This window comes from Candidatus Accumulibacter sp. ACC012 (genome assembly GCF_907163155.1).
Taxonomy (GTDB): domain Bacteria; phylum Pseudomonadota; class Gammaproteobacteria; order Burkholderiales; family Rhodocyclaceae; genus Accumulibacter; species Accumulibacter delftensis.
Map to the genome: position 1 here is coordinate 573,122 of NZ_CAJQUC010000003.1, position 56,599 is coordinate 629,720.

54 protein-coding genes and 1 pseudogene (2 of these 55 cut by a window edge) are annotated in these 56,599 nt (G+C 62.6%); 40 read left to right on the forward strand and 15 right to left on the reverse strand.

Annotation, left to right across the window (positions count from 1 at the left end; translation table 11 throughout):
* The 4 genes from QZ648_RS05865 to QZ648_RS05880 form a co-directional block, all read right to left on the reverse strand.
* On the reverse strand, positions 1-590 hold the 5' portion of the coding sequence (locus tag QZ648_RS05865; RefSeq protein WP_291996391.1) for a hypothetical protein. 268 nt of this gene lie to the left of the window's left edge; the window shows 590 of its 858 coding nt (coding positions 1-590); it begins with the start codon at positions 588-590; the stop codon falls past the left edge of the window.
* A 41-nt stretch (positions 591-631) separates the two neighbouring features.
* Positions 632-1,084 (reverse strand): thermonuclease family protein, encoded by a 453-nt coding sequence (locus tag QZ648_RS05870; RefSeq protein ID WP_291996392.1) that lies wholly within the window; start codon positions 1,082-1,084, stop codon positions 632-634.
* Positions 1,085-1,144: 60 nt separating this feature from the next.
* Positions 1,145-1,432 (reverse strand): hypothetical protein, encoded by a 288-nt coding sequence (locus QZ648_RS05875; protein WP_291996393.1) that lies wholly within the window; start codon positions 1,430-1,432, stop codon positions 1,145-1,147.
* A gap of 103 nt (positions 1,433-1,535) precedes the next feature.
* Positions 1,536-1,937, reverse strand: a complete 402-nt coding sequence (locus tag QZ648_RS05880; RefSeq protein ID WP_291996394.1) for a hypothetical protein — start codon at positions 1,935-1,937, stop codon at positions 1,536-1,538.
* A 996-nt stretch (positions 1,938-2,933) separates the two neighbouring features.
* On the opposite strand from QZ648_RS05880, the gene QZ648_RS05885 reads away from it, so the two are divergent.
* From QZ648_RS05885 to QZ648_RS05940, 12 genes are all read left to right on the forward strand, one after another.
* Positions 2,934-3,707, forward strand: a complete 774-nt coding sequence (locus QZ648_RS05885; RefSeq protein ID WP_291996395.1) for an Rpn family recombination-promoting nuclease/putative transposase — start codon at positions 2,934-2,936, stop codon at positions 3,705-3,707.
* Positions 3,708-3,885: 178 nt separating this feature from the next.
* Positions 3,886-4,485: a DUF3467 domain-containing protein gene (locus QZ648_RS05890; protein ID WP_291996396.1), complete on the forward strand. Its 600-nt coding sequence runs from the start codon at positions 3,886-3,888 to the stop codon at positions 4,483-4,485.
* A gap of 527 nt (positions 4,486-5,012) precedes the next feature.
* Positions 5,013-6,485 carry an HlyD family efflux transporter periplasmic adaptor subunit gene (locus QZ648_RS05895; protein WP_291996397.1) on the forward strand — a complete coding sequence of 491 codons (1,473 nt, stop codon included), beginning with the start codon at positions 5,013-5,015 and terminating at the stop codon, positions 6,483-6,485.
* Between the two features lie 13 nt (positions 6,486-6,498).
* The gene (locus QZ648_RS05900) at positions 6,499-8,646 is read left to right on the forward strand and encodes a PqqD family peptide modification chaperone (protein WP_291996398.1); all 2,148 of its coding nucleotides are present in this window, start codon (positions 6,499-6,501) and stop codon (positions 8,644-8,646) included.
* The gene (locus QZ648_RS05905; RefSeq protein WP_291996399.1) at positions 8,639-10,654 is read left to right on the forward strand and encodes a preprotein translocase subunit SecA; all 2,016 of its coding nucleotides are present in this window, start codon (positions 8,639-8,641) and stop codon (positions 10,652-10,654) included. The genes QZ648_RS05900 and QZ648_RS05905 overlap by 8 nt, the downstream gene beginning before the upstream one ends.
* A gap of 25 nt (positions 10,655-10,679) precedes the next feature.
* Positions 10,680-11,597, forward strand: coding sequence for an efflux RND transporter periplasmic adaptor subunit (locus QZ648_RS05910; RefSeq protein ID WP_291996400.1), 918 nt, complete (start codon positions 10,680-10,682; stop codon positions 11,595-11,597).
* Between the two features lie 484 nt (positions 11,598-12,081).
* Positions 12,082-13,050, forward strand: a complete 969-nt coding sequence (locus tag QZ648_RS05915) for a 2-dehydro-3-deoxygalactonokinase (RefSeq protein ID WP_169067707.1) — start codon at positions 12,082-12,084, stop codon at positions 13,048-13,050.
* A gap of 33 nt (positions 13,051-13,083) precedes the next feature.
* Positions 13,084-13,731: a 2-dehydro-3-deoxy-6-phosphogalactonate aldolase gene (locus QZ648_RS05920; RefSeq protein WP_169067706.1), complete on the forward strand. Its 648-nt coding sequence runs from the start codon at positions 13,084-13,086 to the stop codon at positions 13,729-13,731.
* A gap of 94 nt (positions 13,732-13,825) precedes the next feature.
* Positions 13,826-14,074, forward strand: coding sequence for a hypothetical protein (locus tag QZ648_RS05925; RefSeq protein ID WP_291996401.1), 249 nt, complete (start codon positions 13,826-13,828; stop codon positions 14,072-14,074).
* Between the two features lie 100 nt (positions 14,075-14,174).
* A complete protein-coding gene (locus tag QZ648_RS05930; RefSeq protein WP_169067704.1) occupies positions 14,175-14,732 on the forward strand; it encodes a DUF4124 domain-containing protein in 558 nt (185 codons plus the stop codon).
* 212 nt (positions 14,733-14,944) lie between these two features.
* Entirely contained in the window at positions 14,945-15,859 is a 915-nt protein-coding gene (locus QZ648_RS05935; RefSeq protein ID WP_291996402.1) for a hypothetical protein, read from the forward strand.
* On the forward strand, positions 15,834-16,004 hold the full coding sequence (locus tag QZ648_RS05940; protein ID WP_291996403.1) for a hypothetical protein: 171 nt from the start codon (positions 15,834-15,836) through the stop codon (positions 16,002-16,004). The genes QZ648_RS05935 and QZ648_RS05940 overlap by 26 nt, the downstream gene beginning before the upstream one ends.
* Positions 16,005-16,056: 52 nt before the next feature.
* Here the strand turns inward: QZ648_RS05940 and QZ648_RS05945 are convergent, their stop codons facing one another.
* Genes QZ648_RS05945 through QZ648_RS05955 form a run of 3 tightly spaced genes read right to left on the reverse strand, consistent with a single transcriptional unit; the run spans position 16,057 to position 17,720 of the window.
* A complete protein-coding gene (locus QZ648_RS05945; RefSeq protein ID WP_291996404.1) occupies positions 16,057-16,551 on the reverse strand; it encodes a copper chaperone PCu(A)C in 495 nt (164 codons plus the stop codon).
* 49 nt (positions 16,552-16,600) lie between these two features.
* Positions 16,601-17,239, reverse strand: a complete 639-nt coding sequence (locus tag QZ648_RS05950) for an SCO family protein (protein WP_169067702.1) — start codon at positions 17,237-17,239, stop codon at positions 16,601-16,603.
* 13 nt (positions 17,240-17,252) lie between these two features.
* Positions 17,253-17,720: a hypothetical protein gene (locus tag QZ648_RS05955; RefSeq protein WP_291996405.1), complete on the reverse strand. Its 468-nt coding sequence runs from the start codon at positions 17,718-17,720 to the stop codon at positions 17,253-17,255.
* A 293-nt stretch (positions 17,721-18,013) separates the two neighbouring features.
* Between QZ648_RS05955 and nosZ the strand changes: the two genes are divergently transcribed.
* The 15 genes from nosZ to QZ648_RS06030 all read left to right on the forward strand — a co-directional run bounded on the left by nosZ (position 18,014) and on the right by QZ648_RS06030 (position 32,087).
* Positions 18,014-20,299 (forward strand): Sec-dependent nitrous-oxide reductase, encoded by a 2,286-nt coding sequence (gene nosZ / locus QZ648_RS05960; protein ID WP_291996406.1) that lies wholly within the window; start codon positions 18,014-18,016, stop codon positions 20,297-20,299.
* A 77-nt stretch (positions 20,300-20,376) separates the two neighbouring features.
* Positions 20,377-20,697, forward strand: a complete 321-nt coding sequence (locus QZ648_RS05965; RefSeq protein WP_366144061.1) for a cytochrome c — start codon at positions 20,377-20,379, stop codon at positions 20,695-20,697.
* A gap of 162 nt (positions 20,698-20,859) precedes the next feature.
* On the forward strand, positions 20,860-21,591 hold the full coding sequence (locus QZ648_RS05970; protein WP_169067700.1) for a c-type cytochrome: 732 nt from the start codon (positions 20,860-20,862) through the stop codon (positions 21,589-21,591).
* 190 nt (positions 21,592-21,781) lie between these two features.
* Complete coding sequence (locus QZ648_RS05975) at positions 21,782-22,771, forward strand: hypothetical protein (RefSeq protein WP_169067699.1); 990 nt, start codon at positions 21,782-21,784, stop codon at positions 22,769-22,771.
* Between the two features lie 3 nt (positions 22,772-22,774).
* Positions 22,775-24,199, forward strand: coding sequence for a nitrous oxide reductase family maturation protein NosD (gene nosD, locus QZ648_RS05980; protein ID WP_291996407.1), 1,425 nt, complete (start codon positions 22,775-22,777; stop codon positions 24,197-24,199).
* Positions 24,196-25,104 (forward strand): 4Fe-4S dicluster domain-containing protein, encoded by a 909-nt coding sequence (locus tag QZ648_RS05985; protein WP_291996408.1) that lies wholly within the window; start codon positions 24,196-24,198, stop codon positions 25,102-25,104. Before nosD ends, QZ648_RS05985 begins: the two co-directional genes overlap by 4 nt.
* A complete protein-coding gene (locus QZ648_RS05990) occupies positions 25,101-26,063 on the forward strand; it encodes a NapH/MauN family ferredoxin-type protein (RefSeq protein WP_291996409.1) in 963 nt (320 codons plus the stop codon). The genes QZ648_RS05985 and QZ648_RS05990 overlap by 4 nt, the downstream gene beginning before the upstream one ends.
* Before the next feature lie 9 nt (positions 26,064-26,072).
* Entirely contained in the window at positions 26,073-26,945 is an 873-nt protein-coding gene (locus QZ648_RS05995; protein WP_291996410.1) for an ABC transporter ATP-binding protein, read from the forward strand.
* Between the two features lie 13 nt (positions 26,946-26,958).
* On the forward strand, positions 26,959-27,432 hold the full coding sequence (locus tag QZ648_RS06000) for a nitrous oxide reductase accessory protein NosL (RefSeq protein ID WP_248595523.1): 474 nt from the start codon (positions 26,959-26,961) through the stop codon (positions 27,430-27,432).
* Between the two features lie 10 nt (positions 27,433-27,442).
* Complete coding sequence (locus tag QZ648_RS06005; RefSeq protein WP_169067695.1) at positions 27,443-28,270, forward strand: ABC transporter permease subunit; 828 nt, start codon at positions 27,443-27,445, stop codon at positions 28,268-28,270.
* Positions 28,271-28,283: 13 nt separating this feature from the next.
* A complete protein-coding gene (locus QZ648_RS06010; protein WP_291996411.1) occupies positions 28,284-28,784 on the forward strand; it encodes a TlpA disulfide reductase family protein in 501 nt (166 codons plus the stop codon).
* Positions 28,785-28,969: 185 nt separating this feature from the next.
* Positions 28,970-30,133: a cytochrome D1 domain-containing protein gene (locus tag QZ648_RS06015; RefSeq protein ID WP_291996553.1), complete on the forward strand. Its 1,164-nt coding sequence runs from the start codon at positions 28,970-28,972 to the stop codon at positions 30,131-30,133.
* 7 nt (positions 30,134-30,140) lie between these two features.
* Positions 30,141-31,121 (forward strand): AsnC family transcriptional regulator, encoded by a 981-nt coding sequence (locus QZ648_RS06020; RefSeq protein ID WP_291996412.1) that lies wholly within the window; start codon positions 30,141-30,143, stop codon positions 31,119-31,121.
* Positions 31,114-31,593, forward strand: coding sequence for an AsnC family transcriptional regulator (locus tag QZ648_RS06025; protein ID WP_169067191.1), 480 nt, complete (start codon positions 31,114-31,116; stop codon positions 31,591-31,593). The genes QZ648_RS06020 and QZ648_RS06025 overlap by 8 nt, the downstream gene beginning before the upstream one ends.
* A complete protein-coding gene (locus QZ648_RS06030) occupies positions 31,590-32,087 on the forward strand; it encodes an AsnC family transcriptional regulator (RefSeq protein ID WP_291996413.1) in 498 nt (165 codons plus the stop codon). Before QZ648_RS06025 ends, QZ648_RS06030 begins: the two co-directional genes overlap by 4 nt.
* Before the next feature lie 35 nt (positions 32,088-32,122).
* Here QZ648_RS06030 and QZ648_RS06035 read toward each other — a convergent pair whose 3' ends face one another.
* Positions 32,123-34,459 (reverse strand): AsmA family protein, encoded by a 2,337-nt coding sequence (locus QZ648_RS06035; RefSeq protein WP_291996414.1) that lies wholly within the window; start codon positions 34,457-34,459, stop codon positions 32,123-32,125.
* A gap of 15 nt (positions 34,460-34,474) precedes the next feature.
* Positions 34,475-35,308, reverse strand: a complete 834-nt coding sequence (fabI, locus tag QZ648_RS06040) for an enoyl-ACP reductase FabI (protein WP_169067194.1) — start codon at positions 35,306-35,308, stop codon at positions 34,475-34,477.
* Between the two features lie 1,523 nt (positions 35,309-36,831).
* On the opposite strand from fabI, the gene QZ648_RS06045 reads away from it, so the two are divergent.
* The gene (locus QZ648_RS06045) at positions 36,832-37,632 is read left to right on the forward strand and encodes an SDR family oxidoreductase (RefSeq protein WP_291996415.1); all 801 of its coding nucleotides are present in this window, start codon (positions 36,832-36,834) and stop codon (positions 37,630-37,632) included.
* 892 nt (positions 37,633-38,524) lie between these two features.
* Positions 38,525-38,920: a hypothetical protein gene (locus QZ648_RS06050; protein WP_291996416.1), complete on the forward strand. Its 396-nt coding sequence runs from the start codon at positions 38,525-38,527 to the stop codon at positions 38,918-38,920.
* Positions 38,921-39,116: 196 nt separating this feature from the next.
* Here QZ648_RS06050 and QZ648_RS24825 read toward each other — a convergent pair whose 3' ends face one another.
* The gene (locus QZ648_RS24825) at positions 39,117-39,269 is read right to left on the reverse strand and encodes an MbcA/ParS/Xre antitoxin family protein (protein ID WP_366144063.1); all 153 of its coding nucleotides are present in this window, start codon (positions 39,267-39,269) and stop codon (positions 39,117-39,119) included.
* On the reverse strand, positions 39,266-39,469 hold the full coding sequence (locus QZ648_RS24830; RefSeq protein WP_366144064.1) for an antitoxin Xre-like helix-turn-helix domain-containing protein: 204 nt from the start codon (positions 39,467-39,469) through the stop codon (positions 39,266-39,268). The genes QZ648_RS24825 and QZ648_RS24830 overlap by 4 nt, the downstream gene beginning before the upstream one ends.
* Positions 39,470-39,547: 78 nt before the next feature.
* Here QZ648_RS24830 and QZ648_RS06060 point away from each other — a divergent pair.
* Both QZ648_RS06060 and trxC read left to right on the forward strand, forming a co-directional pair.
* Positions 39,548-39,754 (forward strand): annotated as a pseudogene (locus QZ648_RS06060) (helix-turn-helix domain-containing protein); the annotation flags it as partial.
* A gap of 81 nt (positions 39,755-39,835) precedes the next feature.
* A complete protein-coding gene (gene trxC, locus QZ648_RS06065; protein ID WP_169067198.1) occupies positions 39,836-40,270 on the forward strand; it encodes a thioredoxin TrxC in 435 nt (144 codons plus the stop codon).
* A 164-nt stretch (positions 40,271-40,434) separates the two neighbouring features.
* On the opposite strand, the gene QZ648_RS06070 is transcribed toward trxC, so the two are convergent.
* The 3 genes from QZ648_RS06070 to QZ648_RS06080 all read right to left on the reverse strand — a co-directional run bounded on the left by QZ648_RS06070 (position 40,435) and on the right by QZ648_RS06080 (position 48,059).
* The gene (locus QZ648_RS06070; protein WP_291996417.1) at positions 40,435-43,743 is read right to left on the reverse strand and encodes an EAL domain-containing protein; all 3,309 of its coding nucleotides are present in this window, start codon (positions 43,741-43,743) and stop codon (positions 40,435-40,437) included.
* Positions 43,744-43,763: 20 nt separating this feature from the next.
* On the reverse strand, positions 43,764-44,195 hold the full coding sequence (locus QZ648_RS06075) for a response regulator (protein WP_169067200.1): 432 nt from the start codon (positions 44,193-44,195) through the stop codon (positions 43,764-43,766).
* A gap of 285 nt (positions 44,196-44,480) precedes the next feature.
* On the reverse strand, positions 44,481-48,059 hold the full coding sequence (locus QZ648_RS06080) for a PAS domain S-box protein (protein WP_291996418.1): 3,579 nt from the start codon (positions 48,057-48,059) through the stop codon (positions 44,481-44,483).
* A 534-nt stretch (positions 48,060-48,593) separates the two neighbouring features.
* Here QZ648_RS06080 and QZ648_RS06085 point away from each other — a divergent pair.
* The 9 genes from QZ648_RS06085 to QZ648_RS06125 all read left to right on the forward strand — a co-directional run bounded on the left by QZ648_RS06085 (position 48,594) and on the right by QZ648_RS06125 (position 56,518).
* Positions 48,594-49,385 (forward strand): ABC transporter substrate-binding protein, encoded by a 792-nt coding sequence (locus QZ648_RS06085; RefSeq protein ID WP_291996419.1) that lies wholly within the window; start codon positions 48,594-48,596, stop codon positions 49,383-49,385.
* A 94-nt stretch (positions 49,386-49,479) separates the two neighbouring features.
* Positions 49,480-50,172: an ABC transporter permease gene (locus QZ648_RS06090; RefSeq protein WP_169067203.1), complete on the forward strand. Its 693-nt coding sequence runs from the start codon at positions 49,480-49,482 to the stop codon at positions 50,170-50,172.
* A gap of 133 nt (positions 50,173-50,305) precedes the next feature.
* Positions 50,306-51,040, forward strand: coding sequence for an ABC transporter permease (locus QZ648_RS06095; protein WP_291996420.1), 735 nt, complete (start codon positions 50,306-50,308; stop codon positions 51,038-51,040).
* 14 nt (positions 51,041-51,054) lie between these two features.
* On the forward strand, positions 51,055-51,837 hold the full coding sequence (locus QZ648_RS06100; RefSeq protein WP_169067205.1) for an ATP-binding cassette domain-containing protein: 783 nt from the start codon (positions 51,055-51,057) through the stop codon (positions 51,835-51,837).
* A gap of 274 nt (positions 51,838-52,111) precedes the next feature.
* Complete coding sequence (locus tag QZ648_RS06105) at positions 52,112-52,678, forward strand: hypothetical protein (RefSeq protein ID WP_169067206.1); 567 nt, start codon at positions 52,112-52,114, stop codon at positions 52,676-52,678.
* Positions 52,679-52,697: 19 nt separating this feature from the next.
* Entirely contained in the window at positions 52,698-54,458 is a 1,761-nt protein-coding gene (locus tag QZ648_RS06110) for a DUF389 domain-containing protein (protein WP_291996421.1), read from the forward strand.
* A gap of 301 nt (positions 54,459-54,759) precedes the next feature.
* Entirely contained in the window at positions 54,760-55,206 is a 447-nt protein-coding gene (gene msrB, locus QZ648_RS06115) for a peptide-methionine (R)-S-oxide reductase MsrB (protein ID WP_169067208.1), read from the forward strand.
* The gene (msrA, locus tag QZ648_RS06120; protein WP_291996422.1) at positions 55,206-55,706 is read left to right on the forward strand and encodes a peptide-methionine (S)-S-oxide reductase MsrA; all 501 of its coding nucleotides are present in this window, start codon (positions 55,206-55,208) and stop codon (positions 55,704-55,706) included. The genes msrB and msrA overlap by 1 nt, the downstream gene beginning before the upstream one ends.
* 356 nt (positions 55,707-56,062) lie before the next feature.
* On the forward strand, positions 56,063-56,518 hold the full coding sequence (locus tag QZ648_RS06125; protein WP_169067209.1) for an SH3 domain-containing protein: 456 nt from the start codon (positions 56,063-56,065) through the stop codon (positions 56,516-56,518).
* A gap of 74 nt (positions 56,519-56,592) precedes the next feature.
* Here the strand turns inward: QZ648_RS06125 and QZ648_RS06130 are convergent, their stop codons facing one another.
* On the reverse strand, positions 56,593-56,599 hold the 3' end of the coding sequence (locus QZ648_RS06130; RefSeq protein ID WP_291996423.1) for a LysR family transcriptional regulator ArgP. The gene runs 908 nt beyond the window's last position; the window shows 7 of its 915 coding nt (coding positions 909-915); its start codon lies off the right edge, out of view — the gene reads right to left on this strand; its stop codon occupies positions 56,593-56,595.

The window sequence follows — 56,599 nt, forward strand, 5'->3', positions numbered from 1 at the left end:
AGTAGCCACTCACGTGTCCGGGTTTCCGGTAGCCCGATCGTCTCGCGCTTGCAGTTGTGGAAGATGTGCGCCGCCTCGTGCACAACGAAGTCTTCGAAGCGACCGGCCGCGTCGAAAGAGGCTGCCGACAGATAGCAGCTTGTCTCCTCGCTCAGGCCCAGCAGGCCGGGAGCGCTCTCGGCAAGCAGGTCCGCGCCCAGTCCCGCCAGATAGAGGTTCGCCAGATTCCAGGCGGTAGCCAGACATTGTGTGTTTTGCAGCAGCGCCTCGATGGTGGCCGGGGTGAGAAGAATGACCGAGCGTTCGAGCAGACCGAGGACCAACGCCTGCTCGCAAGCCGGGAACAGGCCACGCACCATCGGTGCCACTTTTCCGCGCGTGAAGGCGACGTCGTCGATGTTGGCGACTGTTTCGGGGAATGCGACGTGCAGGGTTCGGCTGTGGACCGCGGAGATCAGCGCCGAGCGCAGCGCGGCGTCTCCGCAGTGGCTGCGGGCGAGGAAGTTGCTGCCCGGCCAGGCCCGAAAGTGGGCGTCGTGCTCGCCGCTGCGACGGTAGCGTTCGGTCGCCTGTTCAGGGGTTTCGGGCATCGGTCTTCGTCCTGTGGGAGGCTTGTTGTCTTCGCAAATCACTATTCCAGTACAGACATCGGCCGGGCAGCAACTTCCTCGCCCGCATCCTCGGCCGACTGATCCATCGCGTATTTCTCGTACCACCAGGCGAGCCCCATCGTGATCTGCGCAAGGCCTGCGTCCAGCGTTTTTGGACAGGTAGGGCAGTCGGAAGGTGCGACCATCACCTTGCCCACGATACGGCGGTACCGGTCGCGCTTGTTCCACTGGACGTTGACCTCTTTGCCGAACACGAGCGCCGACATGCTTTGCTTGGACCGCTGCCCGTATGGCTGGGCCTTTTCTGGGGCATCCACCCCCCCGACCCTGATCTTGTGCTGCTGATGGTCAGCGTCGAGAACAGTGACGGTATCGCCGTCGGCCACGCCCACTACCGTGCCAACCAGGGTTTCCGCGCGGGCAGCGATGCTTGCCAGCAGCAGAAACGCGAATGTCAGATGTCCAGCCTGCATTGTTCTTTCTTTTCCTTCCTTGCCGTCATCTCTTCGAGAACCGGGTCATTGAGATTCCATTCATGAAGCCACCCGCACTGCGAGACACTTTTCCCTCGGCCCGCCCACCGGCCCGAATAAAAAAAGCCAACACTCAGTGCTCAAGCGCCAGGTCCACCAGTGCGCGCTTTTCGTTCTCCGTGGGTTTCCATTTGTACTCACATAGACCATCGCACAACGAACACGTTGGCCTGCATACTCAGGCATGGCTTCATTGAAGTTTCGATCGAAGAGGCGATCGAAGCGACGCAGGGGCACGCGGATGATGCGATCACCGCCAACAAACATGACCCGAACGCCGATGCTCATACCGAACTCCCCCTCACCCTTGAGCGCTCAACGTTGCCGCCACGTGCCCAAAGGGAAGTGACCGGTGGACCACTAACCGCTGTTGGGACGAAAAGTCCCCTCGTCACCGCTGCCCCCGTTCAATTGCCTTACGGATCTCCGCGATCGGATAGCCGACGATCACCCGCCGACTGCCAGTAGCGTCAAGATATATGAACGCGCTATCTTCGATCTGGTAGTTCATGTTCCATTCGATCATGAACCGTTCCGTCGTCTCGATGATTCGATTGGGCAAGGGATCGCCATCCTCAGCAAGCTTAAGTGCCAAACCATCCTCCGGCTCGAGCAGCCATGCGTCGCCGCTTTGAGTCGAGAAGAAGACCAGCGAACCCAGGGTTACTGCACGAGCATCGCGCTGCAAGGCGAGGCGCTGGATATACGAAACCTCACCGGTGACGCTGGCCTCCTGTGCAGACAGGTAGCGCGCTTTTCTCTGGATGGGCCACTTGCGTGCTTTTTTGCTCATGCGCTTTTACCCTCGTGCCGCCCGGGCTTGTTGTCTACGCAGACCGTCTTGTGCCACCAGTCAGCCAGTTGTCCCCGGCGCTCCCGATGGGCGAAAATCTGAGAGGTGCTGCCGCTGCGAGACTTGTCCACTTCAGTTAGTACCCCCGCCCCAGCAAAATTTCGCGACAAGCGTCACGTGAATATTGACGGTCATTTCTTCGTTTGTCATCAAGCCAGGTTCGGGCGTCCGCGCCGGGTTGCTGACCACCGCTTCGAGAGGTCGGCAACACGGGCCATCGCCGAGCAACGCCGTGTGCGCTCAGCGATGGCAAGGCCATTGTCGACCGTGCCCCAGCGGATCACCGCTCGCGTCACCGTGTGATTTGCCCGAGGACGCACTCGCTTCTTCCCGAGGTTTGGTCCGGCGATCAATCAAGCTGGCCGTGCCGTAGAGCGACGTGTCGATACCAGCATCCACGGCGGCCCGTTCACGCCGCCGATTCAGCCCGCGGCATTTTCCGGTCCACGACGACAGCCGTCCCCTGGTACGTGACGCGCGACACTCGCCATTGTGATCCGGCCTGGTCATAGTGGGCGTTGCTCTTGCGAAGCCCGACAATGACATTGGCCCCCATGGCAAGCCCCTGGCGCGCCAGGTCCAACTCCAGCGGAACATGGCGATGATGACCAGCAGCAGCGCCAATAGCGGCAAAGTGCTGAAGATGGCGCTTGGTGGTGTTGCAGCAGCGATAGTCATGGCGGCCTCCAATTCGTTAGCCAACAAACCTTGGCTTTTCGGATATCGGAAGGGGGGCGAGCTGAGGGCGCTCAAGTTGCCTCAGCGAGGGCGACATCTTACCAGTGCGCAGGCCTTATCAATGGCAAGACCTGCCACCAGAAAGTAGGCCGCACGATCGACCTCGCGCTGGCCGATGCACGCAAGCAGGCAAGGTCGCTCAGGGCAGAAATAGCTCTCGGTGCCAACCTTCGCGGGCAGGCCAAGGCGCAGACGGAAGTGCTGACTTTCGCCGAGTTCTTCGCGGCGTGCTATTTGCTGCTGACATTCCAGAGCCGCGTCGACCGCTACATGGCGCTGCGCATGATGGTCTATGTCGGGCTGCTCTATCAGGACCTGATCAAGCGTGGCGAGGTGCTGGCCGACGGCCGCCTGCCGCCCGTCCTGCCGATCGTCCTCTACAACGGCAGCCAGCGCTGGACGGCGTCAAGCGACGTCTTTGACTTGATCCCGCCGGTGCCGCGGCTGGTCGAGCAGTTCAAGCCCCGGCTGAAGTACCTGCTGATCGACGAGAACGCCTACACCGACGGCGAACTGGCCTCGCTCAACAACCTGGTGGCGGCCGTCTTTCGCATCGAACACCCGGCGTCGCTGGCCGCCATCGGCGTCTTGCTCGGTCTCCTCGACGAGTGGCTGGTAGACCGGCCCGACCTGCGTCGGAGGTTTGCCCTCTGGATCCGGGCGACGTTGATGCGCAAGGCCGAATATCGTATCGTGTTGCCTCGGATGGACGATCTACAGGAGCTGAATGTCATGTTGGCCGAACGACTCGAAGAATGGGCGCACGCCTACAAGGCTGAAGGAAAAGCCGAAGGAAAAGCCGAGGGTGAAGCGCTGGCCTTGCAGAAGCTGCTGCAGAAGCGTTTTGGTACCGTCCCGTCGCCTGTTCTGGCGATGATCTCTACGGCTTCCCTTGAGCAGGTCGACCTTTGGCTTGATCAAGTACTTGACGCGGCCAGCCTCGAGGAGATTTTCGGAGCAGGCAAATCCTGAAACGGCGCCAAGCAAGGCGTATGCGTTATCAGCGCTTGATTCCATTCGCCCGCTAATGTGAACTCGCGTACGTGACTTTCACATTAGCGCTCATGACTTGTCGAGATACCCCAGGTCATGAAGGTCGTGACCGTTTCCCCTCTTCCCCAACCCTTCTCCCGCGAGGGGAGAAGCAACCGTGTTTGACGCCAAGCGTTTTCTGGTTGCCAAGGGGGTGTTGTTTTTAACCATAGCATTCATGATCGTAAGCAATTTACGAATAATTCTGCCAATCGAAGCAGTAGTTCACAGATTAACCTGGCAGCGTCGCTACAATCTTCGCGGTCGCTGTAAATCCTTGCGCGCGACCATGGCCCGCTCGCCGCCGGGGCGCTTCCGGCGACGAATCCGCACTTTACGGCCAAGTTTGATGAAGAATTCCTGGGAGAACCGAGAGATGGCACAAGAAAAACCTGAAACCCCTGCAGCACCGGTCAAGGCTCCGGCAGGAGCGGTCGAGACGCGAGCTGCGACGTCTGGGGAGCAGCAGATCCGGATGAATACGGCGTCGGTGAAGAGCAGCTACTGCAATATGGTCAACGTGACCACGACGCGCGAGGAAGTGGTGATGAACTTCGGGGTCAACGAGAGCTGGGACCGGGGCGTTTCCGAGTACGACGTCAGGCTGGAGCATCGCATTGTGATGAGTCCCTTCGCCGCCAAGCGCCTGGCGCTGATGCTTGGCAAGCTGGTCAGCGAATACGAGGGTCGCTACGGCGAGTTGAACCAGGGGAACTAGGAAGCCCGTATGATGGCCGGGGCGCCTGCTGCCAGCATCCGTTCGCTGCGGGGATAGCTGCTGCCGGCAGCAGGCCTTGCTTCCCTCTTTCCATTGTTGCGCCGGTTTGGAGGCCACTACTTGCCTTCCAGTTTCCATTCTTCCAGCGGGCCGCAGACAGGCGCAGGCCTAGGCCTGTCTCCCGGGCTTGGCGATCATGCCAGGCGAGCGCACGACGATGCGCTGTGGGGAGCTTTTGCGGCAGCGCAGACGTCGGCCGAATTCTGTACTAGTTGGCTGTCGCTGCAATGCCTGCAGGTCGCCGACGTGCGTGCGGCCCTGCTGCTGCTCGAGCAGGGCAGCGGTACTTTCGTTCCGGCCGCCGTCTGGCCGTCCGAACAGACCGACGTCACCTATCCTCGCGCCGGCCGCTCAGCAGTGCCTGAGCGAGCGGCGCGGGCTTCTCCTGCCGGGCCAGGGAGGTGCTGTGGTGGTCGTCGCCTATCCCGTGGAACGTGAAGGACAGGTGCACGGGGCGGTCGTGCTCGATGTCGCCGAACGCTCGGACGGTGGCCTTGCAACTGGTGCTTCGGCAACTGCACTGGGGAATCGGCTGGATCGAAACGCTCTTCCTGCGCCGCCAGAATGGTGACGACGCGCAGGCCTTGCAGCGTGCGCGCGTGGCTCTCGACGTTCTCGGCGTGGCCGCCGAGCAGGCCCGCCTCAATCCCATGGCGATGGCGGTGGTCAATGATCTTGCCAGCCGCTTCGACTGCGACCGGGTTTCGCTCGGCGTCGACCGGGGAGGGCGGGCGCGTTTGCTGGCCATGTCACACTCGGCCTTCTTCGAAAAGAAGAGCCAGTTCGTCACCGCTCTCGAAAACGCCATGGACGAAGCCCTCGATCAGCGGCGCAGCGTGCTCTTTCCGGCCGGCGCGGAAAGCCACGGCGGCATCGCCATTGCTCACCGCGATTTTGCTGCCACGCGAGCCGTGTGTTCGGTGGTGCTCGGCAGCCGCGGCATCGGCGTTGGCGTACTGACTTTCGAGCGTAATCAGGGGACGCCTTTCAGCGCCGAGGAAACGAGGCTTTTCGAAGCGGTCAGCGCTTTGCTCGGGCCCTTGCTGGAGAGCCGGGTCGATCAGCATCGCTGGTTTGCCGGTCGCCTGGTCGACAAGCTGCGCGGCTGGTGGCTGCATCTCAAGGATCATCGCCGCCCCGGTTTTCGTGTCGCGCTGGCCGCAGCACTGCTCCTCCTGCTGGGTGTTTTCCTGCTCGACGGCGACTATCGAGTCAGCGCCAAGGCGGTTGTCGAGGGGGAGGTGCAGCGCGCGGCGGTGGCCCCCTTCGATGGCTTCCTGCGCGAGGCACCGGTGCGCGCCGGCTTCGTCGTCAAGGAGGGACAGCTGCTGGCGACGCTCGACGATCGCGACCTGCGCGTCGAGCGCCAGCGCTGGCTCTCCGAGCGCGAGCAGCATCAGGGGCGCTACCGCGAAGCGCTGGCCAAGCACGAGAGAGCCACGGCCAATGTCTCGCTGGCGCAAATGCAGGAAGCCAACTCGCAACTGGCGCTGGTCGACGAGAAACTGGCGCGCGCCAACATCGTCGCCCCTTTCGACGGTATCGTCGTGTCGGGCGATCTCAGCCAGTTGCTCGGTTCGCCCGTCGAACAGGGCAAGCTGCTTTTCGAGCTGGCGCCGCTCGATGCCTACCGGGTGATCCTGAAAGTCGAGGACCGCGATATTCGCGATGTGCGCGTCGGCCAGTCGGGCAAGCTGGTGCTCACCGGCTTGACCGGCGAAGCCCTGGCTTTCGAGGTGCGCAACATCTCGATGGCCGAGGCTGAAGAGGGCAAGAACACTTTCCGCGTCGAAGCGCAGCTCGATCGTAGCGACCTCAAGCTGCGCCCGGGCATGGAAGGGGTCGGCAAGATCAGCGTCGGCGAGCAGAGCTATGCCTGGATCTGGACGCATCGACTGAGCGACTGGTTGCGCATGCAGGCCTGGATCTGGTTGCCCTAGGCGGCTGACAGCGATGGCCGCCCCGTTTCTCAGTGCCTCCTGGTATCGCGTCGCCGGCCTGCGCCCCGAGCTGCGCGCCCATGCGCGCATCCATCGCCAGCGCTTTCGCGGTCAGCCGTGGTACGTGCTGCACGATAGCGCCTCCGGCAAGCTGCATCGTTTCAGCCCGGCGGCCTACCGCGTGATCCAGCTGATGGACGGGCAGCGCACGATCGACGAGATGTGGACCGAGGTGGCCGCAGAAGCCGGCGAAGAGGCGCCGACGCAGGACGAAGTGATCCGCCTGCTGGCGCAACTGCACGCCGGTGACCTGCTGCAGGCCGACCTGCCTCCGGATGTCGATGAGCTGGCCGAGCGCGGCAGCAAGCAGAAGCGTCAGAAGCTGCTGCAAAGTTTCATCAACCCGATGTCGATCCGCATTCCGCTGTGGGATCCCGACGTTTTCCTGGACCGCAGCTGGCCGCTGATGCGGCCGCTGTTCGCTCCGCTCGGGCTTTTGCTGTGGTTGCTGGCGGTGCTGCCGGCGATGGTTCTTGCCGGCGTGAACTGGCATGAGCTGACCGCCAACCTCAGTGATCAGGTGCTCTCGGCGCATAACCTCATCCTGCTCTGGCTGGTGTACCCGCTGATCAAGGCGCTGCACGAGCTGGGTCACGCTTACGCCGTCAAGTCGGGCGACGGCGAGGTGCACGAGATGGGCATCATGCTGCTCGTCCTGGCGCCGATTCCCTACGTCGACGCGACCGCCTCCGGTGCTTTTCGCAACAAATGGCGGCGGGCGCTGGTCGGCGCCGCCGGGATGCTGGTCGAACTGTTCCTGGCGGCGATCGCCATGGCGGTGTGGGTGATGGTCGAGCCCGGCCTGGTGCGCTCGATCGCCTTCAACGTGCTCTTCGTCGCCGGTGCGTCGACCCTGCTCTTCAACGGCAACCCCTTGTTGCGTTACGACGGCTATTACGTTCTCGCCGATCTGATCGAAATCGCCAATCTCGGCAACCGCTCGAATCAATACTGGCAATGGCTCGCCAAGCGCTACCTCTTTGGCATCACGAGCGTCGAGCGACCACCGGCGTCGCTCGGCGAACGGCGCTGGTTTCTGTTCTATGGGGCGGCGTCGTTCGTCTACCGGACGCTGGTGATGATCGTCATCACCCTGTTCATTGCCGGGGAGTTCTTCTTTGTCGGGGTGCTGCTGGCGCTCTGGGCAGCGACGACGATGTTCGTGCTACCGATCGGCAAGGGTCTCAACTATGTGCTCTCCAGTCCCGAGCTACAGCGCCACCGCACGCGTGCCCGCCTGGTCACTTTCGGGTCGCTGGCCGCCTTTGTGCTCTTCGTGCTCTCGGTGCCGTTGCCTTTGCGCACCCACACCGAGGGCGTCGTCTGGGTTCCCGAGAATGCCGAAGTGCGCGCCGCTGCCGATGGCTTTGTCGAGCAGCTGCTGGTGCAGCCAGAAGAGCGCGTCGAGGTCGGCGAGGTGTTGCTGGTGACCGCCCAGCCGACGCTTGCTGCCGACCTTGAGCAGGCGCGGGCGCGGGTACGCCAGCTCGAGGTGCAGTACACCACGCAGATGTTCGACGAGCGTACGCAGGCGGCGGCGACCAAGGAGGATCTGCGCCGGGAAAGAAGTGCCCTGGCGCGCGCCGAAGAAAAAGTCGATTCACTGCTGGTGGTTGCCGCCGTAGCCGGCGCCCTCAAGCTGGCGCGGCCGCAGGATCTGCCGCAGCGCTTCGTGAAGAAGGGCGAGCTGCTCGGCTACGTGCTCGACGGGCCGCCGCGGCTGGTGCGGGTGGTCGTCAGCCAGGATGACATTGCCCTGGTCCGCGAAGCACGCGACGAGGTGCGGGTAAAGATCGCCGACCGCGTCGAGCAGACCTATAGCGCGCGCCTGATTCGCGAGGTGCCGGGTGGGCATGATGAGTTGCCCAGCAGGGCGCTGTCGCTCGAAGGCGGCGGCCAGCACGGCACCGATCCGCGCGACCCCAACGGCCTCAAGTCGCTGCAGCGCTTGTTTCAGTTCGACCTCGAGTTGCCGCCGGAGGTGGGGCCACTACAGATCGGTACGCGCGTCTATGTGCGTTTCCACCACCGCGCCGAGCCCCTGGCCGAGCAGTGGGGGCGGCGGCTGCGACAGCTCTTCCTCTCGCGTTTCAATGTCTAGGGCGCTGCTCGATCGCTGGCAGGTGCATGAGTTTGCACCCGGCTTGTACGCCGAACGTCGCGACCTCAAGGACAATCGTCTCGACCGCTTCATCGGGCGCCTGCTGGGGCGCAGCGCGCAGTTGGGTTCGCCCTTGCGCCGCTACGACCTACGGCGCTTTGCCGCGCGCGTGCAGGTGCTGGCGGAGGACTTGCTGGCCATCGATGACGTGGGGCTGCGCAGCCGGGCAGGTGCCGTGCGCACGCTTCTGGCCGTCGAAGGGCTTGCCGAGGCGCCGGTCGCCGAGTGCTTTGCGCTGGTGCGCGAAGTCTGTTCGCGGCAGCTTGGTCTGCGCCACTACCCGGTGCAGTTGATGGGCGGCTACGCCATGCTGGCCGGCGCGCTGGCCGAAATGCAGACCGGCGAAGGCAAAACGCTGACCGCCGTTCTTCCGGCCGTGACCGTGGCCCTGGCCGGCGCGCCAGTGCATGTGATTACCGTCAATCCCTATCTGGCGGCTCGCGATGCCGAGTATCTGGCGCCGGTCTACGAATTCTTCGGCTTGCGTGTCGGCCTGATCGTCCCCGACCAGGAGCCCGCCGAGCGTAGCGCGGCCTACGCCGCCGACGTCACCTACTGCGTGAACAAGGATCTGGTCTTCGACTATCTGCGCGACCGCATTACGCAGAAACGCGTGCGCGCCGGTCCGCGGGCCGTGCTCGACGGCTGGCTGGCGGGACCGCGCGCGCCGGCTCAGGCGCGCAGCAAGGTCTTGCTGCGTGGTCTCTATTTCGCGATCGTCGACGAAGCCGATAGTGTTCTGATTGACGAGGCGCGAACGCCGCTAATCATTTCCAGCGACGTCGACGACCCGAACGGGCGTGCCCTCTACGAGCAGGCGCTGGCCCTGGCCGCCAGCCTGAAAAAGAAGGGCCATTACCTGCTCCGCCCGAAGGAACGCAGCATCGAGCTGACCGACGCCGGTCGTGCGGCGGTCGGCGATTTCGCCTGCGGGCTGTCCGGCCTGTGGCGCATCCCGCGGGCGCGCGAGGAACTGGTCGAACAGGGCCTGTCGGCGCTGCATCTTTTTCAACTCGACCGGCATTACATCATCGCCGATGACAAGGTGCAGATCGTCGACGAGTACACCGGCCGGGTAATGGCCGACCGTTCGTGGGAGCGTGGCCTGCACCAGATGATCGAGGTCAAGGAGGCGCTGGCGATCAGTAAACGACGCGACACCATCTCGCGCATCACCTATCAGCGCTTCTTTCGCCGCTACCTGTGTCTCGCCGGGATGAGCGGCACGGCCACCGAAGTGGCGCCGGAAATGCGCTCGGTGTATGCCATGGACGTGCTGCGCATTCCGCCGAATCGACCGGTCGTGCGCCGCGACCTCGGGCAGCGGGTGTTCCTCGACAGCGATGCTCGCTGGGCCGCGGTGGTGCAGCGCGCTGCCGAAATAGGGGCGGAGGGACGGGCGGTGCTGATCGGCACGCGTTCGGTGGCCGCTTCCGAGTTGGCCAGCTGCTGTCTGAGCGCAGCCGGACTGGCGCACGAAGTGCTCAACGCGCGCCAGGACCAGCGCGAAGCCGAGATCATCGCCGACGCCGGTCAGCCGGGGCGGATCACCGTGGCCACCAACATGGCCGGGCGCGGCACGGACATTCTGCTCAGCCCGGAAGTTCGCCAGGCCGGCGGCCTGCACGTCATTCTTTCCGAATACCATGACTCGGCACGCATCGATCGGCAGCTCTTCGGCCGTGCCGGTCGGCAGGGAGATCCCGGATCATGCGAAGCGATCGTCTCGCTTGATGACGAATTGTTTCTCGCCCATGCTGCAGCGTGGCGCGGCTGGCTGCGCGCGCAGGTTTCAGAGGCCGGGCTACTCCCGGCACCGCTCGCACGCCTGCTGCGCCGGTCCGCACAAGCAGCGGCCGAGCGGCAGAATTCGCGGATTCGGCGGCAGACGGTTGAAATGGACAAGCGCGTCGAGCAGTCTCTGGCGTTTGCTGGAAGAGGAGAATAGAAAAATGCGCAGTCGAGGAAAGCGGGTGAGGAGGGGCGTCGGGAGTGCCGTCTGGAGCCGGATCGGCAGCGCCGTGCTGCTGGCACTGATGGCGTCGGGCAGCGGGCTGGCAGCCGAGTTCGACTGCATCATCGAGCCGAGCAAGAGCGTGGAGGTGCGGGCGGCGAGCGAGGGGCTGATCGAGAAGATCTGGGTGGATCGCGGCGACATGGTCAAGAAGGGCCAGGTCCTGGTGACCCTGGATGCCGGCGTCGAACGCGCCGCGACCGACGCTGCACTTTATCGTTCGACGATGAAGGGGCGCATCCGCACCGGCGAAAGCCGCGTCGCCTTTTCGACGACCAAGTACAAGCGTCGCGAGGAGCTGGCGAAGCAGGCCTTCATCTCGCTGCACGACCGCGACGAAGCACTGACCGAGAAGCAGCTGGCCGAATCCGAGTTGCTCGAAGCCAGGGACGACCGCCGCCTGTCGGAGCTCGAATATCGCCGCCTGTCCGAGCAACTGCGTCTGCGCACCATCGCGAGCCCGGTGGACGGCGTCGTCGTCGATCGCCTGCTCAGCGCCGGCGAACTCGCCGACAATCGCGACCTGCGCAAGCCGATCCTCAGACTGGCGGCCATCGGCACGCTGTACGTCGAGGTGCTGATGCCGATCGACGCCTTCGACAAACTCAGCGCCGGCCAGAAAGTCGAGGTCCTGCCGGAAGCGCCGATCGGCGGACGCTACATGGCGACCGTGCAGGTCATCGACCGCGTCTTTGACGCCGCCAGCGGAACTTTCGGAGTGCGCCTCGAACTGCCCAATCCGGATTTCAAGCTGCCGGCCGGCATCAAGTGCAAGGCCAGCTTCCCGGCCATCGGCGGTTCTGCCAGCACCTCGGCGCCGCCCGCGCCGCGTGCGGCAGGCCAACCCGTGCCGGCGCGCACGGGAAAAGCGATGTAGGCTGAGGCGGTTCGCCGCTGAGCCACTTCGCAGCGCGGCAGGTGGACACTACTGAGACTTGCCAGGTGAAGCTCATGAACGTCAATCCCAATCGTCTCGCCGTGCCCGGGCACGACGAGATCATGTCTTGACTTTTGCCTAACGGTCATGACAATCGAGACGCCCCGGATGATGAAAGTCATGACCGTTTCCCTCTTCCCCTGCCCCTTCTCCCGCAAGGGGAGAAGGGAGTTTCGTGAGTCGCTTGCGCGACTTTCACATTAAGGCATGGGGCCAGACCCAACTGAGTGCGTTCTGAATAGGACGAAAGTCTCGGGAATGGGCCGAAAAGGGTAGAAAACCGCGAAATTTTGGGCAGTTTGACAAAAATCGCGGTGGGATGCAAAGAAATCCGATGCCGAGCGGTTAGGTAACGCATCGGCAGCTAATTGATCAGCGGTTCCCTAAGTATACCGAGCCGACTTCTCTTTTTGAGCGAAAAGACATGAGCAATTACTTTGGTCTCACCCCCCAGTTGCTTAGCCTAGACTGGGGCACCTCAAGTCTTCGTGCTTTTTTGATGCGCGAGAGCAATGTTATTGAAACTCGGCAATCCGGGCATGGCATCCAGCACCTTCCGTCATCAGGAACTGCCGGCTACGAGCAGGCCTTTGCTGAAATCGCCGGTGACTGGGTCGCGCAATGGCCGCAATTGCCTATCGTCGCCTGTGGTATGGTGGGTAGCGCCCAAGGCTGGAAGGAAGCACCCTATGTGCGCTGCCCGGCTGACATGCAGCTCCTCGCGAGCAAGAGCATTACGGTGCAAAGCGGGCTGGGGCCGGATATTCTGATTGCCCCCGGCGTTCTGTTCGACGTACCGGATGCGTTGCCGGACGTAATGCGCGGAGAAGAAATTCAGATTGCCGGCGCCTTGCTGACCAACCCACAATGGGCGATCCGATCCTGCATGCTGCTACCGGGGACCCATTCGAAGTGGGCGCAGATCGAAAACGGCCGGATTGTCCGCTACTCCACCTATCTGACCGGTGAGCTATTTTCCGTTCTGAGCAAGCACTCCATCCTGGGCCGCTTGATGCCCGCAGAGGGTGATAGTAAATCGGAATCCGATCCAGCTGCGTTCGAACTAGGGCTGGCCACCGCACGACGCAGCGGCCCTGGAGATTTGTCGCGACAGATTTTCGGGACGCGCACGCTGGGATTGGCCGGTCGATTGCCGCTAGCTTCTCTAGCCGAATATCTCTCCGGCCTGTTGATCGGTCATGAACTTGTTTCTGGAATGGCCGGCGCTGGCGATTTAACTTCAGTTCCACTGGTCATGATCGGCGCACCGTCGCTCTGTCAGCGCTATGTGCACTCCCTGAAGTACATGGGTCAGTCCGCTGATGCCGTGCTCGACAATACCGCCCCGGCCGGATTATGGAATCTCGCAATGGCGTCGGGGCGGATTGCTTAGGGCAATGCCCTGAAATCTAATAGGGAATCGAAAATGTCGACTAATTCTGTCGCTGAACGTTTTGCTTCAGCCAACTCAAAACTGCCACTGGTCGCCATTCTGCGGGGCCTAAAGCCGGAGGAGTCGGAAGGTGTTGCGCTGAAACTCTACGAAGCAGGCTTCCGCCTGATCGAAGTGCCGCTCAACTCACCCGATCCTTTCGCCAGCATCGCCACGATTCGCCGTGCCTTGCCCCTTGATGCGCTGGTCGGTGCCGGCACCATGATGACGATCGAGAACGTTCAGCAACTCAAGGCCTGCGGTGGCGAACTGGTAGTCATGCCGCATGCGGATACCGCGGTGATTCGTGCGGCCAAAGACGCGGGACTGATCTGTGCGCCAGGTGTAGCTACCCCAACCGAGTCCTTTGCAGCGCTGGCGGCGGGTGCCGATGCGCTAAAGATTTTTCCGGCGGAACTGGTCACACCAGCAATTCTTAAGGCGATCCGTGTTGTGCTACCCAAGGGGACGCGCCTACTGCCCGTCGGCGGCATCACGCCGGAGAACATGCAGCCGTATCTTAGTGCCGGGGCGACAGGCTTCGGCTTGGGATCAGCGCTTTATAAACCAGGCATGACAGCGGACAAGGTCGCGGCTGCGGCTTGGAAGTTTACTACCGCTTGGCAGAATATGGTTCGATGATTGTCGCTATGCTCGTTGGAGATCATCAAACCTCAGCAAAGCAAGGAGATTCCGCCGCTCAATAATTTCGTTGAACTAAACCGCTACCGCGGTGTTGGGGAATCCCGCCGCCGCGTTGCCGTTTCTGAGGCGCCTTCATCCTGAGAAAGCGCAACTGCTTTTGCTGATGGTCATCGATGCGATCTTCGTCATTGGGAATGTTCCCGATCCTGACGAGGAGAACGAGGAGAACGAGATGACTGAATTACGCCAGCGGATGAACGACGCCATGTTGTTGCGCGGCCTTGCCGACTGCACGCGCGAATCGTATATCGCGCGAAGCGCCGACGGGGTCAGGTCTTGACTTGTTCCCAGGGCCCGGGGAAAGACTTGACCCGATGATCCATGCTGCCGGTAAGATATAGGGAAACTATTCGACGCTGCTGACTTGCACCGAGCATGAAATGAATAATCTGCTAGCAACCGTTGCCATCGGCTTCATTGCCTCAAGCGCTCACGCCCAATATCGATGCGTCGAGGACGGCCGGACGCTCCTGACTGACCGCCCTTGCGCTTCCGACCAGGGACAAAGCAAGCTGCGGCCGCAAGGAAAACCGAACAACGCCGTTGGTGACCTTGCCAATTCCGCCTACACGACAAGCACGGGTGCTTGGCGAGGCCAGGCGCAATATCAAACGAATATCGCTGGAGCCGCTTCGCCCGAGGCACATGCCGTGGTTCAGATGATCATCGAAATTGATCCACAGGGCAAAGTAGTGGGTTCAAGCCCTGAAAACGGTTGCCAGTTGAAGGGACTTGCTACGCCGGGCGGGATGGCAACTATTGCAAACCTCGACGTGACATTCTCCGGGTGTACTTACAGCGGCTACAATCGTCGCATGTCCGGGCGGCTGGCTGTCTCTTCTGCCCAAAAGTACGCCCAGCTCAACCTCGCCGCGGTTTCGGTTGGTGTAGGTAAAATCGCAGCATCGTTTGACATTCGCGCAACGATGCGACGATAGCCGGAGCGCTTCATGGGGCGGGGCAGGCATGATGACAGTAGCCAGTGATGGCAAGAAGAAGGAACAGCGGCGCTTTCGAAGCCCTCTTCGGAATTGCTGCGATGCTGCCGTGGTGGCTCGGGAGCATCCTGGCGGTCGTCGCCTATGCGCTCTTGCACAGGTATGCGTCTGCGGATCTGCCTATACATGCGCCAGCCGGGCAGATTGGGCAGATGGTGGTCAGTCAGATGGCCAAGGCGCTAGCCTTCTACGCTCAGTTCATCGTCCCTCTGGTTTTCTTGGCCGGCGCAGCCACATCCTTCTGCAAACGACGCAAACGCGAAGACCTCTTTCGCGTGTTCTGGGGATGCACGGCTTTTCCGAAGTGCCGTGGTATCAGGGCAATCGAGCCAAATTTCGGCAAAAGGCAAGCTTTCGAACCGCAAGCGCCAGGCTTTGTGCGGCGCGCGCCTGAAAAAATGGCTCGTGTGGCAAGCGTCGCTGCCTTGCACTTCGCGCAAAAAGCCTGGCCGCGACGACTTTTTTGCTTGCCCGGGGAGCAGCAATCGTCGCCGGGACGCTTCGCTGCGGCGAAGGTCGAGCAGCAGGCCTTGCGGCTGCGCCAGTGTGCGCCGGGCCGGCGAAGAAAAGGCGCAGGCGAGGAGCGGCGAGGCTTGCCGATCGAAGCAGGAGTCTCTCGCGGACAGTTCGCTGGCGGGTGCTCGCGCCGGCAAGCGGCGGCGGCGAAGCGCGGTCGTGCGCTACGGGGACATGCGCGCTCCGGTCTTGGCTTTTCCCCAGGGCAGGGGGAAGGACCTGAGCTCACAAAAATGCCAAAAAATGGGTACAGGAAACCCAGGCAAAGCGCCATTAGCCGGCTGCACTGTCAAGCAGCATCGGGATTGTTGGGGGCGGCCACTGCCCACGGATTTCGCTGGTTGGAGCACGGGGGGTGGTCAGAAGGGCTTTCTGCCGTGCATTCGCAGAACGAAGCCATGAGTGCTTGCGGCACGAAAAACTGCAAAAAACTGCAAAAAGCTGTACAAAAATACAGCTGTTCGGTATTCTTGCATCCGCTGCAGCGAATTCGATCAACCGATCCCGATAGAGGAGTCAGTCACCATGAATCGCATTCAAAAGTTGTTTGAGCAGATCGCAGGCGTCTATCAGGCGGAGACTCAGCGCTGGGCTGTTGCGCAGGAGATCTTCACGGCGCCGCGGATGGATGTTTCGGCCTTGCAGAAGCCTGCTTGCTGGCGCAGGAAGGCCCGCATCTACGGCGCTCGCCGATAGCCAGGGCAGAGGTCTTGGTGCCTGCCTGCGGCAGCGGCCGATGGGCCTTCGCTCAGTGCTTCATCGCGCCCTGCGCGGGAGTGTCCTGGGCTTTCATTTCCGTCTGGGGTTTCCTGACCGCGGCGTCGATCTCTTTGGTGCTGCCGTCGTCGAAGCGCAGCGTGAGGGCTACGCTGTCACCCTCTTGCAGTGGCTGCTGGAGGTCAAGCAGCATCACGTGGTAGCCGCCGGGCTTGAGTTCGGTCTGCGCTCCGGCCTTGATCTCGATGTCCGCGACCTGGCGCATGCGCATCATGCCCTGGTCATTGAGGTGGGTGTGCAACTCGACTTTCCTGGCGACCGGGCTTGCTGCCTGGATCAGCTTGCGGTCGCTGCTGCCGCGGTTGCTGATGGTCATGAAGGCGGCGCTGTTGGGCGTTCCCGGCGGCACCATGCGCACATAGGCGCCGGCGATGGTCAGATCGGTTTCACTGGTTTCACTGCCCAGGGTGGGCAAGGGTAGGGTGAGTGCCGCGGCAAGGATGATGAGAGCGGGATGCAAACGCATGGTTGAGAGTTCTCCTGTCGGTAACTGATCGAGTGGGATGTTGTTGGTCTCACCTGGCGGCAACGGGCGCTGCCAGGTGTTCGCGGATGGCGGCAAGGAGCTGTGCGGAGGTCGAGGCGTGTGGCAGGGTCAGCGCCAGTTTTCCCTGCGTATCAATCAGGTAGGTCGCCGACGAGTGGTCGACGCTGTATTGCTCCTGTGCATTCGGTGGCTGCGCCTGATAACTGGCGCCATACTGCGCGGCGACGCGGGCGATCTCCTGTGGCGTGCCGCTCAGGCCGATCAGGGTCGGGTGAAAGAAGGGCGCGTATTCCTGCAGGCGCTCGGCGCTATCGCGTCGCGGGTCGACCGAAATGAAAAAGGCTTGCACCTGCTGCTGCTCTGTGGCTGCGAGGCCGGACAGCGCCTGCGCGATAAGCGCCAGCGAGGTCGGGCAGACATCGGGGCAATAGGTATAGCCGAAGTAGAGCAGGACGACTTTGCCGCGATAGTCGGCGAGTGAGACTGGCCCTTGTGCTCCGTGGAGGGTGAAGTCGCCTCCCGCTGGCTTGGCCGCGGTCGCCGGGCGGGCGTGGGGCGGAGCAGCGGCGATGGTCGCTGGCGGCAGCGGTTCCCAGAAGGCGATCAGGAAGATCAGCGCGCTACTCAGCACGACGATCAGGGCGATCAACAGCAAGCGGGTTTTCATGCGCGCGCCGGCTTCAGTTGCCGGTCTGGAAGCGGAAGGGCACCGCCACCAGAGCCTTGCCGGTATCGACCAGCACGGTCGCATCCCACTCCATGCTCCCGGTGATGCATACCGGCAGGCTGGCCACTCCCGAGAAGTGCTGGCTGTTGCTCGGCTCGCTGGTCAGTTGCGGCCGGTTATAGCCCATTTTCATTTCGGTACCGGCGAAATCGACCTCGACCCTGCGCACCTCGCCACCGCTGACCGTCGCCTGCAACTGCAGGGGCTTCAGCGCCGGGACGGGTCTTGGTTCGATCGAGAACTCGAGCTGACCGCCGTCAGGCAGAGCGGCAGTGCACGACTGCTGGTTCAGATTGCACGCCGATAGCGCTAGCTCGATATCAGCCTTCGGGCTGAGCAAGGGGGCCAGCTTGTAGCCAATGACGCCGAGCACGGCGAGGCCGAGCAGAATTGTGGCGTCGAGCAAGAGGTTCTTGGTCATCGAAGAAATGCTGGCTCAGTGGCGGTCTGCGGCAGGTCGAGCACGCAGTGGTCTCGTCTTGTGGGGCGGCAAGGGCGGCGGGGCCTTGGTGAGCACGCGCAGCGCAGCGAAGTGGCAAGCCCGCCATTGTGCAAAGGCGCGGCGCGGCGAAAATTGATGCAGCTCAAATTATCGCGCAGCGCTTGTGCGCACAATGTGCGGCATATTGCCGCAGTGGCGCCATGTCGCTTGGCGATAGGGACGGGAAAGCCAAACCCAAATTGTTCAAAGGGAGAGACAGAATGGAATTTCGCATGAAGCAAGTCGCGTCGCTGCTGCTGGTCGCAGGACTTGGCTTCGCAGCTTCCGGCAGCAGCTATGCTGCCGAATCACTACAGGACGTGATGAAGCGTCGAAGCCTTTCACAGCAGGACCTGCTGGCCGCTGCCAAGACCTATGTGCCGACCGGAAAGCGCGATGAGTTCATCGCCTTTTCGTCCGGCGGCCAGTCGGGACAGGTCATTGTCTACGGCGTGCCGTCGATGCGTATCCTCAAATATATCGGCGTGTTCACGCCGGAACCCTGGCAGGGCTACGGCTTTGACGAGAGCTCGAAGGCCATCCTTGCGCAAGGCAAGATCGATGGCAAGGACATCACCTGGGGCGATACCCACCACCCGGCGATGTCGGAGACGCAGGGCCAGTACGACGGGCAGTTCCTGTTCATCAACGACAAGGCCAACCCGCGCCTGGCGGTCATCGACCTGCGTGATTTCGAGACCAAGCAGATCGTCGTCAACCCGATCTACAAGTCCGAGCACGGCGGCGCTTTCGTCACCCCCGACACCGAGTACGTGATCGAAGCTGCGCAGTACGCGACGCCGCTGGCGAACAAGAAATTCGAGCCACTCGAGGACTTCAACGAGAAATACCGTGGCGGCGTCACCTACTGGAAGTTCGATCGCAAGGAAGGCCGCATCGATCCGGCGCTGTCCTTCTCGATCGAGTTGCCGCCGTACAGCCAGGACCTGTCGGATGCAGGCAAGGGACCGTCTGACGGCTGGTCGTTTACCAACTCCTTCTGTACCGAGCGTTACGTCGGCGGTATCGAAAAAGGTCGCCCCCCGTATGAAGCGGGTTGCTCGGCCAAAGACACCGACTACATGCACGTCATCAACTGGAAGAAAGCCGCCGAGTTGGTTGCTGCCGGCAAGGCCAAGAAGATCAACGGCCACAACGTATTGCCGCTGGATGTTTCGATCAAGGAAGGCATCGTCTTCCTGGTTCCGGAACCGAAATCGCCGCACGGCGTCGATGTCACTCCGGACGGCAAGCTGATCACCGTTTCCGGCAAGCTCGACACGCACGTTTCGGTGTACTCCTTCGAGAAGATCATGGCCGCGATCAAGGCAGGCAAGTTCGAGTCGAAGGACCCCTACGGCCTGCCGGTGATCAACATGCAGGACGCGCTGCATACCCAGGTCCAGCTCGGCCTCGGCCCGCTGCATACCCAGTATGACTCGAAGCCGTGCGTGGCCTACACCTCGCTGTATGTGGACTCGCAGGTCGCCAAGTGGAACTACTGCGAAGGCAAGGTCCTCGACAAGATCAGCGTGCACTACAACATCGGCCATCTGATGACCATGGAAGGCGATTCCATGGCTCCCAAGGGTCGCTACCTGGTGGCGCTGAACAAGCTGTCGATCGACCGCTTTGCCCCGGTTGGTCCGCTGCATCCGCAGAATCACCAGTTGATCGACATCAGCGAAGACAAGATGCAGCTGCTCTACGACATGCCTCTGCCGCTGGGTGAGCCGCACTACGTGGTAGCCATCGAGGCGAACAAGCTGAAGCCTGGTGTGCGCTACAAGGTCGGTACCGATAGTCGCACCGACAAGAAGCATGCCGGTGCTGTGCGCGCGGGTGAGGAGAAAATCGTTCGCACCGGCAACAAGGTCGAAGTCTTCGGCACGCTGATCCGTTCGCACATCACGCCGGAAACGATCGAGGTCGAAGTGGGTGACGAAGTCACCATCAACCTGACCAACCTCGAGCGGGCGCAGGACGAAACGCACGGCTTTGCCGTCTCGACCTACAACGTGCATGCGTCGATCGAGCCGGGCAAGACGGTCCAGGTCAAGTTCAAGGCTGACAAGGAAGGCGTCTATCCGTACTACTGCACGGAGTTTTGCTCGGCGCTGCACCTCGAGATGCAGGGTTACCTGCTGGTCAAGCCGAAAGGCTGGAAACCGACCAAGACCGCGATGACTGCCGGCACCAACTACAGCGAAGCGGACTACAAGGCGCAGCTGAAGAAAGTGGTCGATACGCAGGCGGTGATCGACTCGGTGGTTGGCTACATCACCGGTGTCAACTACAAGGACTTCCCGGATGTGGTCGCCATGATGGACGACGCGGTCGACCAGCTGGGCAAGATCAAGGACGCCAAGGCCAAGGCTGACGACGCTTCTGGCAAGAAGGACTGGAACAACGCCACGCTGTGGACCGAGCAGATCTGGCAATACCAGGTCAAGGCGGCAGACCTCGGCCTGCGTGCCAAGACTTATCTCGAGCAGAACGGCGCCAAGCCGGCCAAGTAAGTCGTATTGATCTGGCTCAAGGCAACTCAGCGGGGGGCGGAGTTACTCTGTTCCCCGTTTTCTTATGAGAAAAAGGAATGACCATGAAGAAGTTGATGGCTATGGTGGTGTTGGCGACCCTGGCCGCCTCGCCGGTTCTGGCGGCGGAAGACGGCGCCAAAGTGTATGCGGAGAAAACATGCGCCGCGTGTCACGGCCCGGCGGGAAACAAGACGCTGATGCCTGATTACCCGAAGATCGCCGGACAGAATGCCAAGTATCTCGAAAAGCAGATGCTGGACATCAAGAGCGGGGCACGTGCCAACGGCAACTCGGCAGCGATGAAAGGCGTCATGCCGCTGGTTAGCGATGAGCAGATCAAGGTCTTGGCCGATTACCTCTCCAAGCTCAAGCCCTGAGTTCTTGTCGGCAGCAAGTTGTCGCTGGCAGGCGCAGGCGGTGGGCAGGGCGCGGCTAGCGAGCCGAGTGTCGCGCGCCTGACTTGATGAGTATCAACGCCAAACGTCGGGCTGCTTGTTAGATTGACAGCTGTGGATTCTCAAACACGAGGGAGTTAGGAAATGAAGAAACTGATTTTGGCCGTTTCGCTGGCGATGATCGCGGCAGGTGCCGCGCAGGCTGGTCCGCCACCACCCAAGGCGCACGGCATCGAGGACAAGTCCTACAAATGGAACGCCGACGAAGGCGAAAAGATGGAGGCCTTGAAGCTCAAGGGTGACAAGGTGCGTGGCGAGGAAGGTTACGAGGTCTGCGGCGCCTGCCACCTGCCGTCCGGAGCCGGCCGTCCCGATGGCACTTTTCCCCAGTTGGCGGGCCAGCACACCACCGTGCTGATCAAGCAGATGGCCGATATCCGTGCCGGTCTGCGTGACAATCCGACGATGTACCCCTTTGCCGCGACCCTTATCGACCCGCAGGAACTGGCTGACGTCGCGGTCTATATCGAAGCGCTGTGTATCCCCATCGAACACGGCAAATACGAGGGTCCCGATGCCGCCGCGCAACTGGCGACCGGCAAGACGCTCTACGAGAAGGAATGCAAGGAGTGTCACGGCGCGAATGGCGAGGGCGTCAAGGACAAGTTCTACCCGGTGATCGCCGGCCAGCACTACAAGTACCTGCTGCGCCAGATGACCGAGATTCGCGACGGCCACCGCCGCAACGCGAACCCGGACATGGTCAAGATCATCAAGAAGTACGACGACAAGCAGCTGGTCGCCATTTCGGCCTATCAGTCGAGTCTGGTCATGCCGGGCAATATGTGCAAGCCAAAGGCAACGGCCAAGAAGTAAGCAGGCTTTGCAAGTAACAAGGAGCGCGTTTTGTCGCTGCCAAAGCCCGTCCGCAGGTTCTGCGGCGGGCTTTAGTTCCCGGCAAGTATAAGTAATGAATAATATTCTGGAGACCGCTGCTGCACGGCACGGATCGCCACCTGCATCGCCGGTCGTGAACAGCGCAAGCGTCCTGAACGAGGATTGAACCATGTCAGCCGCAGCACCCAGCAAGCAGAATTTCATCGTCGCCGCGCTTACCGCGGTCGCCACCGGCTTGATGATCGCCGCTTTCTTCGCGCCGATCTGGTGGGTCTCCCTGACCGCGCCGAACTATCCCGCCGACGCCTTCCCCGATGGCATTCGCATCCACTTCCATTTCGATGGTGTCTATAACGGCTGCAAGGCGGCCGGCAAGGGCACGCGCATGGATAGCGAGATCATCCAGAAGGAGCTCGCGCACGACGACGAGCGCTACAACCCGATCACCGACAAGAACAGGGACGTCAACAAGGGTGCCGAGGGTCTCGACTGCGTGCACGAAATGAACACCATCAACCACTACGTGGGGATGTTCCCGATCGCCACCGGCGCGCCGGTGGAGAAGCCGCTGGCCAAGTTCTTCTTCGCCTTCTTCACGGTGATGCTCGTCGGCTTCATGGTGCCACGTCGCAAGCCGCGGCTGCTGCTGCTCGCTGTCGGCTTTGCCGCGGTCGCCGGCTGGATCATTGTCGACCAGTACGTGATGGGTGGACTGGAAGCGCATGTCGCCCACTATGTCAGCGAAACGGCAACCTTCTTCAACGAGCCCGAGAAGATCCAGGGCTGGGGTGAAAATGTCACCACTATCACGCATGTGGTGATCGCCGGGACGCTGCTGGCAATGCTGGTGGTGCTGGCCGGTGTCGCCGGCATGCGCAGCTTTTCGCTGTTGCTGGCGCTGGTTCCGGCCCTGCTGCCGGTCTTTTTCGTCATCACCTACGCCGGCTGGCTATGGTTCTTTGGCCACAACATGCACCCCTGGGGCGCTTTCACGGTCAAGCCTTTCATGCCGACGGTGTTTGGCGAGGGCAAGGTGGCGCAGTTCTCGACCTACTCCTATCCCTACTGGGGCTACGGCTTGCTGCTGGGGGTCATGGTTTGTCTCCTGCTTGCCCTGCTCATCCGGCGCAAACAGATGCGCGAGGGTACAGCGGAGTAGCCGATGTCGCGCCGCTTGCTTGCGGCCGGAGTGCTCTGCGGGCTTGCTCTGGTCGTTCTTCCCTCGCCGGGCGATGCCGAGGACGCGTTGACTGCGCTGCACCGCACGGGCACCGTCGGCAGCGGGCGTGTGCTTGCCGACGAGCCGGTCGATAGCCGCCTGGGCGGGATGGCCGAGCCCGCCGTCGCCGGCTGGGGCGGGCTCAACGAGCAAACGCCGATCCCGACCGTGCCGCGGGTCAGCGGTCTGCCCTTCCTGCAGGAACTGATCAACGCAGCGCCTGCGGGCTCGGTACTCAAGCTCAAGCCGGGCAGGTACTCCGGCCCGGTCGTCGTCAACAAGCCCCTGACCATCGACGGCGGCGGCGCAGCGAGCATCGATGGCGGTGGCAAGGGAACGGTCTTCGTGCTGCAAGCCAGCGATGCCGTCCTGCGCGATCTGCAACTGACCAACTCCGGCGTCTCGCACGACTCGGACGATGCCTGTCTCAATGTCCGCGGCGACCGCAATGTCGTCGAGAACCTGCACATCGACGACTGCCTGTTCGGCATCGATCTGAAGATGTCGAATGATAATGTCCTGCGCGGCAACCGCATTCGCTCGAAGCCCTTCGACCTCGGCACACGCGGCGACAGCCTGCGCCTGTGGTACAGCCACCGCAACCTGGTTGCCGACAACCTGATCGAAGATTCTCGCGACATGGTCGCCTGGTACGCGAACGAAAACCACTATCTGAACAACGTCGCACGGCGCAGTCGCTATTCGATTCACTTCATGTTTGCTGCCGACAATCTTGTCGAAGGCAACCGCTTTTACGACAACGCTGTCGGCGTGAACGTGATGTATTCCGGCGGCGGGGCGATTCGCAACAATCTCTTTTCGCACGCCAATGGCCCGACCGGCATGGCCGTCGGTTTCAAGGAAGCGTCGAACGTCCTCGTCGAGGGTAACGAGATCCTTTACTGCGCAGTCGGCGTCGGTCTCGACATGTCGCCCTTCGAGCCGGACACGACGATCACCATTCGTGGCAATCGCATCGCCTATAACGGCATTGGGGTCAGCTTCCTGTCCGACAAGAAAGGCACCATCATCGAGAACAACGTCTTCGAGGGAAACCTCACCCAGGTGGCCATGGGCGATACCGGCAGCGCCAGTCGCAACCTCTGGCGCGGCAACTACTGGGACGACTATCAGGGTTTCGACCGCAACCAGGACGATGTCGGCGACCGTCCGCACGAGCTCTACGCCTATACCGACCAGCTGTGGATGGAGGTGCCTTATGCGCGCTTCTTCCGCAATGCGCCGATGATGGAGACGCTCGATTTCCTCGAGCGCCTGGCGCCTTTTTCGACGCCGGTGATGTTGCTGCGCGACGAAGCGCCGGTTTTCAACAAACCCCCGGAGACCAGCAAGAGGTCTGTCAAATGAACGACAAGAAGGAAACAGAAGCGGCGGCTGACGGCACGGCGTTGCCGCCCCCTGGCGAAGCCAAGCCGGTGGTCATCAACACGCGCGCCAAGGCGCCGGTCCGCAAGCAGGCCAACCGGCGCAAGTTCATTCGCTCGACGGTCATGATCGGCGGCGTGCTCGGCCTGGCGATGCTTGGCTATCTGCCGGTGGCCAGCGCGCGGAATTCGCGCCTGCGCCCGCCCGGCGCGCTCGAGGAAAAGGATTTCCTGTCCTCGTGCATCAAGTGCGGCCAGTGTGTTCAGGTCTGCCCGGTGGCGGCGATCAAACTCGACGACATCGACCATGGCTTTGGCGTCGGCGTGCCGTATATCGACGCTCGCGACCAGGCTTGCGATTTTTCCTGCGACGCCGTGCAGTGCATTCTGGCCTGTCCGACCGGCTCGCTGACCTACATCAAGCCGGCAGCGCTCAACATTCGTGCCGGCATGCCTCTGGCGCAGCCGCCGGTGCTCAAGGCCAAGGAAGACGACCCCGAGCCGACGCTTAACCTCCGCGAACGCATCGGCGTCGCCCGCCTGGCGCGCCCGGAGTCCTGCCTGGCTGTGCAGGGCAAGGGTTTCAGCGGGCAAGCGCGTGGTGTCGACTTTCGCGGCCACCTGCGCTACGTGGCGATCGATCGCTGGCAGCCGGTGCCGGTGCGTGAGCATCCCTACGAGCGCGAGCTTTGCGACCTCTGTGTCAGCGAGTGTCCGATCAAGGATGCCATCCAGATGAGCGCGTCGATTGCTGCCGACGGCAGCAAGCAGTACCGGCCAGAGGTGCTCGAGCAATGTGTCGGTTGCGGTGTCTGCGAGATGATCTGTCCGGTCGAGCCGGCGGCGGCGATCGTCGTCGATGCACGCCAGCCCTGGAGCGCGTCATGAGCCACTTTGAACAGATCCGGGTGATGTTCGGTGCGGCCCCGCAAAAGCCGACCGTCGTGACGCCGGAAGCGAAGCAGGTGCACAGCCTGAAGCGCATGACCAAGGCCGACTTCGAGGCCATCAAGCAGCACGCCCGCGACCACGAACTGGTGACGCACAAATGGCGCAACCGGCGCTGGGCGGTCTTGATTTTTTCCAACCTCTTGTTCACCTTCTCGTTCTGGCTTGATATCCAGATTCTCGAGGGCGCGCTGACGGCCTCGCGCTTCGTCGGTTTTCACCTCATCGACCTCAACTCGGCGCTGCAGGTGATGCTGGCGCACCAGCACATCATCGTCAATCTGTTCATCGGCACGGCGACGGTCTTTGTTCTCTGGGCGTTGCTCGGCGGGCGTTCGTTCTGCTCCTGGGTCTGCCCCTACCATCTGCTTGCCGAGTGGTTCGAGTGGCTGCACCTGAGGCTGGTGAGCAAGAAACTGGTCAGCGAGCACGAGTTTCACCGCGGCACGCGCACCGTTTTCTGGGTTGCCTTTGCCCTGTTGGCGGTGGTCAGCGGCTATACCGTTTTCGAGACCATTTCGCCGACCGGCATCCTGTCGCGGGCGCTGATTTACGGTCCCTCGCTGGCGCTCGCCTGGGTCCTGCTGCTGCTTGTTTTCGAGGTCGTTTACTCACGCCGCGCCTGGTGCCGTTACGTCTGCCCGATCGGGCTGACCTATGGTATCGTGGGCGCCGTTTCGCCGGTGCGCGTCGAGTACCGGCTGGACAAGTGCTTTCACGAAGGTGATTGCCGCAAGGTCTGCCTGGTGCCGCACGTCCTCGACGTGGTGATCAAGGGCCGGGCCGCTGCCATGAACACCCCGATCGGACCCGACTGCACGCGCTGTGGTCTGTGTGTCGATGTTTGCCCAAGCGGGGCGCTGGTCTTTGACGTCAAGGGCTTGAGCAAGCTGCTCTGAAGGTTGTCAATGATCCGTTTTGAAAACGTTGGTAAGGACTTCAGGAAGATTCGTGTACTCGATGGCGTCGAGCTCGATATCGCGCTTGGCGAGCGCATCGCGCTGATCGGATCGAACGGCGCCGGCAAGACGACTTTGATTCGTTGTCTGCTCGGCGAGTATACGCATCAGGGCAGGGTGACCATCGATGGGCAGCAGCCACGCGCCGAGCGTACGCAGGTGCTCGGCAAGGTCGGTTTCGTGCCGCAGTTGCCGCCGCCGCTAAAAATGCCGGTCGGGCAACTGGTCCGTTTCGCGGCCGCCGTCTGCCGCTCGGACAGCGAGCGCATTTACGCGGTTGCCAAGCGCCTGGGACTTGACGTGGCGCCCATCCTGGCGCGGCCGTTCAACCGCCTGTCGGGCGGAATGAAGCAGAAGCTGCTCATCGCCATCGCCCTCGGCCGTGACGCGCAGGTGCTGGTGATGGACGAACCGGCGGCCAATCTCGACCCCGAGGCGCGGCACATTTTCTTTTCTCTACTCGCCGAGCGACTCGAGAACACGACCATGATCATCTCCAGCCACCGCCTCGACGAGGTTGCGCCCTTGGTCAATCGCGTCGTCGAAATGGACACTGGGCGGATCGTCCTGGACGACCGCGTCGCCGAGGATTCCAAGCTCTCGGCCCTGTTCCAGGTGCACCTGACGCTGGCGCGCGCCGATGCGGCCATCGCCAAGACCTTGACGACGTGGCAGTTTGCTGACCGCGGCAATGCGATCGAGTGGCACGGCACGGTTTCCGGGCCGGACCGCTTGCGCTTCATGGGGACGGTGTCGCGTTACATCGGCTTGTTGTCGCGTATCGAGATGAAGGAAGTCGACGCGGCGGTCGTCCTGCAGTGAGGTACCAATAGCCATGAAACGACGACGTTTTCTCGAAATTCTTCCGGCAGCGACTCTTGGCCCCTGTTTCAGGCCGCTCGTGGGCGTCGCTGCTGGCTGGTCGCTGGCTGCCTGCAGCGGTGAGCCGAGCAGCGGCCCGACCCAGGTCCATTGGGATAGAGACGCCGACCCGCGCTGCGGAATGATCATCAGCGACAAGCGCTTCGCGGCACAGATTCGCGATCCTCAGGGTAAGGCCTGGAAGTTCGACGACATCGGTTGCGCGCTGTTCTGGCTCGCGCAGAGACCGTTCAACGAGGACACGCCGAACACCGAGTACTGGGTTGCCGACTATCGCATGGGCGGCTGGATCGACGCCCGCCAGGCGCATTATCTACCCGGGAAGAAGAGTCCGATGGGCTACCAGTTTGCTGCTGTCGCGCGTCCGGAAGCGGATGCGGTCTCGTATCACGAAATGAAAGAGCGCATTCTGGCGCGCGGCAAGTGAAGCGGCAACTATGAATTCACTTCTCCTGACTGCCCGCCTGGACATCGTCGAATCGCTGCGTGCGCGCTGGTTCCTCATCTACAGCCTCGTTTTCGGAGGCATCGTCGCGCTGCTCTTCGCCTTCGGCCTGACCGAGTCGCGCGTGCTGGGCTTCATCGGCCTGTCGCGGTTGCTGGTGACCTATATCCAGCTGACCATGGCCATCCTGCCGATTTTCGTGCTGGTCACCACCGTGCGTTCGGTGGCCGGCGACCGCGAGGCGGGCGTCTTCGAGTACCTGCTGTCGCTGCCGGTGTCGTTGTCGGCGTGGTTCTGGGGAAAGATTCTCGGGCGCTACGTGACCATCTTCCTGCCCGTTTTCGTGGCCATGTTCGGCGCCGTGCTGTGGGCGCAGGTCAAGGACATCGAAGTGCCGTGGGAGATGTTCTTCTATTACACCGCTTTGCTGGCGTCGATGGCCTGGTGCTTTCTCGGCATCGGCATGTTGATCTCGACGCTGGCGCGCAGTACGGATGTCGCGCAGGGTGCCGCGTTCATGGTCTGGCTGAGCATGTTGCTGTTCCTGGACCTGATTCTGCTCGGGGTGATGATCCAGGGCCGGGTTGCTCCCGAGGTCGCCGTCGGCATCGCCTTGCTCAACCCGCTGCAGGTCTTTCGTACCGCCTCTCTGGCCATGTTCGACCCGCAACTGATCGTCCTCGGGCCGTCGGCCTACGTCATTCTCGACCTCTTCGGCAGTGCTGGTTATCGCATCTATGCCTTGCTCTACCCGCTGGCCATCGGCTCGCTGGCCGCGCTGGCCGGTTTCCTGAGCTTCCGGCGCAGCGACCTGCCTTGAGCGGAGCGTCGCCATGAAGCGCCTGTTCACGGCCCTGCTGATCGCCTTGCCGGCCTTTGCGGCGAGTGCCGCCGACCTGCCATCGGCGGCGCCCCTCTTTGCCTTGACCCTGCCGGCGCTCGACGGACAGTCAGTGGCCCTGGCGTCATTCAAGGGCAAGCCACTGCTGGTCAATTTCTGGGCGCGCTGGTGCGGGCCCTGTCGCAAGGAGATTCCTGATCTTGCCGCTCTGCAGGCGAAGTACAAGGGCAGGGGACTGGTGATCATCGGCATTGCGGTCGAAGACGCCGACAAGCGCGATCACTTGCGCGAATTCGGCCAGGCCTACGAGATGAACTACACTTCGCTGATTGGTGGCAGCGAGGCGAGCATCGCGCTGATGAAGGCGCTGGGCAACAGCAAGGCGGGCCTGCCGTTTACCGTCGTCATCGACCCTGACGGGCGCATCCACAGCAGCGCACTTGGTGCCATGGATCAGGCGGCCATGGAAGACGCTGTGAGGCCGATTCTCTGAGCGGCCAGTGCGCTCGTCGCTCGGTGTTACGATAAAGGCAGGAGCAAGAGGATTCCCCGCAGCCCATAGCCCCTCCCCCGCGAGGGGGGAGGGGAGTTCAGGCGACCGACGAGGTTTGATGGTGCTCGCGGGCACGATTTTGTGGATGCGCCGCTGGCGCGGTTTGAGTGAAGATGATGACGATGATGAGAAAACTGTTCGCCCTGCTGTCGCTTGTTCTGCTCGCTGGCTGTGCGGCGCCGCCCTTGCGTGGCACCGGCGACCTCGGGCTGGTGATCGAGCGCGCCAGCGGTCACGTCAGCCTGGTCAATACCAGTGCCGGCAAACCCTACGCGCGCATCGGCGGGCTCGGTGACCTGTCGCACGCTTCGGTCGTCTACTCGCGCGACGGTCGCTACGCCTACGTCTTTGGCCGCGATGGCGGACTGACGAAAGTCGATCTGCTCGAGGCGCGGATCGTCAAGCGCGTGCTGCAGTCGGGCAATGCCATTGGCGGTTCGATCTCGCAGGATGGCCGCATCGTCGTCGCGCAGAACTACAAGCCGGGCGGCATCAAGGCTTTCGACGCGGAGACCCTGGAACTGCTCTCCGAAGTGCCGGCGGAATACGCGCCGGGGAGTTTTTCCAAAGTGGTTGGCCTGGCCGACCTTTCCGGCAACCGCTTCGCCTATGCGCTTTTCGACGGCGGCGAGATCTGGGTCAGCGACTTCTCCGATCCCCGCCATCCGACCACTCAACGCTACCCGGCTGGCCTGCAGCCTTATGACGGGCTGGTGACTCCCGACGGGCGTTATTACCTGGCCGGGCTCTTCGGTGAAGATGGCGTGGCGCTGCTCGATACCTGGCAGCCGGAGAAGGGCTCGCGGCGGATTCTGGGCAACTACGGGCGCGGCGAAGAAAAACTGCCGGTCTTCAAGATGCCGCACCTGCGCGGCTGGTCGATGGCGCAGGGCAAGGCCTATCTGCCGGCAATCGGCCGGCACGAGGTGTTGGTGGTTTCCGGCAGCGATTGGCAGGAAGTCGGCCGCATTGCGGTCAAGGGACAGCCGGTGTTCGTCATGGCGCGGCCCGATGGCCGGCAGGTGTGGGTCAATTTCGCCTTCCCCGACAACGGCTGGGTGCAGGTCATCGACACCCTGAGCGGCAAGGTGGTGCAGACCCTCGAACCGGGCAAGGCGATTCTGCATATGGAGTTCACGCCACGTGGCGAGCAGGTCTGGCTGTCCGCCCGTGACGACAACAAGGTGGTGATTTACGATACCGCGACGCTGACCCAGGTCGGCGAGTTTGCGGCGCAAGCGCCGAGCGGCATCTTCTTTACCAGCCGCGCGCAGCGCACGGGATTCTGAGATCGCAATGACCAACCAGGCGCTCGACTTTCGTTTGCTGAACGACTTCCAGAGGGACTTCCCGCTTTGCCCGGCGCCCTTCGCTGAACTGGCGGAGCGCCTTGGTGTGGCTGAGAACGCCGTCCTGCGCCTGCTCGAGACGCTGCGCCGCGATGGCAAGATCTCCCGCGTCGGCGCCGTCTTTGCGCCCAAGCGCATTGGCGCCAGCACCCTGGCGGCGATGGCTGTAGCGCCGGAGAAACTGGCCGCCGTCGCCGAGACGGTCAATCGCTTTCCGGAGGTCAACCACAACTACGAGCGCGAGCATCGCTACAACCTCTGGTTCGTGGTCACCGCCGGTTCCGAAGGCCGCCTGCAGGCAGCTTTGGGGGCCATCGAGCAGGCGGCTGGCCAGCCGCTGCTGCGCCTGCCCTTGCTGCAGGAATTTCACATCGACCTCGGTTTTTCGCTCGACGGCAAAGGCAAGGAAGGCCTGCCGGCGCCGGTGCGCAGGCAGGCCTTCGTGGCGCCACGGCCGCTCGACGAGTTCGAACGCCGCCTGGTGATGGCCTTGCAGGAAGGCTTGCCGCTGTTCATGCGGCCGTTTTCGGTGCTCGCCAGTCGTGTCGGTTGCGAGGAGAGCGAGGTCCTTGAACGTATCCGTCGCTGGTGCGCCGAGGGCATCATCAAGCGTTTCGGCGTCGTCGTCCGCCATCACGAACTCGGCTACACCGCCAACGCCATGCTGGTGCACGACATCCCCGACGCGGCGGTCGCCGAGATGGGCGAAATCCTGGCCGGCGAACCGGGAGTGACCCTCTGCTATCAGCGTCCGCGGGTCTTGCCGGACTGGCCCTACAACCTGTTCTGCATGATTCACGGGCAGGTTCGCGCCGAGGTCGAGGCGCGCATCGCCGAGTTGCGCGCCCGCCTGCACCTCGAGGATTGCGCGCATGCCGTCCTTTTCTCGTTGACCCGCTTCAAGCAGGGCGGCGCGCGCTATGTCTGAGGCAGCCGGCATCGACACCATCGATCGGGCGATCATCGATTCGCTCCAGGGCGGCTTCCCGCTCTGCGAGCGGCCTTATGCCGCAGTCGCCGAGGCGCTCGGCATCGGCGAGGAGCAACTGCTCGAACGCTTGCAGGCGATGCTCGCGGCGCGCGTACTGACCCGCTTCGGGCCGATGTTTCAGGTCGAGCGCATGGGAGGCGCTTTCGTTCTCGCCGCGATGCGCGTTCCCGAAGCCGATTGGCTGCGCGTGCTCGAGGTGGTCAATGCTTTCCCGCAGGTGGCGCATAACTACCGCCGCGAAAGCGACCGCCACTGCGACTTCAATATGTGGTTCGTGCTGGCCACCGAAACGGCCGACGGCATTGCGGCCGCGGTACGCAGCATCGAGGAAGCCAGCGGTTTGCCGGTCTTTCCCTTTCCCAAGCTGCAGGAGTATTTCGTCGAGATGAAGCTGGCGGTGCGCACATGAGCGGCGCCCCGGCGCGCGCGGTCGACGCCATCGATCGCCGCCTGATCCTGGCCACGCAGAGCGGCCTGCCGCTCGTCGCCCGACCGTATCACCAGCTCGCTGAAGAAGTGGGCATTGCGCCGGAAGAGGTGATGGCGCGGCTGGCGAGCATGCTCGACAGTGGCGTCATTCGCCGCATCGGCGCCGTGCCCAACCACTACGCCATCGGCTACACCGCCAACGGCATGAGCGTCTGGGATGTCCCCGACGAGCGCATCGACGAACTCGGCGCGCGCATCGGTGCCCTCGATTTCGTCACCCACTGCTATCACCGTCCGCGCAAGTTGCCGGAATGGCCTTACAGCCTGTTTGCCATGGTGCATGGTAGTTCGCGTGCCGAAGTGCAGGCCAAGGTGGCCGAAATCGCCGCTCTTCTCGGTGCCGATTGCCGCGCTTACGACGTGCTTTTCTCGACCGCCATTCTCAAGAAGACCGGCCTCAGGATTGGCGGTTAAAGGGGGGGGCCGGCCGCCGTCCGCCGTCCGCGACCTTACTTCTTCTTGCCCCCAAAGAGTCTGTCGAAAAAGCGTTCCGCTTCGTCGACCAGCGCGGCGCCGATGTCGTCGCTGTGACGCCTGAGGACATCGGCAGCGACATCGCTCAGGCTGATCGAGTAGCGCAGCTCATCCGCAGGCCCGCTGATGTGCACCGGTATCGGTAGGCCCTCCAGCGCGCGCAGCAACTTCGAGCTTTCGTCAGGATTGGCGGCCATCATCACGCGCAGCGTGTAATCGAGCTCGCTCGAGAGCAGGTCAAACTGACCATAACCGCCGAGCGCGAGCTTTGCCACGGCGCCATCCAGATCATCATTGCGTGCCACGCCCGCAGCCAGTTTGACGGTGCCGCTGAGGTGCGACAGCCGGGTCACTCTGGACGTGTCGATCCGGCCCGACTGGCTGCCGCCGGCGTTGAGAATGTCTTTCACCTGGCCGAGGACGTCCGCCAGGTCGATGCCGACCAGCGCCACCTCGCGCAGTGCGAAGCCTGCCGTCCCCTGCGCCGCACGGGTCAGCTCGGCGCGCGACTGGCCACTGCTCGACAAGGCCAGGTCCACATTGCCGCGGCCTGCGAGATCGCTGCGACCGAGTGCGGCGCGTGCCAGGGCACCGAAGTCGACATCGTTCAGCGCCAGCTTCATGCTTAGCTGTGGGCCCTGACCCTGGCCCTGGCCCTGGCCCTGACCCGTTGCGCCATGGGTGTTCTGTGCGGCGAGGGTCAACTCGCCGTCCGCCTGACCACCGTAGAGGCGTGCGCTCAGCGGGGCGAGTGTGGCGCGACCGTCGGCGCTGTGCACACGGGCGTGCACAGCCGTCGCCTCGATGCCGCCTGCCTGTAGCTGCGCGATCTGCAGCTGGCCGTCGAGGCGCAGCGTGTGTAAGCCGGCCAGGTCGAAGGCGGGTTCGGCCGCAGCCGAGGCCGCAGCCGAGGCCGGGGCCGGCCTGGGTGTTGGCGCCGCCGCGGCAGTCCGCAGGATGGGCAGCGCCGCGCGGCCGGGCCGGGCCTGTCCGGGCTCGCTGCCTGCGGTTGGCGCGGCGGCTGCCGGCTTCGCTCCGGCGGCCGCCTTTCCTGCGACCGGCTGGGCGAGCGGCAGGTAAGCGTCCAGATTGAGTCGATCGGCCTGCAGGTCGAAGCCGACTTCCGGCTGTGCAAAGTTCGTCAGCTCGATGCTGGCCTCGAAACGGGCATCGCTGCCCTGCGCGGCCAGCTGCAGGCTGGCGCGTTCGTGCCTGGTATCGAGCGTCAGGGCGCCGGACAGCGGCAGGCGTGCCTGCCCTCCGGGCAAGCGCGGGTCTTCGCGGGCGATCTCGGCGTCGAAGCGCGGCAGGCTCAGCAATTGCCCGTCGAAGGCGATCTCTTCCGCACTGGCCGCGAAGGTCCAGGCGTCGGTGGCGGGTTCGCCGTCGGTCTGGACACTGACTTCGACTTGCGCGGCGCTGAAGGTTTCGCCCTGGTGCGACAAATGCCTGGCGCTGAGCGCTGCCCGCCAGGGCTGTCTATCGTGCCCATCGCGCCTGCCGGTGAAGCCGAGCTTGAAGTCGCTGGCGGCCAGCGCCGGCCGCGCAGCGCTCATGTCAATGTCTACGCGGGCCGTGACTTCGATCTCGCCGAGCACTTCGGGCTGGCTCATCAGCGCGACCTGTGCCGTCAGCCCCAGCGGCAGTTGCGTCTTCGCCGCCAGGCGGCCGGTTTCGAGATGGATCGCCGAGAGCACGATCGTCTTGCCGTTGACGGCATTGTGCACGGTGAGGGCAGCATCGCTGAGCAGCAAGTGTTCGATTTCCCAGCGGGTCTCGCGGTTGGCCGCCGCGGTGGTGGCAGGGACGGCGGCGTCCGCGCTGGCCACGCTGCTCCCGCTGCTTCCGCTGGCCCCGCTGCTCACCTCGTCCATCTCGCCGGCGCTACTGTGCTTGTCCGGCAGCGTCATCGTCGCCCGCGCTTCGCGCAGCTGCAGCGACTCGATGACGACTTCCTGCCACAGCAAGGGGAGCAGGGCGACTTCCATGCGCGCCGACGAAAAGCTGAGGAACTCGGCTTCGCTGTCGCGGGCCGACAAACGGCTCGCCGGCAGGTCGACGGCCAGCCTGGGGAAGAACGACAGCGCCAGATCGCCGTTCAGGTGCAGCGTACGACCACTGTGCGTCCTCACCGCTGCTTCGATTTCCGGCTTGTAGCGATTGATATCGAAGAGCGCGATGGCGAGGGCCATGGCCAGCGCCAGGAGCGCCGCCGCCGCGGCAGCGCCGACCAGCAGGCGCCGCCGCCCGGCAGCTAGCGGCGGCTGCGCCTGCGCTGCGGGTGCGCCAGTACTGCCTGGATCTGCGCTCACCGCCAATCCGGGTGCTCAGCCAAGTACATGGTAGCCGCCGTCGACATAGGTGGTGTCGCCGGTGATCAGCTTCGCATAGTCGGTGGCCAGGAAGGCGGTCGCCATGCCCACGTCCTCGATGCTCACCAGCACGCGCGACGGTGCGCGTGCAGCGGCTTTCTCCATCAGTTCGTCGAAACGGCCGATACCCGACGCTGCGCGGGTGGCGATCGGGCCGGGCGAGATCGGGTTGACGCGAATGCCCTTGGGACCCAGCTCTGCCGCCAGGTAGCGCGAGGTCGCCTCGAGGGCGGCTTTCACCGGCCCCATCACGTTGTAGTTCTCGACGACTTTCTCGGCGCCGAAGTAGCTCATGGTAAACAGCGTGCCGCCGTTCTTCATCAGCGGTTCGGCGAGCCGCGCCATGTGGATGAAGGAATGGCAGGAGACATCCATGGCCATCAGGAAGCCTTCGCGCGAGCAGTCGGTGACGCGGCCATGCAGGTCTTCGCGCGGCGCAAAGGCAATCGAATGCAGCGCGAAGTCAAGCTCGCCCCACTCTTTTCCGATGGCCGCGAAGACGGCTTCCAGTTGGCCTTCCTCGCGCACGTCGCAAGGCAGATAGAGAGCCGGCGGAACATCGAGTGCCTGCGCCAGTGGTTCGGTGAACTTGCGCGACTTCTCATTCAGATAAGTGATGCACAGCTCGGCGCCGAGCCCGCGAAAGGCCTGCGCGCAGCCCCAGGCGATCGACTGGTCGTTGGCGATGCCGAGGACGATCCCTTTCTTTCCGGCCAATGGTTGCTCCCCCAGGTCGCGCTGATGGCGCAGCTTTTCGAGCAGTCGGGTGTTGGTTGCTTGATCGGTCATTGCTGGATCCTTTTCTGAAAGCACGTCGTCGGCATGACGACAGGCATGCCTAGTTGCAGGGCATCAGCCATGATCCTACCACCGCCGGCCTCCGTCATTGCGAGGAGGCGCAGCCGACGCGGCAATCCAGAGGTTTGGCTTTTCATGTGTTCAGTGTTCACGATGTCAATGGGGCGATGCGGCGGGAAATAGTAAGAGGATGGAACTGGATTGCCGCGTCGGCTGCGCCTCCTCGCAATGACGTGGGGGCTGGTGTGGCGCCGCGTTCACCTCTCATCACTCACCACTCACCATTCGCCATTCGCGACAGGCCGGGTTTGCCATCAATGCAAAACTCGCGCCAGCGACTCACGAAACTCCCTTCTCCCCTCGCGGGAGAAGGGTCGGGGAAGAGGGGGGTACGGTCATCGCACTCATCGCCCGGGGCGCCTCGATTGTCATCACCGTGAATATCCGACTGTCGACAACGCTCGCTGTCGGCGACGACGCTGCTTTTTTCACCAAGGAAAGCAAGCGCTGGTCGAGGACGACCGATGGAGCGACAACCGTGAGCGTCCATTTTTTCGTGATCCGCCCCAGTATTCCTCCACCTCAGCGGCCGTCCTGTGCAATCGGCTGGCAGCGCTGCGCCATCACCGGGCCAAGGATCCTGCGCTATCGCCCGTGCTTGTCGTCCGCAACGAAGAAGCAGATGAGCCAGGCAGCGGCTGGTCACGAATCTCCCTTCTCGCCCGGGCGCGAAAGGCAGCGACTGCAGTTCATCACGCAGCGCCTCAAACGTAAATCTTCGTGACTCGACTTCATGACGCAGAGAGTCAGCAGTGAATCTCCACGACTCAACTTTATGATGCAGAGAAATCAGCAGTGAGTCGCAAAGACCAAACTTTATGACTGAGAGAGTGAGCGGGAAGTCGCAAAGATCCAGCACCATGATTCAGAGAGTCGGCTGGAAATCGCAAAGAATCAACTGCATGACGCAAAGAATCAGCGGTGAATCGCAAAGACGCAAGCTCATGACGCAGAAAATCAGCAGTGCGCCGCAAAGATGCAAAGTCATTCCTCCCGGAGTCGGCACGGCTCGTCGAAGCCTTGCCGTAAAGCTTCCGAGGCGTACGCGCCGGCTGGCGCCGATCGGATCCCGCCTTGCCGCGGCCAGCCTGAAACCGGTCGCCGATAGCCGCCGACTCGCGAACTGCGTCGAGGACCGCGCCCTCGTCGCTTGCCTCGGCCACAAACCCTGGCACGACAATCGTCCGGTACGGTACGGTACTGCGCTCATTCCGAAGACTGCTTGAACGGCTGCTATCCGTCGGAACACCGAATGAGTACAATCGGCCAAGAAGGGACAGTGGGGAAATCTGCTGAAAGCGGCCATTGAAGCGGCCTTGGTATATGCTATCGTCCGAGGGACGGGGTCCGCCCTTGACTTTTGCCCAAGGCACGGGGAAAGACCTGACCCCAAAAACACGTTGCTGTCATCCCGTCAATAATCGTATGGGCTTGATTGAGCCGAGGAGCTTTGCATGAACGGCGTACAGGCAACGATACTTCTCACTGGCGCGACGGGCGGCATCGGTCGAGCAGTCGCCGAGCGGTTGGCTGGCGCTGGATACTCGCTCGTTCTTGCTGCGCGCAACGCCGACAAGCTTGAGGCCCTTGCCGCTGACCTTAAGCGCCTCTTTCCCTGCGCAGGCGCCTACTCCTGGTTAAGCGTCGACATGACGCGTGACGACTCTGTCGAGTCATTCTCGGCAGAACTCGCTGCGAAAAGCCTGATCCTGGATGGTGCGGTCTTGATGCCACCGCAGGATCCGCCAACGAACGACCCTCTACCAAGCAGTGATAGATGGCGCGAGATCCTGCAGGGCAGTTTTATTGGGCCGCTGGCGTTGCTGAAGGCTGCCATCGCGAGAATGCAGCCCGACCCTGCAAACGGTAAGCGGTGCAAGATCGTCATCATCTCAGGAATGTCGTCGGTCCAGGTTTTGGGCCACTACGCCTCCAGCAATGTCATCCGCTGTGCCTGGGTGGCTGAAGCCAAGACGCTGGCGTTCGCGCTGGGTGAACGGGGCGTGCACGTGAACACTCTTTCTCTCGGTGGCACGCTCACGCCGGACTACGCAGCGTCACTGAAACGGCGAGCCGCTAGCGCCGGAGTAAGTGTCGAGCAGCGTTTAGCAGATGAAACAGACAACATTCCATTGAAGAAGTATGGGTCGCCGAAGGAGGTTGCCGCCGCGGTGGAAGGATTGCTGTCAGCGTTCTCGGATCACATGACCGGCGTCAACCTTTTGCACGATGGCGGATTCACCAAAGCCTACTGAACGCGGTGATGCCTAACGAACCGTTGCACACGGAGCCGCGGGCCGCGCGGCTTGGTGCGACCAAAATCGTTCGCCGCAGCCCGGTGAACGGTGGCGTTGAGACTGTGGAGATTCCGTCCTCGCGAGCGTCGGCTCCTATCCGCAGCGACCGACCGCAGTGGGTCGAAAGGGTGAGTAGCGCTCTTCGCCAAGCGGTCGCCCGTAGTCGTCGGCGCAGACTGACTCTTCCCGCGACCCCGGTCGAACGTTGGCAATGCGCAGTACAGACGACGCTCAAGGTACATGCTCCCATATCCCGCAGTGGCCGACGCGGAGTCTTGGCGCGGACCACGCACCTGTCTCCTTTAAGCCGTGGCGCGGGCTTTCGCGTCATCCTTGAGGTCACAGCCTTTCGACCCGTTCTCGCCGACCAACGGCAACAATCGGCTGTACAGACTTGGCTGCCGCGCTTTTCCTCTGGGCCGTCGCCGGGTTGTCGTGGCGTTGCCGTGGCCAGAGGCGTTCGCCTGAGTGATGGGTAGGCCACGACTACGGGTCGTTGGCAACGGCCGCTCAGCCTGCACGATGTCGGCTGGCGGCATGCGCCGCGACGACGACTCGCGTTTGGGCAGGCGACGCTCGACATCGCCCGATGAATCGGGTGCCTACGAGCGCTTTGGCGTGTCTTCTGAATCGCGCGCGGGGGCGCCGTGGCCGCCGTTCTTTCCGGCACGATGATCCCTCCGACTACCGTCGTCATGCGGGTGGGAAACGCTGCGGCTTGACGATGCGCCGACCATTCATGGCAACTCTGCTGTTACAGAGCCGTTGAAAGTTCACGCGAGCTTCGTCGGCGCCAGCCGCATGACATCGTTCGCCGCATGACATCGTTCCTTCGCCGCCGCCATCTCTCGTGAGCGAGCTATTTGTCGAGGGACGGGGTCACCGCCCGGCACGGTCGCTGCCGCGCTCGCTGCCGCTGGGGGCCTTCCTGGTGGCGATCCTGGTGCTGTCACCGGAAGGCATGGCGGCGGTCAAGTCGGCATTGGACAACCAGCTGCAGCGCACGATGAATATTGCCCTGGGTTCGGCGCTGTCCACCATCGGCCTGACCATTCCCGCGATCCTCGCCATCAGCCTGTTCACTGGCAAGACGGTGGAACTGGGGCTGGAAAATGCCGAGGCCTGCCTGTTGCTGATCACCTTGCCGGTGTCGGTGGTCAACATTCAGAGCGGGCGTACCAACATGCTGCAAGGGGTCGTTCACCTGGTCCTCTTCCTCACCTATGTCGTGCTGATTTTCGACTGACGGTCATGAACGGCATGCGTGCGCCCCTCTTTTCCGACCCTTCTCCCGCAAGTGGAGCAGGGAGACTCGTGAGTCGCTGATGCGCTTTTTGGGCATGCCTTTGCGATTCCAGCGCCCGCCAAAACGTTCGGCGGCCTCTCGGGAAAGGGCCAATGCCGCGAAGCGGGCGTGGTCAGTAGCCGCCACACCGTGAGGATCAGGCGAAGATGCCGTGCTCGATTCGGCCCGGGGTGTCGAGGACGCTTTCCGTGCCAATGTCGGTGTCGAGTAGAGAAAGTGGCGTGGCGCCTGACCATGCGGCATTGGGCGACTTCAGCCAGTCCAGAGCACGCTCGATGGCGCCAATCACCTCGTCCGCACGCTTGACCCCCCGGACGAGCTGCAGCAGCTTGGGGATTCCTCGCTGTTCAGTGTTCCCTCCTTCTTGCGCCGCGTCAGGGTGCGGTCCAGGATAGCCAATGTCGTCGCCAGCTCGGATTGAGAGATCGCCAGGGTCGTCGCCAGGGAATCTACGGCAGCCGAGGGAATTCCCTGCCGGATGAGTGACACCCATTGCAGGGGGGGCGTGGCTTGGCAGGCAAAGCTTCCTTGCCGCCGAGCAGATCTTCGAGCGAAAGAGCGAGGGTCATGTCGTCACTCCGAGTGCTGCCATATGGCGGTAAGTATATTCAATTCTGGCGCTTTCCCGCTGGCGACCAGCTGCTGGCCGAGTTCGGCTTGACCAGCGCGCGCTGGCAGGTGCTCGGCGCCGTCGCCTTGTCAGGGGCGCCACAACCGGTAGCCAGCATAGCGCGCAACATGGGCCTGACGCGTCAGGCGGTACAGCGGGTGGTCGCTAGACGCAAAGGCAAGCAAGGCTTGAATGTGCTCCCGATGCCACCATCTAGCAGCCATTGATCCTGGAGCGCTGCCGCCATGAACGCATCGAAAATAGTTGTCTGCCCGCATTGCCACCGGCCGAACCGGCTGCCTGAAGCGCGCCTCGGCGAGCAGGGCCGCTGTGGTCACTGTCAGTCACCACTTTTTGACGGTACGCCGACGACGCTCACCGCGGCCAGTTTCGACCGCCATATTGAACGCTCGGAATTGCCGATCCTGGTCGACTTCTGGGCCCCCTGGTGCGCTCCGTGCCGAGCCATGGCGCCAGCGTTCGCGGCGGCTGCGCAGCAACTGGAACCTGCCGCTCGCCTGGCCAAGGTCAACACCGAGGAAGAGCAGGCGCTTGCTGCTCGCTTCGCCATCCGCTCGATTCCAACGCTGGTGGTGTTCAGGAAGGGCAGGGAGGTCGCTCGTCAGGCCGGGGCGATGGATGCAGCGAGCATTGTTCGCTGGCTGCGCTCGCTGCGCTGAGGCGGCTATCCGCCGCTATTCGCCGCCATACGCTGGCGCTGCCTGATGTCGGGCCAGTAGTCGTGCAGGGTCGATCCGGTGATGACGAAGCCGGGACGGGAAGGCTGCCGGGCTGAGTCGGCCGCTGTCTTGCGGAGCGCTGCCCGCACGCCGCCGCCGGTCAATCAATCTTCGCTGCGGGTACTGCGCGGTTTGACGAGCGCTTCGTAGTAGGCGAAGGCCTCGCGGATGTGCTCGCGCAATTGATTATCCTCCCAGGGCTTGGTCAGGAACTTGTAGATCGCTCCCTGATTGACGGCATCGATCACCGAGTCAAGCTGGGTGTAGCCGGAAATGACCAGGCGCACGGTGTCCGGATGGAGAAGTTTTACCCGGGCCAGGAACTCCGTGCCACTCATCTGCGGCATGCGCTGGTCGGAGAGGATCACCTGCACAGCGTTGCTGGCCAATAACACCAGGCCATCTTCTGCGCGCTCTGCAGTCAGGACGCGGTAGCCTTGTCCGCGCAGCACCCTGCGCATCGCCGACAGGATGTTCGCTTCGTCGTCCACCACCAGCAAAGTACGCTGGTCAGTTGGCGCATTGGCGATCGCCAGCGATCGACCCTCAGTGATCAGACGAGCGAAATCGTCCGCGGCAACGGGTTTGCTGAACAGATAGCCCTGCATCTGGTCGCAACGGTGCTGTCGCAGATAACCCAGTTGCGCGTCGGTTTCGACGCCTTCGGCAACCACCTTCAATTGCATGCGATGCGCCAGAGCGATCACCGAGGTGGCGATATTGGCCGCCTTGGGGTCAGTGACGATGTCGTTGACGAAAGCGCGATCGATCTTGAGTTCGTGGACCGGGAAGCGAGTGAGGTAGCTGAGACTGGAATAGCCGGTACCGAAATCATCCAGCGACAAGCCCACTCCCAGCGCTCTGAGGCTGTGCAGTCGCTCGATGGCCTGCTCCGGTGCCGCCATCAGCATGCTCTCGGTCAGTTCGAGCGCGAGCATTTGCGGATCGACGCCGTGGCGGCGCAAGGCTGCGGTGAGTGTCGATTCCAGGTCGCCGCTGGCGAACTGTCGGGCCGAGACGTTGACCGCCACTTTCACGGCCGGCAAGCCGGCGTCGGCCCAGGCGCGGATCTGACGACAGGTCTCGTCGATCACCCAGGCGCCGATCGGGACGATCAGGCCGCTGCGCTCGGCCAAGGGAATGAAGCTGGCCGGCGGCACCAGGCCAACGCCGGGTCGCTGCCAGCGCAGCAGCGCTTCGGCGCCAACGACCAGCCCCGTCGCCAGGTCCACCTTCGGCTGGTAGTGAAGGCGCAATTCGTCCTGGCTCAACACGCGTCGCAGCGCATTTTCCATTTCCAGGCGTTCGAGCGCACCCTGCCCAAGCTCACCGGTGTACAGGGCGCATTGATTGCCGCCGCGATCCTTGGCGCGCTGCGTCGCTGCGCTTGCGCTGCGCAGCATGTCGTTGGCCGTCGCCCCGTCCTGCGGAAACACACTGATGCCGATGCTGGCACGCACATAGGCTTCGTGCCCGTCGCTCAGCGCGAAGGACGCGGTGAGCGTGGCGAGCAGGTCGCGGGCGGTGTTTTCTGCGTTTTCGGCAGCCTTTGTGCCTTCCAGGACCGCAGCGAACTCGTCGGCTGCCAAGCGTCCAAAGCTGTCCTCATCGCGCAGGCGCCCCTTCAGGCGAGCGGAAACAGCCAGCAACAATTCATCGCCGAGGGTGTGGCCCAGGCTTTCGTTGACTCGCTTGAACTGATCCAGGTTGATGAGCAACACGGCCACCATGCTGTTCTCTCTCTCGGCGTGGTTAAGCCCGTGCTGCAACAGCGAGCGCAACAGCAGGCGATTCGGCAGGGCGGTCAAGGGATCGAAATGGGCCAGGCGCTCGATCATTTCTTCACTGCGCTTGAGTTGGGTGAGGTCGGTGAAAACGGCTACGTAGTGGGACGGGCAGCCCGCTTCATCCTTGACGACGTTCAGCGTCGCCCACTGCGGGTAGATTTCGCCGCTCGCGCGGCGGTTCCACATTTCTCCCTGCCAATGTCCGCTCTGCAGCAGGCCGGTCCACAGTGCCTGGTAGAAGGCGCGATCATGTCGTCCCGATTGCAGCAGACGCGGGTTCCGGCCGATCACCTCCGGTGCAGCGTAGCCGGTGATCGCGCAGAACGCCGCGTTGACGCTGATGATGGCGCCCGTCAGGTCGGTGATGATGACGCCGTCGCGGGTGCTTTCCAGGGCGGCGGCATGCAGCCGTTGGCGTTCGGTAAACTCGCGCTCGACGGTCAGGTCGCTCCAGCTGCCCATCACTTCAATCGCTTGGCCGCGGCTATCCTTGATCACCCGCAGGTCGTCGCGCAGCCAGCGGACCGCGCCCTTGGCATCGTGGAAACGGTACTCGTGCGTCAGCGAGCCGCGGCGCAGCAGATCGGTCTGTGCCTCGAGCACGCGCGCACGGTCGTCGGCATGCAGGTGCGCGAGCCACCAGTCCGGCGCCAGGCAGTCGGCGGGCGTATAGCCCATGACGCGGTTGATATTGTCGCTGACCCACGTTGGCGACAGTTCTTCGCCGTCCACCCGCAGTGCGTAGAGGATCGTCGGACTGGCCGCCAGCAGATACGTGAAACGGGTCGTGCTCTGGCGCAGGCGCGACTGTTCACGCCGCAGCTGGACCAGCGTGTGCGCGTTCTCCAGGATCGTCGGCAGTCTCTCGATGTAGCCGCCCTTCTTGACGACGTAATCTTCGAGGCCAAGGCGCAAGGCGGCGGCGACGACGTCTTCATCTCCGTGGCCGGTCACCAGCACGATCGGCAGGTCGAGCCCGCGCTGATTGCGGAGCGTCTTGGCCACTTCCAGCGCGTTCAGGACCGGCAGCCGGTAATCGAGCATCAACAGGTCATAGTCCGGGGCTTCGCCGCCGTGCTGCGGCAGGCGCTTGAGCACCTCCTCGCCGTCGGGCACGACATCGATCCGGAACTGCGGCGCGTGCTCGGCGAAATGGCGCAGCGTGAGATCGATGTCGAAGCGGCTGCGTTCGGCGTAGAGCACGCGAAGAGGCCGTTGCTTGCGTGCCCAGACGCTGCGGAAACGTTCGAGGGCGCCCGACAAGACGCGCGCCAGGCGATCGGCGTAGTCGCCATGCTTGCCCAGGTAGTCGTCCGCTCCGGCCTTCAGCGCGGCCAGGGCAGAAGCCTCATCGCCGAAGCTGGTGAGGACGACGAAGGCATACGGCAGGCCTTGTGTACGCACATGCGCCAGCAGGTCGAGGCCACTCCCGTCCGGCAGTTGGAGGTCGGCGAGAATCACGTCGATGCTCGGCGCAGCAGCCCGCAGGCGCTCAATGGCGGCGCCGACGGTGGCCACGATCTCAAGCACCGTGTCGGGCGCGCTGCGGGCAAGTGCGCGGCGACCCAGATCGGCGTCGACCGCGCTATCCTCCAGATACAGTACACGGCCAGGCGCTGTATTCATTGATGGCTCCATTGCCCGCTTCAGCGCGGCGCCGTGTTCAACATGCACCAGTACATCTCGACCTGCGCCGCGACATCGATGAATTTGCCGAAGTCGACCGGTTTGACGATGTACGAATTGGCCCCCAGGCTGTAAGCCGCCGCGATGTCCATTTCTTCTTCCGAAGTGGTCAGAACGACCACCGGGGTTTTCCGGCTGACCGCATGCGACTTCAATCGAGCCAGCACCTCCAGGCCGTCGATTCGCGGCAGCTTGAGGTCAAGCAGAATCAACAGCGGCAGCGTTTCTCCGGCCTCCCAGCGGGGAATCCAGGCGACCGCCTCCTCGCCATCGCGCGCTACGTGCACCGGATTGGCCAGGCGCCGCTTGGCAAAGGCGCGCAGCGTCAAATCGACGTCGGCCGGATTATCCTCGACGAGGAGGATCGGTCGGTTGAAGTCCACAGCATTCATACGGAAACCTCCAGATGCAACGTCGTCGCCAAGGTCGGCGTGCGCTTTGCCCAGCCTCTGATTCTTGTGTCTTACGTCGCCTCGCGGAACATGGCCAGTCCGACGCCGGGGCAAACCTGCCGCTCGTTTCGGTCAGGCCCGCTTCCTCCCGCTTCCTCCCGCTTACACCTGCTTCCACCCCTTCACCACTTTACGATAAAGGATTGACGAAGGGAACCGGCATCCTGTCCGGCTCTACCCTTTCCGGGCCAGACCACGGCAAGCCGGCGATGGCGGCCGCTGGCATCAGCGCGGCAATTCGAGATAGAAAGTAGCGCCCTGACCGGGAGCACTCTCGGCCCAGATCCGCCCGCCCATCCGTTGCGCGGCCTTGGCGACGATGGCCAGTCCGACACCGGTTCCGGCATAGTCTTCGGCGCGCTGCAAACGCTGGAAAATCTCGAAAATGCGATCGTGAAACTGCATGTCGAAGCCGATACCGTTGTCCTTGAAGGCGAGGAGGACCGCGTGCTCGCTCTGGCGAGCACTGATCGTCAGGGTGGGTGGCTGACGGTTGGCGGCGAATTTGAGCGCGTTGTCCACCAGATTGCGCAAAATCATGGTCAGGCCCTCCGCGTCGCCGTGCGCCGTCAGCCCGTGCAATGCCACGTCGACAACCGCGCCGCTCGCCTCGATGTCGGCGCGACGGGCCTCCAGGACGAGGGCCAACTGGCTCGACAAGTCGAGTGTCTGTCGATGCAGGCTCTGCCGCTCCATGCGCGAATAGGCCAGGAGATCCTCGATCAGACGGGTCATCTGCGCGACCCCCTGGCGCACATTGCCGAGAAACACTCGCCCTTCTTCGTCGAGCAGGCGGTCATGGTTTTCGAGCAGCAGTTGGCTGTAACCGTCGATACCGCGCAACGGGGCTTTCAGATCGTGCGACACGGAATAGGTAAAGGTCTGCAGGGCCTTGTTCGCCGAGGCCAGTTCAGCCGTACGCTGGCGTACGCGTTCTTCCAGTTCGCTGTTGAGTTGGCGGATTTTGTCCACCATGTCCTTGTGTTCCGTGACGTCACGGGACACCAGCACTACCCGCTCGACGCGGCCATCGGCTGCTCGAATCACACCATACTGCGATTCGATGTCACGGCTACTGCCGTCCGCCAGCACGACGCGGAAGCTGCCGCGTCGACCGGCGCCGGTTTCTATGGTCTGCCGAAAGCCCTGGCGCACGCGCTCCCGGTCATCCGGATGAATGTTGGCGAAGGCGTCGCTTCCCTTCAGATCTGCCGACTCACCAAACAGCGTACGGTAGGCCGGGCTGTTGTAGAGGTGGCGTCCTTCGAGATCGAGCACGCTCACCATGTCGCCGATGTTCTCGGCAATCAGGCGGAAGAACTGCTCCTGTTCGCGCAAGCTGGCCTCGGCCTGCTTGAGCGCGGTGATGTCGCGGATCATGGCGAGCGGACTACCGTTGGGCATCGTCGTGGCGATCACGTCGGCCACGAAAGTCGAACCGTCCTGGCGCTGGAACTGCCACTCCCGGTGGTAGTCAGCTTTCGCCCTGATGGCGTCCAATGCAGGAGCGATATGGGAGTGCTCGGCGGCCACGACAAGGGCGGAGGCGTGCAGACCATTCAGTGCCTCGCGCGTGTACCCGAGCATCCGACAGAGGGCCGGATTGGCGTCGCGGTAGTAGCCCTCCTGGTCGGTGATAACGATGCCGTCCGGCGCATATTCGAACAGCGTGCGGTAGCGTGCCTCGCTGATCGCCAGCAACAAACGGTCCTGGTGTTCGCGGGTGATATCGCGAACGACGGCGATGAACGGGCCGTCATTGGGTAAACGGGCGAGCCGGGCCTCGAAGTGGTGCACGGCGTCGCCGATCGCTAAGTCGTAGTCGTAGGTAGCCAAGCCGCCCCGTTCGCGGATCTCTGCCATCTTGCGCTCGGCCATGGTGCCAATTTCAGCGGGCAAGATGTCCTGCATGCGCTTGCCGAGGAAGGCCTCGGGCGGCAGGTAGAGGTCGGCGCTTCGCCGGGCGCGGTAGTCGCTGATGGTGCCGTCCGTGTCGATCAGGAAGAACAGGTCGGGCAGGGCCTGGAAAACGGAATCGAGCAGGAGTTCACCCTGTCGCGCCGAGGCCTCGGCAACTTTGCGTGCGGTGATGTCCTCGGAGAAAACGATGATGCCGCCGACCGTGCCGTCGGCGGCGTGCCAGGGGCGCACCTCCCAGCGCAGCCATTGAGCGCTGCCATCGTAGCGCTCGAAACGATCTTCGTCGGCACGCACCACCTCGCCAGCCATGGCCCTGCGATGGACGTCCTTCCACACCTCCGTTATCTCGGGAAAAATCTCGTAATGCGATCGGCCGACAATGGCGCAGTCTGCCAGTCCATAGTCCTCCAACCAGCGGCGGCTGACCGACAGATAGCGCATCTGGCGGTCGAACATGGCCAACGCGGCCGGCGCATGGTCGATGAACATGCGTAGTTTCTCGTCACTTTCGCGAAGCGCTGCTTCGGCCAGCTTGCGATCGGTGATGTCCTCGATCACCGCGATAAAGTACTTCGGTGCTTCGTCGCTGGCGCGCAGCAGGGCGACGGTCAACCTGATCCAGACCACCGCCGCGGACTTGTGCAGGTAACGCTTCTCAAGGGTGTAGGTTTTCCTGGTTGCCGCCAGCACTTCCCCGACCAGTTGCAGATCGCTCGCCAGGTCGTCGGGATGGGTGATATCTTGAAAACTGAGTTGCAGCAGTTCCTCGCGGCTGTAGCCTACGATGTCGCAAAGCCGCTGGTTGACCTCAAGCCAGCTGCCGTCCGGGGCGACCTGCGCGATGCCGACGGCGGCTTGCGCGAAGGTTGCCCGGAACGATTCTTCGCTTTCGTGCAGTGCCGCGGTGCGTATCCGGACCTGACGGCGAAGCAGAAACACGAAAAAAATGGCCAGAGCCAGCGTGCCTGCGGTCCCCATCAAGGCCCAAGCGGCCCACGTCGGCAAGGTCGCCACCTGGCCGATGCCCAGCCAGCGATCGAGCGACTCGAAATAGACGGTGTCGCTCCGATCGAGCAGCGCTTCGAGGTGGCGGTCGAGTGCCCTGATGATCCCGGGATTGGCTTCCAGCGGTGCGGCATAGCGGACCGAGATCGGGTTGAAGACGATGCCGGTGGACTCGACTTGGTAGGCGGCCGATTGCAGCGTGCCGAAAAAGCGGCTGACGACGCCAGCGTCAGCGTCCCCGGCAGCAACCATGGCCAGGACCTGTTCATAGTTGTCGGCAGGAACCGGGACGATAGGCACGCCCAAGTTGGCGACCAGCTTGCTCAGCTCGTCGCTATGCGTCGCCCCAGGGATGAGCGCGACACGCTTGTCCTTCAGCGCCAGAAGCGACTGGATCTTGCTGCCTGGCGTGGCGTAGACGACGCCCCAGTTGCTGAGCAAGGTCTGCCGGCTAAATTGAAATCGCTCGGCGCGTTCAGCGGTATAGGCGATGCCGGTCAGCAGGTCGATCTCGCCGCGCTCGAGCATGCCGTAGATCGCCTGCCAGTCGTCGTGCACGAACTCCAGCCGCCAGCCCTCTTGTTCGGCAGCGTATTTCAAAACGTCGATGGCGATGCCGTTCATTTCGCCGCTCGAATCGCGGAAGGCGATCGGTGGATTGCTGCCGACGCCGACACGCAGGGTCCTTGGTTCGGCGTGCGCCGGCGCGGCGAAAACGGCCAGCAGCAGTGCCGCGACGAGCAACGCTGCCGCCTTGCTCCTGAGTCGCGCACCGAGCGGCGTCAGCGGGTGCAGCAGGCCTTGGAAGAACTCGAAGAGACGATCGTGAAAGCGCATGTCAAAGCCGATCCCGTTGTCCACCAGATTACGCAGCACCATGCTCAGTCGTCGCGTCGGCGTAAGCCCTCAGTCCGCTCAAGTTCCTCTCGACGATCACCCCTCGCGCCTGCAGCTTACGCCTTTACAGTCGGGAATAGGCGGGCAGGTCTTCAATCAGAGGGGCACTATGCGCGGCAGCGTTGCGCAACTTGGCGAGGAGCAGGCAGCCCTCTTCACCCAAGTCGGCGTAGTGACTGTCCAGTGGCGGCGGCTGTCGCCGTCGATGCCGTGCCGCGGCGACTCGAGAGCGTGCGCGACGGGATAGGTGGAGGTCTGCAATTCCTCGTTGGCAGTTCCCGGTTCGGCTATGCGCCTCTGCGCGAGCTCTGCCGGCGCCGGAGCGCTGCGTTTGGCAACAGTCGTCGCGATTTCTCGGCACGCATCCTGCGGCTGGCAAGCGCTTCGCATTTCTTCGTTTGTCGCAATCTTCATTGCTGCAGCTCTGCAGCGTTGTAATATGCGCAACGAAAACCGTTGCTCAAGACGGGCTTTCTTGCCACCATTTGCTGGTCTCAACTCTGGAGGAGTAAAAGAATGAAAAAAGCCCTGCTGCTGTCAGCGCTCCTGGCGCTCTCGTCTGTTGGTGTTTCGGCCAAGGAGTGGAAGGAAATTCGCATGGCCTCCGAAGGCGCCTACCCGCCGTTCAATGAAGTGTCTGCCGATGGCGCCTTGAAGGGTTTCGACATTGACATCGGCAACGCCGTGTGCGCGGAGATGAAGGCCAAATGCACCTGGGTGAAGCAGGAATGGGACGGCATGATCCCCGCCCTGATGGCGCGCAAGTTCGACGCCATTGTTGCCTCGATGTCGATCACTGCAGAAAGAAAAGCCAAGGTCGACTTCACCCACAAGTACTACGCCTCGCCGGTTGTCCTGATTGCCAAGGATGGCTCACCGCTGCGACCGGAGCTGGCCTCCCTGAAGGGCAAGAAGATTGCTGTTCAGCGCGGCACTGTTTCCGACAACTTCGCCACCAAATACTGGGATGGCAAGGGTGTGGAAGTGGTTCGCTACGGCAAGCAGGATGAAGCCTACCTGGACCTCAAATCGGGCCGCGTCGATGCCAGCTTTGTCGACTACTGGGAAGCCTATGGTGGTTTCCTGACCCAGCCTGAGGGTTCTGGCTACGCGGTTGCTGGTGATCAGTATTTCGGCAAGAACGCCGAAGAGCGCGCGGTCATCGGTGAAGGGATCGGCATCGCGATCCGCAAGAAGGACAAGGAACTCAAGGAGCAGCTCAACAAGGCACTGGATGCGGTACGTGCCAATGGCAGCTATGACGAGATCCGCAAGAAGTACTTCCCGATGGATATCTACGGCCAGTGATGTCTCGCTGTGAAGCGCCGGCCGCCAACGCGGCGGGCGCTTCCTGTTGCTGCCCCGGCCCTCGCAGCCGCGCAACCTGAGGAAGCTGCCGCCCATGGATGCCCTGATCGAATACTCACCGAGCTTGCTGGCCGGCGCCTGGGTCACTCTCCAGGTGGCTGTCCTGTCGCTGTTGCTGGCGGTCAGCACAGGCTTGTTTGGCGCCGCCTGCAAGCTGTCGAAGATCGCGCCACTGCGCTGGTGGACGGCGTTGTATACCACGATCCTCCGCGGCGTCCCCGATCTGGTGATGATGCTCCTGGTTTTTTACGGCGGTCAGGTATTGCTCAATCAGATCAGTGACTATTTGGAATGGGACATGATCGAGCTGAATGCTTTTGCCGCCGGCGTGTTGACCATCGGGTTGATTTTTGGGGCCTATTTCACCGAGACTTTTCGCGGCGCCTTTCAAGCCGTCCCGGTGGGCCAGATGGAAGCCGGCCGGGCCTACGGGATGAGCGGCTGGCAGGTTTTCCGGCGCATCCTCTTTCCGCAAATGTTGCGTTACGCGCTGCCGGGCATGGGTAATAACTGGCTGGTCCTGCTCAAGAGCACCGCCATCGTCTCCATGATCGGCCTGTCCGACATGACCTGGCTGGCCGATCAGGCCGGCCGCACGACGCACCAGCCTTTCGCCTTCTATCTTGCCGTCTGCGTGCTGTACCTGACGATGACCAGCGTCTCGAACGCGGTGCTGCAACGGCTGGAGCGTCGCTACAACGTCGGCGTCCGGGAAGCCAACGTTTAGCGGTCATGACATGTCGAGACACCCCTGATCATGAAAATCATGACCGCACCCCTCTTCCCCCGGCCCTTCTCCCGCAGGGGGAGAAGGGAGGTTCGTGAGTCGCATGCGCGACTTTCACATTACGGAGCGACGCATGGAATGGTTTGATCTGACCGTCGTTACCGGCAGCTTGCCCGAATTCTGGCGCGGGCTGTGGATGACTCTGCATCTGACGGCCATCGCCCTCGTCGTCGGTTTCGGCTTTGCCGTGCCGCTGTCGATCGCTCGCCTGTCGAAGAACCCCTGGGTGAGTGCTCCGGTGCGCGCCTACACCTACTTCTTCCGCGGCACGCCGATGCTCGTCCAGTTGCTGCTGATCTACTACGGCGTTGGGCAGAGCGAATGGATGCAAGGAATGTGGGAGGCCGGCAACCCGTTCTGGCTGCTGTTTCGCGACGCCTATTTCTGCGCCCTGTTGGCTTTCACCCTGAATACCTGCGCTTACCAGCTCGAAATGTTTGCCGGCGCGATCCGCAACACGCCGCACGGCGAAGTCGAGGCGGCCACGGCAATGGGCATGACGCGCAGCACGGCACTGCGCCGAATCATTCTGCCATCGGCCTTGCGTCGGGCGCTTCCGCCGCTTAGCAACGAAGTGATTCTGATGTTGCAAGGCTCCGCGATAGCCAGCGCGGTGACGCTGGTCGACTTGACCGGTGCGGCACGCAACGTCTATTCACGCCATTACGCACCTTTTGAAGCCTTCATTTTTGCCGGACTGCTCTACCTTGCCGTGACCTTCGTCCTGGTTGGGCTGTTCCGAGTCGCTGAAAACCGGTGGCTGGCCCATCTGCAGCCGCGCCGCACCGCCAGTGCTCAAAAAGACTGATCGGAAAGACTGTCATGACCCACAAGGCGAGCAAAGAACTCCTCCGTGTCGAGAACCTGCACAAGCAGTACGGCGACAACGAAGTCCTCAAAGGCGTGTCGCTCACCGCCAATGCCGGTGACGTGATCAGCATCATCGGTTCGTCGGGTTCCGGCAAGAGCACCTGGCTACGCTGCATCAATTTCCTTGAGCAGCCGACTTCCGGACGGATCATTGTTGCTGGTGAGGAGGTAAAGTTGCTTCCTGGCAAGAAAGATGAACTCAAGGTTGCCGACCCTAAGCAACTGCAGAGAATCCGCACCCGTCTGTCGATGGTCTTCCAGCACTTCAATCTATGGGCTCACATGACGGTGCTGGAAAACATCATCGAAGCCCCGATCCATGTGCTTGGCCTGCCAAAAAGAGAGGCCATGGAACGTGCCGAACGTTACCTCGAACGCGTCGGCGTCTGGAAATTTCGCGACACTTATCCGGCGCACATGTCCGGCGGCCAGCAACAGCGGGTGGCGATTGCGCGTGCCCTGGCGATGGAACCCGAGGCGCTATTGTTTGACGAACCCACCTCTGCACTTGATCCGGAACTGGTTGGTGACGTCCTCAAGGTGATGCGCTCGATTGCCGAAGAAGGACGCACGATGCTGGTCGTCACCCACGAAATGGGCTTCGCGCGCGAAGTCGCGAACCACGTGATCTTTGTCCATCAGGGGCGGGTTGAGGAAGAAGGCAACCCCGGGGAAGTGTTGAGCAAGCCAAACAGCGAACGTCTGCAGCAATTCCTGTCGGGCAACCTCAAGTAAGGCGATGTCTCTCAAAGGCCTGCGCTCACCTTGCCCTGCTGCTGTAAAGCCTCCTGAAAGCCTCGTCGAGAACGCCGAGCACTTACTGCACCAGTCGCCTGTCCTGGGTGCTTCAGCTTAGGTTTCGGGGCTTGTACAGACCCGTCCGAGCGGCCAGCAATGGCCCTCTTGCGGCTTCTTGCGAAGCGCGGCATTATGCTGCCGGCGCGACGCTTCTGCTATCCGTTGACGCCTCGAAGCATCGCCGATAGCGTGGTTTCTTGGGGCTACTGGAATGATCGACAACTCAAAACGCCTCCTTTCCCTACTCGTCTCTGCTCTGCTCGTCGCGGGATTGGGCGCGTGTTCGACGGTGACGAAGTACCTCCCGGATATGGGCGCGGGTGCTCCCGAGAGAAGCGGCTCGGGGGCCAGGGAAGAGGGCGGCGTCTATTACACCGGTGCGTCCAATCTGCCACTGCACAAGAGCATCGGCGGTGCCATCATTACGCAGCTGCCACCGTACACGAAGCTCTACCGCGACCAACTCGATAGAGGCTTTGCGCACGTGCGTGTCGAGGCGACAGGCGAAACTGGTTGGGTAGAAAACGCGAAGCTTCTCTGGCGTCTGCCGACGCAAAACTCGCCGCAAGCGGCCCACGAAGCGGCGAGCAAGCCGGCGGTGCAGCCAAGTTCGCCGCCAGCGCTCGAAGCAGCCGCGCCGCCGTCGCCGGAAGCGGTCGATCCGCCAGCGTCGCCATCACCGCAAGCAGTCGAAGCGCCGCCGTCACCAGCGGCCGTGGCGCCATCGAGCACACCTTCGACGGGTACTCTCGCGCCGTCGATTTTCAATCCCTACTAAGTTACCGACACCCTTCGTCATGAATAGCCATGGCGCTGCAGGAGATCCCGTCAGTCCCGATTTGAGTGCGGAGCGGAGCAATCTCGATTTGCCGCTGATTGCCTTGTGGTCCGTATCGCCGGAACGCAAGGCGCAGGTGATCGACGATACGACGAGCGGCTCCATACCGCGGCCGCTTTACTATGTGCTGCTGCTGGCGTCGGGGGGCATCGCGGCCTTCGGCCTGTTGGCCAACAGCGCGGCCGTGGTCATCGGCGCCATGCTCGTCTCGCCACTGATGGCGCCGATTTTCGGCATCGCCCTGGCGCTGTCCCGCGGTGATTTGCATTTGTTGCGAAATGCGCTGGTCGCCGAGTTCGGCGGTGTACTGCTGATCGTCGCCTTTGCCTTGCTCCTGGGTCTGTTGCCGTTTGCCCTGGAAGTGACGCCGGAAATGCTGGCGCGCACCAGGCCATCACTGCTCGATGTCTTCGTGGCGGCCCTGGCGGGTCTCGCCGGTGGCCTGGCGATGGTCGATGAGCGCACCAGTCCGGCGCTGCCAGGAGTGGCAATTGCCACCTCGCTGACGCCGCCGCTCGCCACCTCCGGTCTGTCTTTGGCCTTCGGAGCTTTCGATGGCGCCTGGGGAGCCTTCCTGCTGTTCTTTGCCAACTTCCTGACGATACTGGCTGTTTCGGCGGCCATTTTCATTCTGGCTGGATTCGTCACCCGCGCCGAGATTGGCACGCGAACCGACTTCCTGAAGCGCTTTTCCGCTGCCGGCATCGGCCTGCTCGCCGTGGCCACCATCCTCACCCGTCAACTCATTGTCACTATCGACGACTGGCGCCTCAACCAGGCCATCGTCACCACCATCGAGCACGCCATTGCGGATAATCCTGGCGCCCGGCTGGCGAGAGTCATCTATGATCAGGACGCGAACGGCTCGGTCAATGTGCTGGCGACGGTCAATACGCCGCGATCATTCACCCCGCAGAAGGTCGACGCCATACAGCATGCCATTGCCGATAGCGTCAATCGCCCGATCAGCCTGTTCGTCAGGTGTGCCATCACTCATGACGTGGCGGCAGCGGGTTCGGCGAATCTCCTGCCGACGGTCAACCTCAATGGCGACTTCATTGCCGCCAGTGTGACGCCCAATGTTCGGCTGACGGAAGCTGCCGAGCAGACGCTCCGGGAATTGGTGAGCCGCCGGCAAAACTTCGAGTTGCTGGATGTGCAACTTGTGCATTTGCCGACCGGTCCGGTGATCGTTGCGACCGTTTCCGGTGCGCGTCCGCCAGTTCCCTCGCAGGTCAAGCTGGCCCAGGAAATAATTCGCCAGCGGGCTGGCGATGAGACCGCCACTTTGCTGGTGCGCGCTACAAGCACCAGCGATGTCACCGCCAAGGGGCGTGTGCTGCTCGGTGACGCACAGTTCTCGCCGATGACTGCAGCCGACCGGGCGCTCCAGGAAAAAGTTGAAACCCGTGGGAAGACTGTGCTGGAGCATGTCCAGAATACTTTTGTCGACAGTATTGATGCGGCGAAGCATGGCGACAAATGGGAGGTGCGAGCGGAAGTGGTCAGCGCCAGGGTCCTCCAGCCGGCCGAGGTGGGCAGGGTGGCGAAGGAGCTTACCGCGCTTGCCGGTGCTACCGTCACGCTTTCCGTGCTGACGCCAAACGGCCTGATTATCGACGCCAGGGGTTTCACCACGGTACAACGCTCGGTCGAGGAGGCGCTCGCCCGCGAGCTTGCCGCCCGGGATCTGAGCGAACGAGTCGATCAGTCGAAGTAGCCCCGCAAGCTAGCCAGACCTCTCTGCTTGACGCTTGGGGAACCAAGTGTGGATCTGACACCCTCATAGCAGTCTAGTGTGGCGTTGCGTTCTTGATGAGACTTTTGACAAGCATCTCCCACCCACCGTCATTGCGAGGAGGCGCCGCCGACGTGGCAATGACGTGGGGGCGGGTGTGGCGCCGCATTCACCATTTCCGACGCAGCCTTCAGCAAGCATGCCAGTGGCGCGAAACCCACGCGCTAGCCGGAATTTATAGGTTCCATACTGCGTGCAACACTACACTTGCGAGGAGAATCGAGTGAAATCTTACAAAAAGTCCGATGCCGCCATTGCCGCCCTGACTCCGGAACAGTTTCGTGTCACTCAGCAGAGCGGCACCGAGAAACCGGGAACAGGTGAGTATCTTCACAATACCGAGCCTGGTATCTACGTGGATATCGTGTCGGGCGAACCACTGTTCGCGTCGTCAGAGATGTTTGAGTCAGGTTGTGGCTGGCCCAGCTTTGCCCGACCCATCGAGCCCGCGCATATCAATGAGCTGAGGGATGCCGGCCATGGCATGCTGCGCACCGAAGTCCGCTCCGTTCATGGCGACAGCCACCTGGGGCACGTGTTTACGGACGGCCCCAGGGATCGTGGTGGTCTGCGCTACTGCATAAACTCGGCTTCGCTGCGCTTCATTCATCGCCATGACATGGAAGCTGCGGGCTATGGCGAGTACCTTGATCAAGTGGAGGACAAGTAATGGCCAAGGAACGCGCTGTTCTGGCGGGCGGTTGTTTTTGGGGTATGCAAGACCTGATTCGTAAGCTGCCGGGGGTTGCGGCCACCCGGGTGGGTTATACCGGCGGCGATGTTCCCAACGCCACTTATCGCAACCACGGCACGCATGCGGAAGGCATCGAGATCCTGTTCGATCCGGAACGGATTTCGTATCGCCGCATTCTGGAAGTTTTTTTCCAGATCCACGATCCGACAACCAGAAACCGCCAAGGTAATGACCGAGGTTCATCTTACCGCTCGGCAATCTATTATGTTGACGAGGCGCAGAAGCAAGTCGCCCTTGACACCATCGCCGACGTAAACGCCTCGGGCCTATGGCCGGGCAAAGTGGTCACGGAACTCGAAGCGGTCGGCGATTTCTGGGAGGCGGAGCCCGATCATCAGGATTATCTGGAGCACGTGCCAAACGGCTACACCTGCCACTACCCGCGTGCGAACTGGGTGCTGCCAGCGCGCACCTGAGTGAGCGGTGCCAGGGCTTCGCGATTGACGCCGCTTGCTGGGTGCTCATATACTGTCCTCGCTAGCGCTGAGTTTCCTGTCCTTCATGCGCGATAAATGCTCCGCAACATCCCCGGACCCGCCTCCGGATCTGGCAGGTGCAGGCGCGCCATTCGGCTTGGCGCCACGCAGCAGGGCGACGACAATCGCCTGTTCGCGCCTATTCGCGCCTATTCACGCCAATTCGGCTTGTCTTGATCGTGAGATCATTCGACAAGCCTTGCCACCCCTTCCGTCGCCAGGTGCTTCTTGCTGCTGCGCGCCGGGTCCGCGTCCGACTGCCACGCTAGTCACCACAACACAGGAGGTTTTACTGCATGGTTTTGAAGCACGCTGCAATACGTTTCTTCTCAATAGCCTGCTGCATGGCACTTGTTCAGTCCCCCGCGCTGGCTCGCGACATGGTCAGCATTAAGGGCTCGATCGTGAACATGCGTTCGGCGCCCAGCACTCGATCCGAAGTCATGTGGGAACTCCAGCGTGGATACCCGTTGCAGGTGCTCAAGCGCAAGGGCAGTTGGCTGCAGGTACGGGACTTCGAAAACGACAAGGGATGGGTGGCAAAGGCACTCACCAACCGCGAGCCACACTATATCGTCAAGGCGTCGGTGGCCAATATGCGCAGCGGCCCGGGCACCCGTTATCGCATCGTCGGCAAGTCCGAACGTTACGATCTGCTGCGCACCCGTGCCGCCAAGAGCGATTGGGTGCAGGTCGAACGCTCCGATGGCGTCAAGGGCTGGGTGGCGAAACGCCTTTTGTGGGGTTGGTAAGTAAGTCACCAGCCCACTGCGCAGGTTGTCCGTGCGACCACCGCCGGCTGGGCCTCACGCTACGCTACGCTACGCTAGCTG

Excerpts from the sequence above, each read along its gene's own strand:
- QZ648_RS05995 (WP_291996410.1), top strand. The coding sequence starts at position 26,073 with ATGATCCGTTTTGAAAACGTTGGTAAGGACTTCAGGAAGATTCGTGTA.
- QZ648_RS06075 (WP_169067200.1), bottom strand. The coding sequence starts at position 44,195 with ATGAATGCTGTGGACTTCAACCGACCGATCCTCCTCGTCGAGGATAAT.
- QZ648_RS05930 (WP_169067704.1), top strand. The coding sequence starts at position 14,175 with ATGAATAATCTGCTAGCAACCGTTGCCATCGGCTTCATTGCCTCAAGC.
- QZ648_RS06020 (WP_291996412.1), top strand. The coding sequence starts at position 30,141 with ATGACCAACCAGGCGCTCGACTTTCGTTTGCTGAACGACTTCCAGAGG.
- QZ648_RS06085 (WP_291996419.1), top strand. The coding sequence starts at position 48,594 with ATGAAAAAAGCCCTGCTGCTGTCAGCGCTCCTGGCGCTCTCGTCTGTT.
- QZ648_RS06045 (WP_291996415.1), top strand. The coding sequence starts at position 36,832 with ATGAACGGCGTACAGGCAACGATACTTCTCACTGGCGCGACGGGCGGC.
- QZ648_RS05970 (WP_169067700.1), top strand. The coding sequence starts at position 20,860 with ATGAAGAAACTGATTTTGGCCGTTTCGCTGGCGATGATCGCGGCAGGT.
- QZ648_RS06080 (WP_291996418.1), bottom strand. The coding sequence starts at position 48,059 with ATGGTGCTGCGTAATCTGGTGGACAACGGGATCGGCTTTGACATGCGC.
- QZ648_RS06030 (WP_291996413.1), top strand. The coding sequence starts at position 31,590 with ATGAGCGGCGCCCCGGCGCGCGCGGTCGACGCCATCGATCGCCGCCTG.
- QZ648_RS06100 (WP_169067205.1), top strand. The coding sequence starts at position 51,055 with ATGACCCACAAGGCGAGCAAAGAACTCCTCCGTGTCGAGAACCTGCAC.
- QZ648_RS06015 (WP_291996553.1), top strand. The coding sequence starts at position 28,970 with ATGAGAAAACTGTTCGCCCTGCTGTCGCTTGTTCTGCTCGCTGGCTGT.
- QZ648_RS05905 (WP_291996399.1), top strand. The coding sequence starts at position 8,639 with ATGTCTAGGGCGCTGCTCGATCGCTGGCAGGTGCATGAGTTTGCACCC.
- QZ648_RS06025 (WP_169067191.1), top strand. The coding sequence starts at position 31,114 with ATGTCTGAGGCAGCCGGCATCGACACCATCGATCGGGCGATCATCGAT.
- QZ648_RS05880 (WP_291996394.1), bottom strand. The coding sequence starts at position 1,937 with ATGAGCAAAAAAGCACGCAAGTGGCCCATCCAGAGAAAAGCGCGCTAC.
- trxC (WP_169067198.1), top strand. The coding sequence starts at position 39,836 with ATGAACGCATCGAAAATAGTTGTCTGCCCGCATTGCCACCGGCCGAAC.
- QZ648_RS05950 (WP_169067702.1), bottom strand. The coding sequence starts at position 17,239 with ATGAAAACCCGCTTGCTGTTGATCGCCCTGATCGTCGTGCTGAGTAGC.
- QZ648_RS05900 (WP_291996398.1), top strand. The coding sequence starts at position 6,499 with ATGGCCGCCCCGTTTCTCAGTGCCTCCTGGTATCGCGTCGCCGGCCTG.
- QZ648_RS05955 (WP_291996405.1), bottom strand. The coding sequence starts at position 17,720 with ATGACCAAGAACCTCTTGCTCGACGCCACAATTCTGCTCGGCCTCGCC.
- QZ648_RS05870 (WP_291996392.1), bottom strand. The coding sequence starts at position 1,084 with ATGCAGGCTGGACATCTGACATTCGCGTTTCTGCTGCTGGCAAGCATC.
- QZ648_RS05915 (WP_169067707.1), top strand. The coding sequence starts at position 12,082 with ATGAGCAATTACTTTGGTCTCACCCCCCAGTTGCTTAGCCTAGACTGG.
- QZ648_RS06010 (WP_291996411.1), top strand. The coding sequence starts at position 28,284 with ATGAAGCGCCTGTTCACGGCCCTGCTGATCGCCTTGCCGGCCTTTGCG.
- QZ648_RS05990 (WP_291996409.1), top strand. The coding sequence starts at position 25,101 with ATGAGCCACTTTGAACAGATCCGGGTGATGTTCGGTGCGGCCCCGCAA.
- QZ648_RS05940 (WP_291996403.1), top strand. The coding sequence starts at position 15,834 with ATGAATCGCATTCAAAAGTTGTTTGAGCAGATCGCAGGCGTCTATCAG.
- QZ648_RS06090 (WP_169067203.1), top strand. The coding sequence starts at position 49,480 with ATGGATGCCCTGATCGAATACTCACCGAGCTTGCTGGCCGGCGCCTGG.
- msrA (WP_291996422.1), top strand. The coding sequence starts at position 55,206 with ATGGCCAAGGAACGCGCTGTTCTGGCGGGCGGTTGTTTTTGGGGTATG.
- QZ648_RS06105 (WP_169067206.1), top strand. The coding sequence starts at position 52,112 with ATGATCGACAACTCAAAACGCCTCCTTTCCCTACTCGTCTCTGCTCTG.
- QZ648_RS06070 (WP_291996417.1), bottom strand. The coding sequence starts at position 43,743 with ATGAATACAGCGCCTGGCCGTGTACTGTATCTGGAGGATAGCGCGGTC.
- QZ648_RS05895 (WP_291996397.1), top strand. The coding sequence starts at position 5,013 with ATGTCGCCGAACGCTCGGACGGTGGCCTTGCAACTGGTGCTTCGGCAA.
- nosZ (WP_291996406.1), top strand. The coding sequence starts at position 18,014 with ATGAAGCAAGTCGCGTCGCTGCTGCTGGTCGCAGGACTTGGCTTCGCA.
- QZ648_RS05935 (WP_291996402.1), top strand. The coding sequence starts at position 14,945 with ATGGTGGTCAGTCAGATGGCCAAGGCGCTAGCCTTCTACGCTCAGTTC.
- QZ648_RS06000 (WP_248595523.1), top strand. The coding sequence starts at position 26,959 with ATGAAACGACGACGTTTTCTCGAAATTCTTCCGGCAGCGACTCTTGGC.
- QZ648_RS05985 (WP_291996408.1), top strand. The coding sequence starts at position 24,196 with ATGAACGACAAGAAGGAAACAGAAGCGGCGGCTGACGGCACGGCGTTG.
- QZ648_RS05920 (WP_169067706.1), top strand. The coding sequence starts at position 13,084 with ATGTCGACTAATTCTGTCGCTGAACGTTTTGCTTCAGCCAACTCAAAA.
- QZ648_RS06005 (WP_169067695.1), top strand. The coding sequence starts at position 27,443 with ATGAATTCACTTCTCCTGACTGCCCGCCTGGACATCGTCGAATCGCTG.
- QZ648_RS05945 (WP_291996404.1), bottom strand. The coding sequence starts at position 16,551 with ATGCGTTTGCATCCCGCTCTCATCATCCTTGCCGCGGCACTCACCCTA.
- QZ648_RS06095 (WP_291996420.1), top strand. The coding sequence starts at position 50,306 with ATGGAATGGTTTGATCTGACCGTCGTTACCGGCAGCTTGCCCGAATTC.
- QZ648_RS06125 (WP_169067209.1), top strand. The coding sequence starts at position 56,063 with ATGGTTTTGAAGCACGCTGCAATACGTTTCTTCTCAATAGCCTGCTGC.
- nosD (WP_291996407.1), top strand. The coding sequence starts at position 22,775 with ATGTCGCGCCGCTTGCTTGCGGCCGGAGTGCTCTGCGGGCTTGCTCTG.
- QZ648_RS05975 (WP_169067699.1), top strand. The coding sequence starts at position 21,782 with ATGTCAGCCGCAGCACCCAGCAAGCAGAATTTCATCGTCGCCGCGCTT.
- QZ648_RS05875 (WP_291996393.1), bottom strand. The coding sequence starts at position 1,432 with ATGAGCATCGGCGTTCGGGTCATGTTTGTTGGCGGTGATCGCATCATC.
- fabI (WP_169067194.1), bottom strand. The coding sequence starts at position 35,308 with ATGACCGATCAAGCAACCAACACCCGACTGCTCGAAAAGCTGCGCCAT.
- QZ648_RS06110 (WP_291996421.1), top strand. The coding sequence starts at position 52,698 with ATGAATAGCCATGGCGCTGCAGGAGATCCCGTCAGTCCCGATTTGAGT.
- QZ648_RS05965 (WP_366144061.1), top strand. The coding sequence starts at position 20,377 with ATGACCATGAAGAAGTTGATGGCTATGGTGGTGTTGGCGACCCTGGCC.